Genomic DNA, 57,671 nt, shown 5'->3' on the forward strand with positions numbered 1-57,671 from the left:
GGTCCCCGGCTTTAGTGTACTCTTCATGAGAAGAGAGACCACATGCGGTATTAATTCACCTTTCGGTGAGCTATCCCCCACATAAGGGTAGGTTCTTTACGTGTTACGCACCCGTTCGCCACTCTCATGTCTAATTAGCAAGCTAGCTAGACAATCCCGTTCGACTTGCATGTCTGAACCACGCCGCCAGCGTTCATTCTGAGCCAGGATCAAACTCTCCGAAAAAGAGAGTTCATGAATCCATGGATTCTTGAACTACGCTGACAAACTTTCATTTGTCATGTTTTAATAGAATTGATTGGGGTCACAATCAATCACGCTAAATAAATTTCAAAGAACACTCCGAAAAACGGAGGAAAGAGACCATTCACTCAAAAACGTTTTATCCGGTCAAGAATTTATCTCAACTTTCTTTCGTTTTCCCGAAGCCTCGCGGCGTTTCGGTGATGTTTAATGAACGGAGGCCGAACACTGTACCTTCCGTTTCGCGAATCAAGCCTTTTGTTAGACTTTCTTCATTTATTTTAACCAGCAAATGAGCGGGATAAAATGAATACGGATTTAAAGAACAGAGGCCCGGACCATGCCAGTGAACATTTAAGAATCAAGCAGTTTTTTGAGCTTTTTTCTTCCACTAACTAAGGCGGCCTTAAATCAGAAGAATAAGTGAATTAAAGAACAGAAGAAGCCGGGACAGTGCACTTAGAAGCGTCATGTTCAAGACGTTTTTTTGTTTTTTCAGCAGTCTCCAAACTCTCTTAGAGATCCACCAAACATGAAAGAAACGCCTCGGTACGGCTCTCAAAATAACGAGCCGCGAAAGGATCCGAAACGAAGACGTAACACAAGAGAAAAGTCCAAAACACCTCATCTTTTAGTGAGTCTGACCAGGAACAGTACCGTCCTTCCAAATCGAACTAATAGGTCCCATCAAGACTTTCGAAAACTGGACCTATTATATCTAGTTGCATGGACCTAGGGTAATCGAAGCGTTAATATCTCTCGCCAAGGCCATTTTTTCCAACAAAGTCACAGGGTCGCAATTGCGGCACAACTCACTAGACAGTTGCAAGTTAATCAAAAGGGCATAACAGACGCACCTTCATTACATAGAGAACAATCAACCCTCAGAGCTTTGGACATCAAAGAAATAAAGCAAATCGTCGACCTAATGAAGCGAGCTGACCTCACTGAATTCGCGGTCGAGGAAGAATCATTTAAACTGCAGATCAAGCGTGCGACAGAAGCACCGGCTCAGCCACAAATCGTCAGCTATGCAGCGCCGGCACCTCAATCACCGGCCGCAACAGCAGCGCCCTCTCCTGCCGCAGCACCAGCCGAAGCCCCAGCTCCGACCGAGGACAACTCGACTTACATCACGTCTCCCATGGTCGGCACCTTCTACTCCTCACCTTCACCCGAGAGCCCTACCTTCGTGAAGGCAGGAGATTCAGTGAAGGCGGACAGCGTCGTTTGCATTATCGAAGCGATGAAGATCATGAACGAAATCCAAGCTGAAACGACGGGTACAGTCGTGGAAGCACTCGTAGAAAACGGTCAGCCGGTCGAATTCGGACAAAAGTTGTTTCGCCTTTCCTAGCCCAAGCCCAACCCCGCAAGCAGCTCGGCTAGCCTGACGAAACTGCTCACGCGAACACAGCTTAAAAACATTCCCTCAATCAACTTTGCAGAATGCAGAAAGTATTAATCGCAAACCGCGGTGAGATCGCCCTTCGAATCGTTCGAGCCTGCCGAGAGCTAGGAATAAAGTCCCTCGCTGTCTACTCAGAGGCCGATATCGAATCCCTACACGTTCAATTAGCAGACGAAGCAATCTGCATCGGTAAAGCTCCCGGCTCGGAAAGCTACCTGAAAGCCGACAGAATTCTGAGTGCTGCCGAAATCGCGGACGTAGACGCAATCCACCCTGGATACGGCTTCTTGTCTGAAAACGCAGACTTCGCCGAACAGTGCGAGTCATGCAACATCAAGTTCATCGGCCCTTCCTCCGAATCGATCCGCAAAATGGGCGATAAGGCGATCGCAAAAGACACTGTAAAGGCCGCAGGCGTTCCAGTCGTGGAGGGTAGCGACGGCATACTTGAGAGCGAAGAGGAGGCTGTCGATACCGCTCAGCGTATTGGATACCCAGTAATAATCAAAGCAGTCGCCGGCGGCGGAGGCCGAGGTATGCGAGTCGCCCACAACGACGTATCCCTCCGCAAAGAATTTTACGTGGCAAGCAGCGAGGCCGAAAAAGCTTTCGGCAACGGTGCGGTTTATGTGGAAAAATACATCCAGAACCCACGCCACATCGAATTTCAGGTGCTTGCGGACCGCCATGGCAAAGTGTTGCACCTCGGAGAAAGAGACTGCTCGGTTCAACGCCGACACCAGAAACTAATCGAAGAGGCCCCCTCCCCTTTCCTAACTCCCGAGCTTCGCAAGAAGATGGGAGATTCCGCTGTCAAAGCCACTCGGGCAGCGAACTACGAGGGTGCTGGAACCATTGAGTTTCTGGTCGACGAAGACGGAAGCTACTACTTTCTAGAGATGAATACTCGAATTCAGGTCGAGCATCCTGTCACCGAAGAAGTAACCGGAATCGACCTGATCAAGCAACAGCTCCTAATCGCTCAGGGTGAGGCTATTACCTTCAACCAAGAGGATATCACCTTCGAGAAGCATGCCATCGAGTGTCGCATCAACGCGGAAGACCCATCAAACAACTTCATGCCCAGCCCTGGCTGCATCGACCTATACTACGCGCCTGGGGGACATGGAGTTCGCGTCGATTCTCACGCGTACGGCGGCTACATCATTCCGCCCTACTACGATAGCATGATCGGTAAGCTGATCACCTACGGAGCCACCCGCGAAGTAGCGATCCAACGCATGTACCGAGCACTGGACGAATACCTGATCCGCGGCATCAAAACAACAATCCCCCTCCAGAAGGCGATTATTAGTCATCCGGATTTCAGAGACGGAAAGGCCACCACGAAATTCATGGAGGATTTCATGGCCCATAAACCCAAGTTCGATTAATTCGATAGCCGCCTTGAATCCACGCGGCGATAGACCAACCAGATTTTAGAAACCTTAAACTCACATTTCGCACTATGGACCAACAAGAATCTAGCATTGAAATCGGCGACGACCAAGACGGCTCACTAGGCCAGATCAAAGTCAACCACACTGTGGTCGCCACCATCGTCAAGATGGCCGCCACCAGCGTGAAGGGGGTGGTAGGAGTCGGTGGTAGCTTCATCGAAAACGTATCCGCCTTGTTCTCTAGCAAAGACTACGACAAGGGAGTTCGCGTTTCGGAGGATGAGGTTGGCAACTACCTAATCGAGCTTCGTGTCCACATGGAATACGGCGTTGAGCTCGCCAAGACGGCGGAAAACCTCCAGCTGGTCGTCGGCAAGCAGGTCACAAACATGACCGGAAAAACCGTCGCAGCCGTGGACGTCGTAATCGAAGGAGTAAAGATGCCAGAAGAGGTAGAGGCATCTCGCAAAGCTGCCAGGGACGCAGAGAAGGAACCGCTTTCCGACTAAGCACTAACACCGCCGATCCCTAACCGCGGATGGACTCGCTTGAATCAGCCAAAGATTTCCTATCCAACCTCGGCCCGCTACCCATCGTAGCCGGGCTGGCGGTCTTGGTTTTCCTGCTGATCGGGCTGAGACTCGTCTTCAAAAAACCTCCCTCCCACCTCACTGCCTTCAGCGGCGATACCGGCAGTGTCATGGTTTCCCGAAAAGCACTACAAGAGCTCATCAAGTCCGCTTGCATGCTTGAGGAGTGGGTAGAAGCGGCTAGACCCGTTATAAAAGTCAAAGACAACCAGTTAACCGCAAGGGTTGAGCTAAGGTTGGCTTCCCCAGAGAACCTCAAAGCGGTTTGCGAGCGGGTTCAGGACCACATAACCACCTTGCTACATAAATCCCTCAGCTTCGATCAGATCGGTAACATTCAGATCGTCGTTAAGAGCTTCGGAAACAATGAATCTGAGGAGGGACCAAACCAAGAGCACCTTAGAACAGAGTCCGAGATTAGCCCCTCAGCCCCTGCAACGGAAAATACAGCCTCACCTGAAGAAGCTGCAGAAACGAAAAAAGAGACTGAAAACTAGCCCTTAGCAAACGAACTAAAGGCCAGAAAAATAGCCCTGTTTGAGAGCCTTACAGAAGGGTTGGGATCGAAACCTCAAACTCAATAAGCAACACGTCTCCAGACCTTTCGAATACCGCACGAGATTCAGCCTCTGGAACGACTCCGTTCTCGCATTCCAGAATAGCCCCATCTGCTCGAGTTATTCGACAGCGTTCGGAATCGCCCATCCGCATTACGATCGGGGTCTGACAAAGGCTCAACCCTAGCTCGCCAGATTTTAGCTCAAGTTCATTCCAGCGACCCGAGACATCGAGGTACTCAAAACGGGAATCCGAGCCAAGAAACTGATTCTTCCGAAGTAATTTTGGACGAATCCGAATCCTTCCATCTTCTACTACGATCCCCAGCTCGCCCCAGCGGACAAGGACATCTTCCTTCACCTGCCCGGTCATACCCGGTTGCTGGGCGAGAGCGTGCGCAGGAGTGTGCGAATAAGCATCTGTCGGGAAGGCCCCGTACTCCTGTGGAGCCCTCTCTAATCCTAGCCCATCCAGCGTCTCGAAATAAGCTTCTGCCAGTGGAGCTCGAGACTTCCCTACACTTTTGAAGCAATTCTCTTGTATAGCTAAAACAAGCTTCGAAACCATATGCCAATAGACGCTTCCAAGCCCCTCATAAGCGAAAAACGTCCCCGATCGTCCCGTAAACCGGCGGTGGTCAAAGACCCTTTCATAGACCTCAAGAACCTCAGATATACCCAGGCTTAACCCCTTCTCAGACTCCAAGCTCTTCAAAGCGCTCTTAAGGTCCTCAGCATTACGAAACTGACCATTGAAGCGACAGTCCCCGCTCTCGTCTCGATACACAATGCCACCAAGCCCCGCATCCAGCAACCTACTCAAAGCAGAGTCACCCCGAATATACTCATCTGGAATCAGGTTCTTCTCGAGGAAAGTTGGCAACTCGCGGTCAGGGTAAAGCAAGTAGCTGGCGACGTCTTCCCTCCAAAGCTGGCTCTTCCTGAGAGAGTTCAGCAACAGAATCGTATCTTGATCGCATAAAACACCGGAACTGAGTGCCGCAACTTGACCTTCCAGCATCAGCTGCAGGCGATCGATACCGAGCTTTCCCTCCGAGATTTGTAGCAAATTGTAGGAATTAAAGAGCCCTTCAGGGCGTTGGTTCCGAAGGATGGATTGGCGAGCATAGCGTAAAGCCTGATCCAAATATTCATCTAGGGTTTTGATGGGCAACGGCACCCGATCAGAGCCTAGACCTCCCTCATAAACAGCCTCTCGATAGTCTTCTCCAGATCTTCCCAGAGCCTCTACGAAGCGAAATCGTGCCTCTGAAGTGAAGCCATCTCTCAGGTTGGGCTCAAAACGACTAAAAATATCAAGCTGAGATCTGAGCAACTCACCAATCTGACGGTCGACCGTTAATTCAACCCCCTCCGGCAAACCTTCCAAAACGGTTTTCAGGAATTCCAAATAACGATGGGCGTAACACAAAGTTACAACGGAAACCCCATAGCCGACCAGGGCGTTGTTCGCATCGTTCCACTCCGGACGTTGCGTGTTCATCCAGATACCGCCGTCGGGTACGAAATTCGACAACTTGGCCAGAAGCGGAGTAAGCAGCTTCTCTAAGAAATTCGCCCTCACAATCGCGCCATCGCTCTTTCGTAGCAACTTCCCATCGGCACCTTCTTCTTCAGCCGCCCGAAGAAGTCGCACAGACGCATCCTCGTCGAAATCGACCGTATTCCGCGGATCCTGCAGGATCTGGTCAAAACGACGGATACGATAAGGCACGTGGGCATAGACATGCTCAAATGGTTCGAAGCGTTTCGCCAAACCGCCGGGATTATACCTCTCCGATGCCTCTAACAATTTCAGCAAATAAGCGAGCTGGTGATCTCCCCAATAACCAATATTCGACCAAGCCTCGGCAGGATCTATGGTCTCCCAATCAAAACCGAGGTTTGAAATCCGGTAGGGATTATAGCCATCGGCCGTCGAGGCGTTCAAAAACTTGGAAATCATTCCATCCAAGTAAGAAGGATATGAATACGCCAGAGGTTCCCAATTCTGAAAAATATCCCTCCAATTACCTTGATAGGCCAATACCGGCTGGCGATTCGCATCCAAGGTGTCGATTGAGAACTTGTTCCACGGTCGACTAGGATCCCCATGCCTTCTGCTGAAGGTAAGCGGAAGGAATTCATTGGCCAACCGCGATAGATCAAGATCTCGCTTCTTTCCTACAACAGTAAGGAACTCCGAGACTGGCAAGCCACTCTCCAGTTTCTCAAATTCGCTTTCATATCGCTTCCATAAGGCCTTGTTGCACTTTTCAAGATGCAGCAAGAAGCTATGCATATCGATTTCGTATCCAGCATCGAATACACCGCCCCGCATAATATTGAACATGGTATTCGAGAAATGCCGAGCATCTCGCAAGGGATCGCCAGTACAATGCAGACCGTCGGCCGACGCCACTTTGGCTCGAACCCCGTCCCGGTTAGCTAACACTTCTCTATCGATCAGATCCGGCCCAATCTCACCGGAACTGAGCTTTCGCCTCAGCGATACGATTTCTCCCGCATCCTTCTCAACGTCAGCTAATATGTGCCAACTCTCTTCCGCTCCAGCTTCTAGGTCCACTACTTTCTCCAAAAGATACGCACCGCGACGAGCTCTGATGTCTGTCTCGCTCAGAAGTTTTCCGTCTCGAACAAAATCTGAGATCTGCTCGGAACAGAGGAGCAAATTTTCGGGATTTCCATCTGGGGACCAAGCAATCGAAGCTTTTAATCCCTCGCTCGGTTCCGCTTTGTCAGTGGGAATGGAACTGAGGTAGTATATACCAATTCCAGAATCCCTCAGCAATTCACTCTTTTTGTAAGCATCTGCTAAATTGCTAAATTGGTTGGTAAACGCTTGATCGAGGCCATAGGGCACCAAATTTTGGATACCATCTAAAACCCGAGTCTTTAATGATTCCCCGCTCAAGTTCTCAAGCGTTACCTTTCGAACGATTCCAAAAGACTCGCTAAAACTGTACTCGCATCGGAACCTCAATTCGAAGTCCCGTTGCAGCTCTTCGAAAATCACTCGCGTCCCAGAAACATTTTTATACAGGCTACGTCCCCCGTTTTCGCCAGCTGAAAACGGTTCCCACAAGTACCCATTCTGCCAATCCGCTCGACGTAACCAGATCTTGGTTATACCTCCGGTCGTACCAAGAGACTCAAAAAGCTTATCCTGTGTGCAATAGGGGAAAAGCGCGTTGTCAGCATTACGCCTCCCTGCAGTCAGAGTACCGTTACTACCAATAAACATCCAGTGATCTGTAGAGCTCACAAGATTCATCAAAAACGGCTTCATCTTGTCCACTCCGTCAATCCGGTAGAACTTTTCACCCTGAAAATCCATAATTCCACTACCGGCCTGTGCTCTTGCAACTTCTTCCGACTTCACAGCGCTTTCCTTCATATCAAAGCTCCTCCATGTTATTTTCTACTTCTTCCTGACCATCGAGGGCAGCTTTCGGCGACCGATCCTCTCGCCAGAGGCCCCAGTGTTTTTCCGCCCCCATTGGATTTCCAGGATCTCCCTTCCAAGGCTCGTCAAAAGCTTCGAACCAAAAGAGCGTGATATTATTTTCCTCACAAAATTCGCTCAGATCCTGCAAGTAACGAGCTTGAGATTCCTCACCGGCCCTCTCTCCGAACTCGCTTCCGACGCTCGCCCAGCCTGCTTCAGAGATTACGATAGGCAAATCTGGCAAAGCTTCCCTTACCTCGAGAAGATTTTGCTTGGTAAACTCCATTGCCTCGTCGATGGCGACACCCTCCCAAATCGGATAGGTGTGAACCGCGGCAAAATCGAGATGGCGGCCCAGCGATTTTCCCTTTTCAGAAAAAACCTTATAATTGTCGGCTGTCGTAACCGGCTGCTGGATACGACTACGAACCACTTCCAGATATCGAAACATAGACTCATCTGCAACTAAGTGGTCATTCCAGCGCACCAAGGATTCGTTTCCCACGTTAACGGCTACTACCGTCTCAGGATAGGAGTTGGCCAACTCAACTCCCTTCTCGATTTCTTCGAGGTTCTTAAGCCGGTTCGCCTCTAAGGTGTCAGCAGGCACTGGCTCTGTAACCCATTCGCAACCCTCGTGGTTGCTAAGCTCTCCCGAAAGCCAAATCCCCAGCATCACCTTTATCGGGAAATCATGCTCCTCGATCAATCGCAGGACGTCCTGGGAGTTCGGTCCGCTATCGTAGAGACGAATTAGGCGATAGCCCTCTCGGTCCAGAATAGTGAGATCCTCTAGAATCTGCTCGTCGGTTGGATAATTCGCTCCTTGTCCTCGATCTGGATGCTGCCCCTCACGAAAGCCTGAATACGCTATGGCGCGCAGGACTCCGGATAAAAGGTCACCCTCACTCTGCTCGAGCGCTGAAAAATCTTCGGCGAAATTCGGGGCGGGGGTAAACGCGATCAAAGACAAGCATCCTAAGATAGTTCTTGCTTTCATAATCCGCAGGGAGAACTAAGGTGCATTTCAATGCAACTTTTTATTTACACGACAGACATTCAAAAGAAATCAAAACCCCACAACAACTCCCTAAGCCCCTGCTCTTGAGGGAGTAAATTAATTTGCATTAATTCGCAGCTTAATAAGAGTAAACCGGCGAGATATCGCGCCTTTTACGTTGCCCAACGCCAACTCGCTCGCAAGCGTAGTATAACCTCCTCTTATCATGGCCAAACTGAACCAGAAGTATATAGCCGATCAGCTTAGCTTGTCCCGCACCACCGTCTCTCGCTGTTTCACGAATCATCCCAAAATTAATCCCGAGACACGCGCAAAAGTGTTCCGACTCGCGGCAGAAATCGGCTACTCCTACTCCGCGCAACGCGGCGGCAACAATTCCAAACTCTCCGATCGCAAGAAGCTAGCCATCATCGTTGGAATCAGTGAAGCGGATCGGTCGAAAAACGATACTAAAACCGCAGAAGCCTTACTCACCGGCATCAGCGAGAAAGCTTCCATCGAAGAGCTAGACTTCGAAGTTTTCCACGTAGACCCAGTAGATTTCCTACCTAGGCCAAGAGCGCGACAGATTATCAAAGGCATGTCCTGCCTTAACTGGAAGGGAGTAATTCTAATCTACCCCTTGAAGGAAATCGCCGTAACCAACATCATGGCGAAATTTCCCACAGTCTCGGTCCTGGAGGACTATGACGATTGTGAAGTCGACTGTATCCACCCCGACCAGACACGGGGAATCTCTCGGCTCATGGAACGTCTTGTGAACCTCGGCCATAAACGCATTGGATTCCTGAGCTGGAAATATCCCGTTCATACCCCTTGGATCGAACGAAGACTAGGAGCGTACGTGGAAAACCTTTATCGATTCGGCCTAGAATTGGATACAAATATTATCCTGAACATGCGGCCTGAAGAAAAGATACCGCTAGAGGAGTTGGCAGAAAAAGCAGCCGAACTAACTCGGAACTCAGGAGTTACTGCGTGGGTATGCGCCGCTGATCACCAAGCATATCATTTGATGGAGAATTTTAGGAACCTCGGCATATCAGTTCCGCGAGATTGCTCGATAACTGGATTCGACGGACTTGAGCCTCCCCATGGCCTACCACAGCTCACCACCATCCGCATTCCCTTCCGAGACATCGGGATATCGGCGGTTAGCTCGCTAATCCGGAAGATAGACCACCCCAATACCAGTCGACGAAATGTTCAGGTTTCCGGTGAATTCGTAATTGGCAAAACCTCAGCCCCTCCCCCTCGCCCGGCATAGCAGCAGACATAGAAAGGATGACTCGATTTCTCTGCTTGCTTTTGTTGCATTCTTTTGCACCTTATTCCCTATGTTTATACCTACCCTTTCAAGAATCACTCCTGTCTTTCTTTGCGTAACTGCCCCTTTGTTAGTGGCAGAAACTGACTCGGAAACGCCTGACGATTGGACACTTGTATGGTCCGAGGAGTTCGACGAAGAAGGCCTTCCCAATCCAGAGAAATGGTCCTACGACGTGGGAGGGCACGGCTGGGGAAACAAGGAGCTTCAGTACTATACGAAGGAAAAACCTGAGAACGCGCGGGTAGAGGGCGGACACCTCGTCATCGAGGCTCACAAAGAAGAGTTTCAGAACTCTCAGTATACATCCGCCCGACTCGTGACGCGAGAAACCCAGACGTGGACATACGGAAAATTCGAAATCCGTGCCCGACTCCCCGAGGGTCGTGGCACTTGGCCAGCTATATGGATGCTTCCTGTTGATTGGAACTTGGGATCAGGGAAATGGCCAGATGTGGGCGAATTAGACATCATGGAGCATGTGGGATACGATGTAGGAACAGTCCACGCCTCCGCCCATTCAAAAACATATCAATGGCAAGCGGGTACCCAGAAAACCGGTACGATCAAGGTGCCGAATGCAACCGCAGAATTTCACACATACACGCTGGAATGGTCCGAGGATGAGGTGAAAGCATTCGTCGACGGAACCCTATACTTTTCCTACCAAAATGAAAACACAGGTTGGGAATCCTGGCCATATCAACGGGACTACTACCTTATCTTGAATTTAGCTGTAGGCGGGCTTTGGGGAGCTACCAAAGGAGTAGATGAGGAATGTTTCCCCCAGCGGATGGAAGTCGACTTCGTCCGCGTATACCAACGAGAAAACTAACTTACAAAAAAGAGCGTATTGTTAAAAACAATACGCTCTTTCGTCGAACTACCAAATCTCAGCAAATGGCACCTAGCCAATAGCGTTAACCCAAAAAGGGATATTGGCGGTGGCAAAACTCTTTCCGGGTCCTCCAAGGTTTACATACAACCGGTAAGCCCCCTCTTCCATCGGAGCGCAAAAGCGAATTCTTCCCTCTCCTAGCTCTTCAACCTGAAGGATTATACACTCAGAGGCGGACTCCCAGTCTCCACCCACTTTCTTGTCGTTGCTCTCTCGAGCAACAGACCAGATCAAGTCGCTGCCGCAAGCCTCGCCACGTGAAACTTCGCATGCGGCTTCTACACTCGATCCAGCTTCAACATGCACGCTGTCACGCGCGAATTGAGAGTTGAGTGTTAAGTGAGATATGCGAGGACACTGAGAACGTTCCTCGACACCTCGCCAAAGCGAAGAAATCGCGTCGACCGCCTCAGTCGACCTTCCTTCCGAATCAAACAAGCCATACCATGTCGGGGTGCGCTCTTGCTTGCTTCCCCATAGAAATACATAGCTGCCAAGGCACTGTCCATTAGAGCCATTGAGCTTGCGGAATCGTTTGCGGATCTGATCCGCCTTATCCGCCGAAGAAGGCTCTATTTCTGCACCCCAAGTGGTTTGCGAAACCTCCCAGTGGCCATTTGCCCCCCATTCCGTCACAAGGTACGGCTTGTCCCAGCCGATTCGGTCCAGGGTTGTTTGTACCGATTCAAGATCACCGTAGGAGTTGAAACTCACAAAGTCTAGAGACGGACAATAGGCTTGCACATACTGGAGCGCTACCTCGTCTACAGATGCCAGCACAGTCATAACGGGGCGATTCGGATCAATTCCTTTTATGAATGCGGCGACCTCTTCAACAGCCTTCCAGACTTCTGGCTTTTGCTCAGACACCCCTAGCTCCAGCTCGTTACCGACTCCCCAAACGAGAAGCGAGGGCTCTATGCAAAGGGTCTTAATCTGTCGTTTTAGATCTTCGAACTGGGCTTCTCGAATAGCTTCATCCGCATAATCAAAACCCTGCCTCGGTGGAGTTAGCCAAAGTCCAGCACACAGGGTCAGCCCGAATTTTCGTATCTCCGGCAATACCAATTCCGTCTGATCAGTCCCCCATGTTCGCAGGGAATTCCCACCTGCTTCTGCAAGCCGTGCCACGTTCCCATATCCAGCCGCGCCTTTTACAAAAAAAGGCTTATCGTCACGGAATAATGAATACCCATTTGGAGTCTTCCTTATTTCTACGCGTAGCGGATCTATATTCTCGAGGAGAGACACTTGAATAAAACAGAAAACGTTAGTTCACTTAACTCTTACGAGTAGCCTTCAGGTCCGCATCGATCTCTAGAACCCGAACGTCACTCAAAGGATAAAACACTGTGGCTGCAGCTGCCGCTAAGGTTAAAAGACCGGGGAAGACCGTGAACAGGAGCTTAATCCCCAGCAAGGAATGCTCGCTTTGCGTCTCGCCCGCTACGTAGCCAAACCAACCTAGAATCCAGCCTGCAAGGCCCGCTCCAATCGCGAGTCCCATTTTTTGGGAGAACAACAGACCCGAAAACACCAGGCCCGTGGTGCGCCGGCCAAACTTCCACTCTCCGTAGTCCGCAACATCCGCGTACATCGACCAAACGATCGCCGGAGTGGGACCTACAATTATCGTGCCCACGAACCCGATACAGATCATCAGCCAGTATTGATCAGGACCGATGAGAAACATACCTACCATAAACAGCCCGTTCAACCCAGTCAGCCAAATCATGAGAGAACGTTTATCGAACGCTCGCGTGAGTGGATTGGTTAAAAAGGTCCCCACCAACATACCTAGACCGCCGGACAACCACGCCAGTGAGGTTCTGTCGAAAATCCAGAATACCATTTTATCAGAGTCTTCGATATAATAGCGGACATAGTAATAAGTCGCACCCCCACGTACCCCCACATTGGTCAAGGTGAGAATAGCAACGGCTACGAGAACGATCCAAGCTAGGTTTTTGAAGACAACGCCCACGTCGTTTTTGAAATCGACCCTCTGGTCTGGAGAAGGCTCGACCCGCTCACGCGTAGTCAGAAAAGTCGCAAACCACAAAAACACGGAAGCGATAGCAAACAAAGCCATAGTCCTCTGATAGCCCAAGCCTTCGTCCCCTCCCCCTAAAAGCCCCTTCAATGGCATTACGAAGGCGGAGATTAGCAGCTGCGCTCCAAAAGCGCAGACGAAGCGATAGGTCGATACTGAGGTGCGCTCTACAGAACTGGCGGAAATGACTCCAAGCAGAGAAGAGTACGGTACATTGATAACCGTGTAAGCGAGCATCATCAAACTGTAAGTGAAATACGCATACACAAGCTTTCCGCTTTCCGACAAATCTGGATTCGCGAACATTGCGTAGCCGATCACGCCAAAGGGAACTGCAGTCCACAAAACGTATGGCCGAAACTTACCCCACCTCGTTTTCGTTCTATCGGCGATCAATCCCATAATCGGATCGGTGAAAGCATCAAACAGCTTCGTCACGATGAACATAGTACCCACCGCGGTCGCGGTGAGGCCGAATACATCCGTGTAGTATCCCAGCAGAAGTATGTTGAATGAGTGGAAGAAGAAGTTGGATGCGGCGTCACCGACACCATAGCCTAGCTTCTCCTTAACACTGATTTTTTCCGAAGAGGTAGTCATTAAAGTACAGAAATAGTGCCGTCCCTGCTGCACGCGAGTACCGGCTCAGCCATAGGGCGAAATAAAAGCGACGCCGCCTTGGTTCCCCCAGGCCGGCGTCGCCCCAATCATCGATCGTCTAGAGATCCATTCCGAACTGTAGTCGGTAAGTGGTAGGTTTGGCGTAGATGTATCCGTAAGCGGATTGATCGTTCATGACATTATACACGTTCAGCTGCACGTGAGCATTACGATCGCCAAGATTAAACTCGTACTTGGCCATGGCGTCTATGTTGAGCCTTGGATCAGTCTCGAGAACCACACGTTGTCCATTTGTATCCGTCACAAGCTGACCAGAGCCATCAGTGATTCCAGAGAAGTATTCGCGTTCGCTTTCGTATTGGAAACCAAGACCGAGCGAGAAGCCTGCCATGGCACCGTCATTGAAGCGGTAGTTGCCCCAGCCGCTTAGGGCGTGACGAGGCGTGTCGTCTTGCTTTTCGCCAGCTCCGTATCCCCGTCCCTGCCAAGTCGAGGTATCGTCCGGATCTAGATACTGGTCTTCAAGGGAGTAACCAGAGAGACCCCAAGCTCCATCGGGGAAGTACCAGACAGCCCATTTGTCAACGCCACCTGCTCCCCATGGGTATTCAGGAAAAGCTCCTGCATTGACCACGGTACGCTTCGTTTGAGCGTAATTGAGCACGAACTGCATGTTATCGGTTGGAGCGAAATTGAACTGAGCTTCCCAACCGGATGATTCCTGGTCACCACTGAGGAAAGCATCGTAACCACCGGCCTCAGCAGCCGCGAAATCCAGCGTCGCATTGTTGGTATTGTCATCCTGGATATACAGCCATCCCGGCCAACCTGGGTTAGTAGTCTTCGAAGCATTAAATACCGTATCCATATAGGCCTCTCCTTCTGGAGAAGAGGCATTCAGATACCAACTATCATCGATTTGGTAAGCCGCCCCAGAGGCTACCGCCGCATCCCATTGAGGAGCAGCAACCGTGAAGGAACCATTACGCCAATCCGCTTCGACAGTCGGATTGAAGTCGCTTACATTGTAGATGATGTCTGCATCAGGGTCGAAACGTCCCTTCGCTGGAGCTGGCGCCCACCAGTAGTAAATCGGCGTACCCGTTTGTTTGATACGATAAGCACTGATAGTACCGCTTAGCTTACCATCCATAAGGTCGAACTTGATACCCGCCTCTTCACTTTCAGCCGTAACCGCGTCCATGGCATTGCCGTAGACGTCACGATTTCCATCGAAGTTAGGCATCACACCTTCCGCCTTCAGGGCGTAGACCGAAATCTGCTTGTTGAGGGCGAAGGTGATGCCGACTTGAGAAGTATCCTTTTCTTTCGCGCCGGCGTCGTTTCGAGTGACCGTATCCTGGCGGAAATCTGTAACCATGCCCCGGAAGTCATTACGGTCCCGACGCATACCTGCGACAGCAGTTAGACGTTCGTCCAGCCAGCTTCCTTGATAAACGATGTAGGTTCCCTGATTCCAGGAAAGATCATGAATGTCGCTCACATCTTCCATGTCTGGAGCTGCGGTACCGTCTCCGTTAACTCCAAAACGCATGTAAGAGGAATCCGTTGGGTCCCAATAGAAAAACTCGTTCTCTAGGGTGCCTCGTGTAAAGACATCCTTCACCGAGCTTTCTTCAGAACGCCCCAACAGGAAACTGTTCTGCAGATTCAACACCTCACTGTTTTCAAACAAACCGAAGTTGTAATTGAGTTCTACGCGAATTTGGTCGCGGTCAACAACCTCGTTACGATCACTCCAAGACCCTTGGAAGATAGCATCTGTAACCTCACCATAGATGAACTCCGCGTCACCATTTTCTACACTCGCCGGGATAACCGTGATCGTGCTGCGGAGGTTTTCCGGACCGACGTTGTTGGTAATGCCGCCGGAAACGTCGCGCGAATCAAACTCGACCTTCGAAGAATTGTATCCAAGAAGCAGATTCAGGTTTTCGCTAAAGCTGTGCGTCGCTTGCAGGCGGATATTGTAAGACTCCGTATCCAGAAACGTGTCAGGTCCACTCCACCGCATGGTGCGGATCTCCTTGTCCGGAAACTGCAAGAAACCGGCTCGCTCAAGTCTGTCCTGCTGACTGGCGACATTCTCTGAGGAAAGATCGCCGCGAGCTCGAACACTCTGGAATCCAACAGCGTTTTTCGACTCAAGACCGTACTCCATATCGATCGTTACTTCGGTCTTCTCCGTTGGACGGAAAGTGAAGATAGGAGAGATGAATTGACGGTTGTCTTCAGCCAACTCCGTGTAGCTGCCGTTTTGCTCATGTACCGCGGTGACGTAATAGCCGAAACGCATGTCATTGTCCATGGTATCGCCCGCTTCGTACACCGCCCTGAAGTGCTTTTGATTTCCAGTACTTAAGGTTATGTGCTGGGTCTTGTCCTCGGATGGAAGCTTGGGAAGGTAATTAACAATGCCTCCGAAATTCCCGATCCCGTACAGTAGTGCGGCTGGACCGCGAATCACCTCAACACGCCCTATGTTCGCCGCATCGGTGCTGAACTGCCGACGGAAGCCATCTCGCAAGGTCGCATCCGTAATGAAGCCTCTTACTTTGTAGGAAGTCTGAGTTTTGTTACTCGTGGCCCCCTCCGGATTGTGTACTCCGCCAATAGTATTGAAGCTATTGCCCGCTCCAGCGTCATTCTGCGAACTCATCACCATACCCGCGCTGTAGGCGAGCGACTGGCGTAAATCCGTAGAGCCAGTATCCTTGATAAATTCGTCCGTGATTACTTCGATCGGCATCGGGATGTCTTTAATCGCGGCGTTTAGACGAGTTCCTGAAATGGTATTGGTCGCCCGGTAACCACTGTCGTCGGATGCATCTACCTGGAAGGGTGAAAGTTCGAAGATTTCCTCCTCAGTTTCCGATTCATCGGTCGACTGAGCTGATAAAAAAGCCGCGAGGCCTACTGAACAAGCGCCAAAACATGCCCAGGCGGTACGAGGTTTGGTAAACATGCGAAAGCTATGATGTGCCATCTTAAGGTCTAGTTTGAGGTTTCAAGAAGCATCCAAAAAGCGGGGAGCTTTCGGTACTCTCTAACATGGGGTGAATGGGGTAGCAGAGCAAACGTAAGAGGGGTATTCCTTGCAGCGAAAGCAACAGCTGGCAACTGCAACGCGGCTCTACCTAAGGTGCAATCGAATACAATTCGTTACTTTCGTCAAACATATAATGTGCATTCTTTTGCACCTTATTTTAAAAACCAAAATAGTCAGCTCCCACTCTGTTTACAGATTCTCCGAAAACCCTGTAGCCAATTGCAAAACGGCTAAAACTACATCTTTGAGCCGTTGAAACGCTTCAAAAAGAACAGTGCTAGATTGGACTTGAGCTGAATTCATCGGGCATTCATTTAGGCGCAATCTGTGCTGACGATTTTCATTTTCCTAGGTGCGTTACGATTTGCCGACAAGTGCGTTAAGGCTACGTGAATTATGAATTCCTCCCATTGACGACTTCCGCCATTTAGTGATGCTCCGCTCCCGTTGAAAGTCCGACACCTTGGCCAGGCGATGCTGAAGCCTCCAAAAAACGGACAGCTGATTCAACGAAAACTAAACTACTAAAACTATCATGAGACCTGTACCTAAACTACCAACCATCGCCGCGTGTATGCTAGCGGCCGGTTCGGCCCCGCTCTACGCTCAAAGCGTCGACGAGACCGAAAGCGACGAAGTCTACGAACTCGAAAGCTTCACCGTAACTCCCCTTGAGGAGCTATCAAACCGAGCCATCGCTGGAGAAACTCCAGTCGCCTTCTCGGAACTGAGTAAGGATGATCTCGACCGCTTTCTCGCGTCTCAAGACATCCCAGTCGCCCTAAACTACACTCCATCCGTCTACGCAACCAACCAAGGTGGCGGCGCAGGTGACGCTCGTGTCAACGTGCGCGGTTTCGACCAGCGCAACGTCGCGGTAATGATCAATGGCGTTCCCGTTAACGACATGGAAAACGGCTGGGTATACTGGTCAAACTGGGACGGCATCGGCGACGTCGCTTCTTCCATCCAGCTTCAACGCGGTACCAGCAACTTGAATCTAGCTGTACCTTCCATTGGAGGCACACTAAACATCCTCACCGACCCTGCTTCCAAAGAAAAGGGTGGTCTCTTCAAGCAGGAGATTGGTTCAGACGGCTTTTCTAAGACGACTCTCATCGGCCATACTGGTTTGATCAACGATAAGTTCGCAGCCTCCGCTGCCGTGGTTCGCAAGACTGGCGACAGCTACATGGACGGCGTATGGACAGATGCTTGGGCATGGTATTTGGGCGCATCCTACAAGATCAATGAAGCCAACACCATTGAGCTCTACGGAATGGGAGCTCCACAACGTCACGGCCAGAATCTCTACCAGCGCAATATCGGAACATACGATGCCGACTACGCACTGAGCCTTTCGGACTACGACGCGGCAGCTCTCGATACCTACTACGAGCGCGGCTACAGCTACAACGAAACCTGGAATTACGTTTCCGAAGACTACGACGGTCTTCAAGTGGACGACTCCGGAACTGGGCCTCGCAAGTTTTCTCAGAGAATCAACGAACGCGAGAACTTCTACGATAAGCCACTCGTCTCCGTAAACTGGTACTTCCGCCCAGAAGAGAGCTCTTGGTCATGGGACAACGTGCTCTATTATTCTGGCGGCACCGGCGGCGGCACCGGAACTTATGGATCCGTCGCCCGCGTTAGCGATTTCGGTAGCTACCTCCACCGCAACCGTGATTGGGATGCAGAGATCGCCCAAAACGCGGCAAACCTCGACAGCGAAGGCAGAGCCCAATCCACCGGTATCCTGCGTAACTCTCGCAACGACCAGTGGCAGATCGGCGCCATCTCAAAGGCAACCTACGAATTCTCCGAAAACTGGAAGACTTCCTTCGGTCTCGACTGGCGCACTGCTGAGATCACCCACTACCGCGAAGTGCGCGACCTATTGGGTGGCGACTACTACGTCGACAGTTGGGTAGATGGTCTGCAAAAGACCCTCGGCGGCATTATCGACTACCACAACGTAAACACCGTTGATTGGATCGGCGCCTTCGGACAAGCCTCCTACGAAAAGGATGCCTTCTCCGGTTTCGCAATGTTGGGTCTCTCCCAGATCTCCTACTCGTTCTACGACTACTACACCGACAACACGACTGACTCCGACGATTTCGACGGCTACCAGATCAAGTTCGGTGGTCGCTACGACATCAACGACACCGTCAGCGCCTACGCTAACTTCGGTTACGTTGAAAAGGTACCAATCTTCGACACAGTAATCAATGACAGCACCGGTGAAGAATACTTCAACCCACCAAGCGAAGTGTTCAGCAACGTGGAAATCGGCGTCGACTACGTAACTGAGGACGGAAAAGTCCGTTTTGGCGCGAATATCTACCGCACAAACTGGACCGACCGCGCCTTCACTAAGAGCCTCGTCATTTACGACGGAACCGGCGAAAACATTATCTTCGACGAGTACGTCAACATCAGCGGTGTTGACCAACGCCACCAAGGTATCGAATTCGAAGGCACCTTCCTCCTAAGCAAGTCTTTCAAACTTGATACATCTCTCAGCTTGAACGACTGGGTCTACACTGGAGACGTAAGCGCGAGCATCCCAGGAGTGGATTCCGACCTCGTGCCCGAAAACTTCGACTTGTACATCGACGGTCTGAAGGTCGGAGACGCGCCTCAGACTCAGCTGACTGCGAGTTTGACGTACATGCCTAAGACCGGTCTCAACATGACCTTCCGTGGCCGCCACAACCGCGACCACTACGCGGATTTCGATCCTTTGAGCCGTACAGATTCGACCGACCGAGCTCAGAGCTGGGAAATCCCAGATCACACAGTTTTCGATCTCCACTTCGATTGGGTTCTCCCCACTGATACAGATATCCAGTACGAAGTATTCGCGAGCGTGCTCAACGTCTTCGACGAAAACTATATCCAAGACGCAACCGACAACGACTATTACAACGCATACGACCTCGACCACGATGCCGACGACGCCGCCGTATTCTTCGGCTCACCACGTCGTTACAACGTCGGCCTAAAGGTCGCGTTCTAAGAGTCAAAATCACCGATTTAAAACAACAAGCCGCTACGCTCTTCGCGTAGCGGCTTTTTCGTGTCTACCGGAGCCGGCTGGCAGCGTTCAGGCTGCTTTAATCCAGCACCGCGAGTGGAACCATCTCAGGTTCAACCAGCCACTCAAAATCCTCGTAGGCCAGCCTCACCAATTCCGTGTGAGTCCCCGCCGAGAAAAAGATGTATTCGTCTTCCGCAAGCTCCGGAGCAACGAACACCTTCAGGTTGTATAGATTGCCAAAGGGAGGAATCGCTCCCACGTCGCAGCCGGGGAAGAAATCCATAAACTCGCCTTCCTCGGCAAGCGTTACCTTCTTAGATCCGACGATCTCCGCGAGATAGCCGAGATCGACTTGTTCCGACGCGGGCAAGACTGTCATCACAAGCTCATCATCGAGCTTAACCATAACCGTCTTTGCCAATTCCCAACCTGACACATGCGCTTTAGCAGCTACCTCCTGGGCGGTGTAGGCGGGTGAATGGGTGATTCTCTGGTACTTGATACGGTGCAGATCCAAGTACTCAGTTATCCGGGCAATTGCCATAACGCATTCCTCCTGAATGTTAGTTTTAGACTACGTTCTTTGATACCGACAAACGTCGGCGCAGCCGCAATGGACAGCGTCGGCGGAGTTGCCTAGAATCTACGCCTAAAAGCGGCTTAAGTCCAACTGAAGCAGAGGAAATTGGAGAAATGCGAAGCCTTCAACTACGACTCGCTGGAGGGCCCATTATCTACGTCGTCTATGCTTTCGGCCCCAACGATTCGGGCATAGTCACCTAGCTTCGCATAGGCGTCCTCGAGATGATCCCTCCATTCCGATTGATGAGCCTGCTCGAGCACCACGAGTTTGTCCTCCACCATTTCCTGATGCCGCATGGCTACTGCCATGGACTCATCGCTACTCTGCAATTCACCGTTGGATTCCAAGTGGGTGTTCAAACTGTCCAAGGTCGCCCTCAAATCTTCGATTTGCTGGCTCCGCTCGATAGGGCTCAACGACTCGGGCGACTCGACTTGGTAAACGATGGCGTCTCCGGGGTTGGTCATTTCATCGTCATTCTCGATCAAAAGTAGACTCGCCAGAAAGCCCAGTGCCGCAGCACCCGCTACGGGAAGTACGATACGCTTCCCAAATCTCTTTTCTGTGTTTGAAATCTTCGTTTCTGACATAATTCGTTCGGTTGATGGTTAGTTGAAGCGGCGGATGAAGATTTGCCGCCGTGAACATCTACTAGAATTGCGATTTCGATGCCGATTAACCGGAATTCTCCCGAAACCGTGGCAAGTACCTACCATTTTCCATTTTCACGGTTCAGGGCAGCATCATCCTCTTGCACGATGCACTACAGCCCGATTCAAAGTGCAAAACAGTCAAGGAGCTTTGGAATACTTAAAACCCTCTCGTTTCCCTAGCTACCCATTTAGAAATTCGTCACTTTCAGACGCAAAGCACCCACGGATTTAACGGGAATCAAAAGGCGAACCGCTTCGTGGCTTCCCAGCTCCAAGATATCCTCGTCCAAAATAAGAGTCTCCGCTGGCTCAAGATCGGTCCAAGTTTCATAGTTCGAGCTAAATTGCCATGCCATGACAAGTGCTTCATCGGTCTTCAGTCGCGAAAAGTCCAATTGCCAGAATTCTCCAGTCTCATCCGCCATCCAGGTTAAGGACGGTATATGGCCGATATCGCCCTCCGCAGTATCGTATCCATAAATATACTCGAGGCCTAAAGAGAGCCCATCCTGGTCATGATCGACCGACGGCAGCGTAGCGTACTGTTCCAAGCCTCTTTCGCTCAACCACAGATAGAACCCCCAGGACCAAGCTTCCAATGCGGCATTTTCTGCCTGCAAACTCATGTTAGCCGGGCCTCCCCCAAACCTAGTCCAATCCGTATCCACCGATTGAACACCGGACTCTATCGCATAGACCGTCCCGCCATAGTCGCCAAACAGTACCTGACCATGGGAATCCAGAAGCGGTGAGCTATCGATGTAATTTAAAACCAGATGCTCCCAAAGCACAGCCCCTTCCGCATCCAATGCAGTCAAGCCGCTGACCTGGTTTCCTAAGTAGCTGCCCACTATGCTCGTACCAGCCGAAGCGACAAGAGGGGTGGAATAGAAAATATCGCCCACATAGCTCTCCCATTCCAAAATCCCGTTTTCATCGAGTTGATAAAGCGAACCATTTCTGGATCCAAATACGATCTCTCCATCCTCGCCAATTGTGACTCCCGTATCGATTTTTTCGTCCGATTCAAAGCTCCATTCCAAATTACCACTCGAATTCAACGCATATAAAATTCCGTTTCCTCCACCAAACAGAATCAAACCATCAGATGTAATCGTAACGGGAGATTTGATACGCCAATCCTCCGAGTCTTCCGGTTCATCGGTTTCAAAACGCCACCGCAATTCGCCATCGGAGCTAAGCGAGTAGAGAGCGCCGTCGTAGCATCCAAAATAAATCGAGCCGTCTCTTCCAATAGCCGCCGAGGAATCGATCTCGTCTCCCACCAGATAGCTCCACCGCAAGTTTCCACTCGCATCCAACGAATAAAAGAAACCGTCGGATGAACCAAAATACAGATTTCCAGAGGCATCGAGCGATGGTGAAGATACGATCAAATTCCCTGTTTCAAATTTCCAGAGTAGGTTTCCCGTAGTCGCATTCAGGGCATAAAGGTGGTTGTCCCAAGATCCAAAATACAGCGCGGATTCGTCATGCGAAAGAGTAGGCACCGACTCGACCCAGTCTCCTGTTTCATAGGACCACAACAGATTCCCATCCTTACTCAAAGCATAGACGCTCTTATCCCTGCTGGCCCAAAAGCTGTTCCCCGTTTCGGAAAGGCTCGGCGAAGCAAAAACCGCCCCACCCGTCTGAAACTCCCAAATCATGTCACCAGGAGCACCCTTCGCAGAAAGCGAGATAATCAACGAAACGCCGATCCAAAATTGGCGATGCGACCAGAGATTTAATAGCTTCACTGTCTATTCCTTTCCTTTCAATGGGACCACGAGCTCAAACACCGCGCCTTGCCCCTCGCTTCCTGCATAGCTCAAGCGAGCGCTTAACTGTTCGGACAACTGTTTACTAATGGCCAATCCAATTCCTGTACCGCCCGACTTCTCGCTGCCCATCGGCAGGAAAAGATTCTTACGTCTATCCTCAGGCACGCCTGGTCCGTTGTCTCTTACGAGAAAGACCGCATCAACCTCGCCAAATGCGATAGACACTCGAACGTCGCCACCGTCGCCTACAGCATCAAGAGCGTTTTGCACAAGATTGGATACAATTAGCAATGCGAGACTCGCCCGGTGCGATTCAAGTTCTCCGCGCCCCGTACAATCGACTTCAAAGCCAATATGCATCGTTTCAGCGATGGGTCCGAATCTCCGAGTCAACTCCTGCTTTAGGTCTTCCTCTTCTAGGTCGTATCCACTTGATAAAGACGCATCCTGCAGCATCTCGACTACCTCCTGCACAAGCTGATGCATGCGCTTGGCGGCATCATCGGCATCCACCCAATCTTCCTCATCCAATCCCACTCCACCTTGACGCTTCGCTTGCAGCACCTGCCTCACAGCGGCGAGCGGATTCTTCAATCCATGTATCAGATGTGCAGTTACAGAACCCAAGGCCGACGTACGCGCCAACATGGCCAACTCCTGATTCGCTTTTTGCAAATGAATCGATTTGTCAGCGAGCTTCCTTTTGCTGTCCAATAGTCGGGACCAAGCGAATCCCGAAATCAGAATAATGGCGAGGCACCCTACCCCAGATGCCGTCGCCCCCTGTCGGATCAGTCTCCGATCCAGGGTTTTAAATTCATCTTCTAAAGTTCTTCCATCCAAGAGATAGGCCGCCACACCGAGCGGAGTGTTATCCATCCCTGAACGAAGGGGCAAATAAACCGCGAGAGCGGAAAACGTCTCGCTATCGCCGAAGTTCAAAACTCCAAAATCATCTAGCGTCGCATCCTCCAATAAATCCGTGACAAACTTGTTTTTGCTGAATGCTTCGAGGGCTAAACTCTTCCCATGTTCGTAGCCATCAAATGTCTCAATTGTGCTTTTGAGCATCGAGCCTTCGACTGAATACAATCGGGCTGCGAAAACGCCGTTCGCTCCGGCCGACTCTAGCAAGCTCGCCCAAACCTGATCCTCCGAAAGCGTTTCGAACGAAAACAGAAGATACTCACTCTCGGCTTTTCGCAGCTCGTTTTCCACCATGAGAGAGAGCACATAGGCATCTCGCGACATAAACTGGGAGCGGATTTCATCTCGTACAGAGAATGAAACCCAGACAACAACCCCCACAAAAGAGACCATCACCAACAATAGCGAAAAGACACCCAGTAACCCTGACCTATCGGGCGGCAGCAAAACCTTCGTTTCGGCTTGTATTTCTTCTTTCATGACACCCGAACCTACTGCCAAAATCCCTTTGCACTAAACCCGACGTACATCGACTGCGTGTCGTAATCGAATATCAAGTCGTTGGAACGCTTTTTGACTTTTTCCGCCTCGGCGAAAAGTACCCAATTTTCCCCTAAACCTAATTCGAATCTGGGCCGGAAATAGACACTCCAATCGGATCGGCTGCTATCAATATCCACCACCATCCGATTGGGATAGGTAACCTCATTGTATCCCCAAGCGAAGTCCAATTTCCAGTTGGCCCGATGGAGCTCAAAGCTCTGCCTGAAATCAAGTTTCTGGCGTTCGTAATAGTCACCATCCACATCGTCTTCCACTTGCCAGTAGACCTTGGACTTCATCGCTAGAGGTGAATCTCCTCCCCAAGAATATAATTCGAGGCTTGTTCGAGCAGTCACAACCTCCAAGCCCATCGTATCACCATAATCGATACCGCTACCTCTCGAAAGTTTCTCGGAGTAGTCTTCGCCTCCCAATTCAATCCGAGCAGTAAGCTTGTGGGCCTCGCCAAGCCTCCTTTTCCATTGCCCTCCAAGTTTGGCATATTCGTAGTCCTCTAGGCTTTCCCCATAACGGAATTCACCCAGCGAAAAATCCAGCTGTGACGTGCTCAAACCTGAAGACGATTTATTGGAAAAGACCAATCCCACTTCTGGCGATACTAGCGACACTTGCTGGACCTCGTAATCAATCTCGAAATCCGATCGATCGAATGCTTGTCGAGAGGCAAGCCCAGCCCCAAAGACTTCTAGGTCGCTACGATCTCCGATTTTACTGACTGCCATGACTCGGGCCATGGCTAGATATTCGTCCTCTAAATTTTCGACATCCTCGTACCGTTTTGCTTCGCCCCAAAACAAAGCCATGAGATCCCAATCTTTGATGGCGGACGGCTTGTGCGCAAACAAATCGATAGCAGTACGCACGGACGCAGCATCTACACTACCGTCCGCGCTCAAAAGAACATTTTCCTTCCATCCGAAGGATACTTCCAGGTTCGCATCCAAACTGAGCGAGAGAAGATCGGTCTCCAAGGGAGCTACATCTACCGTTTCCGGGGCCATGTCGGTAAGCTCTGCTTCCCACGGCGATGGATCCTCCCAAGGATCAGTGGAGTCCAGATCTCCAAGTAAACTTTCGAACCATTCATCCTCGGGCAAAACGTCGCTGTCACTTGTATTCTGCCCCCAAATGGTGAATACACAGCCTGCAAAGCCGCTCACGAAAGTGATCAAGCTTCTAAGTCTGAGGAAGGGGAAAGTCATCGGAGTAATTTACGATTGATACATAGAGCGCAGACGGGTTCGACGACCCGTCCACGCCGTTCATACAGAATCTAGGCTTTGGCCGCGATTCTCATCTTAATCCTCGGGACGGCGGTCGCCATCCTGCATGTCGCCGATTCCTTCGATGATCTGACGGCGGCGTTCCTTGATTTCATTATGAGTCTGTTTCATTTCCTCCAAAAGCTCTAGACGGGCTGCTTCGCGCTCTTCAGCAGTCATGCCAGCCATGGCCTGAAACGCTTCTCGTCTCTGCTCGCGCAGGGCTTGCCGCTCGGCTTGTATTTCATCGCGAAGGGCCTGCAATTCTGGCGGCAATACTTCACGATCTGCGTAAGGGCGATTTTCTTGAGCGAATTGACGGGCCGCTTGACGCAGCTGCTTAGCCAATTCCTTCTGCTCGGCGATTACGTCTGCGTAGTCGAGTTTGAACTGTTCCCGAGCAGCAGCGATATCTTCACGAGTCGCATCTCCTCCCAAATCCGCCAAGACTGCTGCCCATGCTGCGGCAAGCTCGCGTTTAACTTGGTTGTATTCCTCGTATTGAGCTCGTGCTTCATCGGTCCAGGCCTCGCCCTCGAAACGGTCTCTCAACTCGCTGCGGAGACTTGCCACGATTTCCATTCTCAGCTCGCGGCTGGCCTGGATCTCTTCGGTCATCTCCAATACGTAGGCTTCGCGTGCTGCGATAATTTCATCGAGCGTCGCGCCTTCGCCAGGCTGATATTCATTTTCCCAAGTAGTTCTCAGTTCAGCTAGTCCTTGCTGGTACGCCAAGAGATCTTGCTGCGTCTCTTCCGGCAAATTTTGGTATGCCTTAAATGCTCGTTCGATCAACTCGTCGGAGGAATCGATCAACCTATCCACGATTCCATACTGACCCGCTTGGGTGTCGGAACCAAAATTACCTTGGCCGAATGTCGGCATGACCAAACTCACGGCGCCGAGCGTAATTGCTGCTACCAGATGTCTCTTATACTTTTTCATTGTATTTGGATTTAATAGTTTACGGTTTTGGCGACCGAAACTGGTATTGCAGAGAATGTGCCAAGCCATTCAAAACATCCTCAAACAACTGTAAGTCAGTATCTTGCGTATTTTCTACTTCTTTCAAACAAACAAACGCAACAGGCGATTCGGGTACTATTCACCAGACAAATCCGAGGGAGCTTCTAGCTCCTGGGGATTATTCACCACCCTTCTTGGACTTCCGGTAGCGAATGTAGTCTCGAGCCACTCCCAACAAGCGAGCCGCTTTCGAAACGTTTCCTTCGCATTGATCGATCGCCTTATCGACCAATCGATCAATGGCATCGTCTAGGGAAAAGCCGCTGTCGGGAAACGACCATCCGGGACGCAGCCAATCATCGCCACCGTCTGCCACACTCGGATTGGCACTGGCGTCGAGGCCCACAAAGCTCAAATCGCTAGGATCGCCCAACACGAGCGCCCGTTCGATTTCGTGCAAAAGCTCCCGCACATTCCCCGGCCAATCGTAGCTTAAAATCCAGCTCATGCACGCCTTCGAGAAACGAGCGTCCTGATAACCATATTTGCGGCTCAAGCCCGTCAGTAAGTGACTGGCAAGACGCTCCAGATCCTCACGCCTCTCACGCAATGGCGGGATCGTGAACGCCAGCAAGTTGAGCCGATGGTAGAGGTCCTCCCGAAATTCGCCTTTTTCGGAAAGCTCTTTAAGGGATCTGTTTGAGGCAGCGATCAAGCGAACATTTACCGCGATCTCCTTACTGCTTCCCAATCGCCGAATGCTCCCATCTTCAATAGCGGTTAGAACTTTGGCCTGTAGGCTCGGTGTTAGGCTCGCGATTTCATCCAAGAACAAAGTGCCTCCATCCGCAGCCTCAAAAAGGCCGATTCTCGCCTGCTTCGCATCGGTAAACGCTCCCTTCTCGTGGCCAAACAACTCAGATTCGGCGACTTGATCCGGCAAGGTGGCGCAATTGACCACGACCAATTCCTTGTTGCTTCGTGAACCATGGCTGTGAAGCCAGCGAGCGACCGTCGTCTTGCCTGTCCCTGTTTCCCCTTCGATCAGGACGGGAGGCAACTTGTCAGTCAAACGTCGGTCCGCCTCCAAAACCCGATCAAGCTGTTGTCGAAAGGCCTCCAAGGATTTTCCAAAAAATGGCCCTTCGCCAGAGCTCTCCGTCTGCGTGGGACTGTTGCGATGGCGTTTTAGCCGAGTCTCCCTGCGTCCACTCTGAGCCCGAGCAAGGACAAGAGGTAGCTCCTGCGGATCGAAGGGTTTGGCCAGATAATCGCTGGCTCCACGCTTGAGAGCTTCTACGGCAACAGAAACGCCACCATCCGCGGTCATGATCACAATTGGTATCTCGCCTTGTTCTCGAGCTTCCTCGATCAGGTCGAGTCCCAGCCCATCCGGCAAGTTCACATCTGCCAATACGTAATCGAGAGCCAGATCCCGCAGAGCATTCCGTCCCTCTTCCAAAGTCCCGACCGCGGTACAAGCAGCGCCCTGCGAATCAAGAAAGGCGGCCAAGCGCTTTCTTAGCAGGACCTCATCTTCAACGACCAAGATTTCACGACCACTCAGCAAACCGCTCATGTATCCATTAATCCCTCACTCCCCCATGGAATCAAGCCCCAAGACGATGTCGATTTCGGTCTTTCCATCGAGGCTACGGAGCGGAATACTAGATTCCATGGATTTCCACTTCTTCGTCGCCTCTCTCGCGAACCTTCTCTTAAGCATCACCTACACAGTCGTTTCACTCTTCTGTGGAGTCTATGCGATCAAGCTAATCGATCGATTTCTGCTCAAGAAAATAGACATGGAGGAGGAACTGAAAAAGAACAACATCTCGGTCGCAATATTCGCGGCGAGCCTGCTGCTCTTCGTCGCGATCATCATCTCCTTCGGCTTGAGAGCCTAGTGAAGCGGCAACACTTCAAGCTAATTCCAATCGCAATCGGAGTTTCATGCTTCGTGGTCGCTACCCTGCTGAAGGCTTACCTTTCTTCGCAGGGCATTTCAAGTAACCAATATCCAAATACAGACCACGAGCTTTCACTCAAAATAGAAGAGAGCCTTTCCCCCAGTAGCCCCACCGACTCCGACAAGATCTACGCCCTACCGAGCAATGCCGTCGCCAGTTCACTGAACGGAGGATACCGCTTGAGTGAGCTGGAAGTCACCGGGCAGCTGAATCTGTCGAACAAGGATCCGAAGCAAGACAAAGGCTTTATCTTTTTGGATTCGCTGAATCAGAAATTTATGGCTTCCAAACTGGGCTTGGATCACAAACACCATTTCCTGAACAGCTTCCTAGTAGACTACCATCCCTTCGAAGTTAAAGAATTCTGGATGCCACACCAGGTACTTAGCATGCGGCTCAAGTATCAGCTCGACAAAGAGCAATTCGCCGGATTCCAGGAAATATGGCTAAGCTCCTATGAGAGCTATCGCATCGGCCGTGGCGATTGCGAGGACCACTCAATCGCCTTGGCCGACTGGCTTATCGGCATGGGTGAAGACGCCAGAGTAGTGGTCGGTACCCACAAGGGCCAAGGGCATGCCTGGGTCGTTGTCATTCGCCCCAAAGGGACCTTTCTACTGGAATCTACGAGTAAGAAAAAACGCCGACTCTGGAGCAATTATCCGCTAGCTTCACTCGCCCAAGGGTACGTACCCGAAGCGATGTTTGATCGCGACTATTACTGGATCTCAGACCAAAGCGGAGATCCGAGCGACTATTCTGGTCCACAGTGGCTGAAAACAGGCCGCATTCATCGCTAGTACCCGACATCAGTCAAAGCCCTAAAATTCGACTTCTAGCACCCCAGTAATCGGGAAAACTAATTCGCCCTAGAAGCCGGCATGAATTTTCTAAGTTGCTTTATCTAAGCAATTTTGCCATTCAACCAATCAACCAGCGAAGGCCATATCCAGGTCGCTTTCGCGGAACCCATCCCGGATCGAGTGCTTGAACCAAGTCACAACCCACGCCTCTTGAGCGCGGCGATTTTCGCCTTGCTGGCGATCTGCTGTTTCAAGCTTAGCGCCGAGGAGAATCTGATTCGGATCGGGGTAGCAGAGAGCTACGCACCGCTAAGCGACAGCTCTACGGGCAAGCCGCAAGGATATCTGGTCGACTTGATCGAGCTTCTGGATGCTCAGGTGGACGAGGCTATCGAGCTCGACGACGACGACTGGCAATCGCTCGAGCAAAAGCTGGCAAACCGTGAGATCGACGCCCTTTTCGGCCTGTACTACAGCAAAGAGAGAGCCGAAAGATACAGTTTCGGACCAGAGATCTTTCTGAACCGAGTGCATTTTTATTTCAGGCGCTCCGCAAAGATCCGCGCCATTTCAGAGGCTCAAGGAGCAAAGGTCGCGGTGGCAGGGCCCGATTCCTATTTGAGGAAATTCGCAGAAGATCGCTTTCCTGAAATCGAGTGGGTCGTCAGTCGCGACTTGCCCGAAGCCCTCGATTTGATGCGGAAGGACCCCAGCGTGATCGGAGTCTTCGAAGAGGATGCTTTGGTCAGCTACTCTCAAAACGGGATCCGTGACTTAAACTTGGTAAAAACCGGAGCTCCCTTCATCGAGCGCAGTCTCCGGCCCGTGTCACTGCGAGACCAACCGGGGATAACGCGAAAGATAAGTCGCGGCCTAGATGCTATCGATCCCTACGCCAAAATAAGGCTGCAAGCGACCTGGCTGGGAGACATCGAAACAAGCCGATCAAATGCCGCCCCTATGCTGCGGCTGACTAAGTCCGAGCAAGAATTCATAGAGGGGCTGAAAAACGTGACCGTCGCATCTGATTCGGATGCTCCGCCCATTTCCTCAATTGCCAGTGACGGCACGCACAAGGGGATTCTTCACGATGTACTGGACCTAATAGAGGACCGAACCGGCTTCGTGTTCGACCGTATCATCATCAAGGATCGCGACGACATGTTGGACTCGCTTGCCGACGGACGAGCCATGTTGCGAGCCGGTACCCGAGAGGAGGACAAGAGTTCCATTGGCTACTTGAGCATTCCTCTGGTCTTGGTGACCAGCGATTCGGAGGCGACTCGTTTCAACCTGTCCGCCTTTGGAGGAGAAGAGGTGAGCATTGCCGAAAACAATCCCTACTTCGCCAAATTCTCAGACCAGTACCCGCAGATCACTTTCATTTCGGTAGATTCCGACAGGTCAGGCCTGGAAGACCTTACCCACGGAAGAGTCGCTGCCCACATCGGCGACTACGCCACCTGCACCCGTCTTTTGCAGGCAAGCTACGCCTCCGAACTGCAAATCGTGGACACTCTGGCTGAGTCGTTAAATCTTAGCCTAATCAGTTCGGATTTCGCGGAAGCATCCCAGCTCCTTGAGATAGTAAACAAGGCGATCGCCTCGATCAGCGAAGCGGAAGCCTCAGCGATCTACGACAATTGGGTAACTGCCAAAGTCCAAGAAGTGGTCGACTTCACGGCCTGGTGGAAACCGATCTCCGCTGTCGCAATCTGCCTTCTATTAGCGCTTCTGTGGAGGCTCAGCACCCTGCGGCTAAGGCGAGTCCTCGTTCAATCAACCGAAAGGCTTCTGCTGGCAAAAAAGGCCGGTGCGGGCGGTCAGTTCGAATGGTTTCCGCGCGAAGAACGCGTCACCTACAGTCCGGAGTTCTTCGAGGTGCTCGGATACCAGCCGGGCGATTTGGAGCATAACGAGCAGACAGTCGTAAACCTGACTCATCCCTCGGACTTGCGGCGATCCTACTACCGACAGGTACGTTGCACCCGAGAAGGCAAAGAATACGAGCACAAGATGCGCATGCAGCGATGCGATGGTACCTGGGCCTGGATAATGATGCGCGGAGTGCCGACCCATTTCTACAAGGACGGTTCGGTCAAGCGGTACATCGGGGTCCAAATGGACGTGACCGACCTTCAAAAGGCCTTGGAAAGCCAACGCGAGCAACAGGAGATCGCTCGCAAGGCAAGCAAGGCCAAGAGCGAGTTCCTCGCCAACATGTCCCACGAAATCCGGACTCCTATGAACGCGATTCTGGGATTCTCTCGGCTGCTGAAGCGCGACAAGACTCTCGATGGGCGCCAAATGGAATACGTCCAACTTATCAATACGAGCAGCGAACATTTGCTTAGCCTGCTGGATTCGATCCTAGACATGTCGAAAATCGAATCCCGCCACCTATCCCTCCTTCAGTCGCAGGTTAATCTGCCCCATCTATTGAATGAGGCAGCTGGCATTTTTCAGGCTCGCTGCGAAGAAAAGGGCGTCCACTTCGAATCATCCCTAGCGGAGAATTTGCCGTCTCGCATATTGGGAGACAGTACAAAGCTCCGCCAAATCATCTTCAACCTTTTGGTGAACGCGGTTAAATTCACCGACTCCGGCACGATATCCTTCAAATCTTGGGTAGACGACGGGCAGTTGTTCATCGAAGTAGCAGACGAAGGCTGCGGAATAGCTCCCGACGAGCTTTCGAAGCTCTTTGTGGCTTTCCAACAGGGCAAGGCTGGGCAAAAGCAAAGCAGCGGCACGGGTCTAGGTCTCGCCATCAGTCGAGAATTCAGCCGTTTGATGGGGGGAGACATAGTCGCAAGCTCGATACTGGACGTGGGCTCAACCTTCACGGTCAACATCCCATACGAGGCGATTGAAGCTTCACCCGACGATAGCGATTCTGTCACCATCGAGATCCCTTACCAATCTGCCGCAGCCAAGAGACTGCTCATCGTCGACGACAAGGTTTCAAACCTCCAATACTTGGAAAGATTCTTGGGCGAGTATGGTTTCGAAATCAGACTGGCATCCGATGGGAACTCCGCCATTGCCCAATGGAAGCTGTATTCGCCGGACTTGATCATTCTCGATATCCGTATGCCGATCATGGACGGATATCAAGTCGTGGAAAAGATCCGCAAAGACACGATATTCACCCAACCCAAGATCCTCGCTCTTACTGCCAGCGCCTTCGATCAGCAACGAGACCGAATTCTAAATCTAGGGGCTGACAAGTTCATGACCAAGCCGTTTGACGAAAACAGCCTACTCAAAACAATCGCCGCGCTGCTGGACCTTCCCACCACGCAAACGATAACCGAGCCATCCTTCGAAAAGCACTCCTCCGTAAACACCAAGAGTTTCGAGCTCACGTTAACTAAACGTCAAAAGGAAGAACTCATCGCCGCCTGCCATGGCGGCTATCTCGAAAAGATCGACTCCATCATAAAAGAGCTTCAAAACGATCAGCCCTCAGCCTCCGCGGAACTTTTCGCCATCGCTCGCAACTTTGATTACGAGCGGATCGCTAAAATCGCCGAGGACGCGGAACTCCAACACCCAACTCTTAATTAGTTCCCTTAGAATGCATTCGATTCTATACATCGATGACGAACCCCATAGTCTCAACTCGTTCAGGCTTAGCTTCGAGGACGAATTCCAAGTATTCACCGCTGCGAACACCTCTGAAGGCTATCAGATCCTAAAGGAGAACGATATACAGCTAGTGGTAACCGACCAGCGAATGCCAGTAGAGAACGGGACCGATTTCCTGAATCGTATTCGCAAGGACTTTCCGGGGACGGTACGTACCATACTCACTGGATACAGCGATATAGAAGCCATTCTGGATGCCATCAACGAGTGCCACATCTATTACTATTTCAAAAAGCCTTGGAAAGAAGAAGAGCTGAAATTGGCTTTTCGTAATGCCATCGAAGCCTCGAACCTGACGTCGGAAAACCAGAAGCTAATCGCGAGCCTCAAGAGAGCCCTTGTCGAACTGGAGCGTAAAAGCGATCAGCTAGAAGAACAGCTGCGCGATCGGGAAGGTCTCGTTCAGTCACTGCAGCGGACAAGCGAAGCAAAATCCAACTTCCTTTCAGTGATGAGCCATGAGCTCCGTACGCCGCTAAACCCGATTATCGGGCTGTCCGACATGGTCTCCCGAGTCGTGGAAGATTCCGAGACTCGCTCCCACATTGAGCTGATCAATCGCAGCGGAAAAGATCTCTTGGCTATGATCAACAGCATCATGGAATTCGTGCAGCACGGATCTCTTAGAAATCATGAAGTCTGCGCCCCAATTGATCTTTCCATACTCATTCATGACAGTGTGACGCTAGCCCGAACCACTCTCGAGGAAGGCCAGGAAGTGGAGATCAAAGGAAAGGTGATGCTGGACGGCGAGATCACGAATGACGAACTTGTGGTGATGAGCCATGCCGACGCTCTACGCCAAATTGTTCAAAACCTCGTGGCCAACGCATGTAAATTCACGGACAAAGGCTCGATAGAGATTTCCGCAAATCTCGCACCCACTTCCGACGGCGATACAGAGCTAAAGCTTTCGGTAAAGGACACAGGAATCGGTATCGATAAAAAGGATACCGACGCAATTTTCGAGGCGTTTGCGCAAGTGGATCAATCCTTGTCCCGAAACTACTACGGTCTCGGCTTGGGCTTGGCTATCTGCAAGCAAATCTCCGAAAGCGTGCACGGAAAACTATCCGTCGAGAGTGAACCGGGTAAAGGTAGCTCCTTTAGTTTCTCACTTCCAATTCCTCGGGAGGCTCAATTCTCTTTTCCAGCTCATCAGAGGGCCGAAACCGATTCGCCACTGGTGGGGAAAAGCTGCCTAATCATCGAAAGAGATCCGCACCATCTGGCATACATAAAAGCGACCATTAAACGCTTGGGAGGATCCTCCAAAGTTGGCCGCAACCACCAAGACGCTGTCGACGCTTTGCGGCGACAAGAGTTTGATCTGATCATCATCGATGTTTCCCCTTCCGGCAGAGACAACGAAGCGATTCTCTCAGAGGTAGAGGCTATCAGGTTAGATCAAAGGCCAATTGTAGTCTTCGTGGGCAATAGTCCTCCATCTCCCGGACCTAATTTGCAATTACTCGGAGTCGCCGCGTTCCTGCAAAAGCCCTTGAAGCTCGGTGAGCTTACTCAGGTTTTAAACGCTTCACGCTAAAGGAAACTATGGATCCGAGATCCGAGAGTATAATGATCGTCGATGACGTGCAGCAAAACCTGAGGCTGCTCTGCGAAATACTTTCTGATCACGACTATCAGCTTCGCCCTTTCTCCCAGCCAATAAATGCTCTCAAATCCGCCTTCGATCTCCCGCCAGACCTAATCTTGCTGGACGTCAACATGCCGGAAATCGACGGCTTCGAATTCTGCAAGCGAATCAAAGCAAACGAAAGTACCTCACGCATTCCAGTCATCTTCATAAGTGCCCAAAAAGATAACGCCGGCATTCTAGAGGGCTTTCGTCATGGTGCCGTCGACTACATAACCAAACCATTCCAAGCGGGCGAAGTAATCTCTCGAATTCAGACGCATCTAAAACTGCAACGATATCAAAAGGAGCTCAGCGACAAGAACTCCAATTTAGAAAGGGCCATGGCGGAGCTAAAATCCACACAAGCCCAACTGGTTCATGCCGAAAAAATGGCATCCCTCGGGGTGCTCACTGCAGGTATAGCGCACGAGATCAACAACCCAATCGCCTTCATCCAAGCTAATGCTAATGTGATGGCCAAACGACTTGAGCAAATGAGCCAGGGAAGTCGTTCCTTCGGCCCTAAAGAACAGATTGACTGGAAGCATCTCAGCGAGGGCTTCCTCGACGGGTCGAAACGCATCGCGGACATAGTCAAAAGCCTCCAGACTTACGCCCGAGTGGACGAGGTTGGCCTCAAGGAATATGATCCGAGTCTGAATATAACAGCCACACTAAAACTTTTTTCTCATCGCACAAAGCGAGGGATGAACCTCAGCTCGAACATCCAGAAACCGGAAAAAAAGCTCTGTGCCAATCCGGGCAAAATAAACCAAGTCTTCACTAACTTGCTAAGCAACGCGATCGCTGTCCTGGAGGGTATGGAAACCTCTCAGGAGAAAATCATCAAAATCGACGCCCGAACGATTCGGGAGGAAGACCAAGATTGGTATATGATCCGCGTAGAGGACAATGGCCCCGGACTGAAAGAAGGGCAGGAGGAACGAATCTTCGACCCCTTTTACACGACCAAAGAACCCGGCAAGGGTTTGGGCTTAGGCCTATCGATCGCCAGCAAATTGATGGAGGAGCACAAGGGGAAACTTCGCGTCTTCAGAGCTTCGCCAGGATGCGTATTCGACATCCTGATACCGCACTAATCAATTAATTAGGATTCGCGCTAGGCGATTAGAGTAACGCTCGACCATTCTCCAAGCTCATGGATCTGCACATCCTTCCAATCGCGAAGCGGCTTGAAGGAACTGGCAACCTTTTCCGCTTCATGGGTTAGGATGCCGCTAAGTATCAAAGTGCCACCCTCTGCGACAACCGGAGCGATCTGCTCGCAATACTCGATCAGCACCACTGCCAAAATATTCGCCATCACGATATCGTAAGGCTGCTCCGAGAAGCCAGTGGTAAGATCATCAACCTTGAATGGGACTTCCGGAGTCCCGTTTAGCTCTCCGTTTTCGACAGCGATGCGCACTGCGTCTGGGTCGTTATCAAAACCGGCGACATCTCCGAAACCAAGACGCTTCGCAGAAATAGCCAAAATACCAGATCCACACCCCGCGTCTACAACCTTGAGTTCCCCGATGGAGTCAGCCCCTAGACGTTCACGAGCCTCAATCAATCGTTCTACGCAAAGGCGAGTCGTACCATGATTCCCCGTGCCAAATGCCATTCCGGGATCAAGCCAAACAGCCTCATGACCATCAGGCAGCTCGTATTCACCTTTTAACCACACCGGAACCCAATGCAGCGGACCTATGGCCCAAGGCTTAAAGTGTTCCTTATAGCTATCCTTCCAGTCGGAATCCTTGATTTCACGAATCTTGGCCTCGCCAGACACTTGAGCGATCGAGGATAATTCGTCCCAAGCCGCTTTAGCCTCTTCTTCCGTATCGTAGATGCCCTGCACACGATACCCCTTGGCTTCGAAATCCTCGAAAAGGTTCCAACGGGTGGCGTCTTCTACCTCGAAAACGGCATCTTCCAAGACCGCGAATTCCTCTTGGCTAACAAAAATGGTTATCTCGTACATGACTATCTTTTTGCCTACTTGGCTTCAGGTCCCTTTTTGAAGAATGTAGCTCCTAGCATTCCGCCTAAAGAGCCTAAAACGAGCGACAAGACCGTTCCCGCTATGAATATGCCCACTAGAAACATAGTGGCATTGTCGGAGACGAAAATTCGCTCCCCTACCTCAGCAGCTTCGGGTTGGCCCGACTCGTAAGCCTGCCTAATAAATTCCTCACGAAGCTTTGCCCACTCTTCGTCCGTGATGGAAGGCAGGGCCCAAAGCGGAAACGCGACGAAAGTAATCAACATTCCCAGGAAGGAGGAAATGGCTCCCATTTTCACTCCAGTGAAAATCGAGATAGTGATGCCAAAACGTTTCGCGAAGTGGCCCGCCGCCGCCAAGCCACCTATCACGAAATGAATACACAGGAAGAGGTAACTGTAGCCTACAAATCCGAGCACCGCGGTAATGGCGGCAGCCAGAGCAATGGATTTCTTCTGCGAACAGGTGTCGAGATCCACGATCTCGTCTTCGTCTCTTTCAAGTAATTCGCTCATATTCGGGCCAGCATTGTAGCTTCGACAGACTCGAGGCGAGGCTATTTTCCGGGTCCGAGTCCGGAAAAGATTTCAGCAGGCGACACAGAACTGTCCGCGCTCAAATCGAGAAATCGTCCCCTATCAGCCACTTGCCCCCGAAACCACGTCCTCTGCTTCTTGGCGAGCCGACGGGTGTTTACCGTTATCCGCTCGACGAGCTGAGCCTGATCGTATTCGCCCTTGAGATACGCGATCGTCTCTCGGTAGCCGATTGACCTGCAGGCACTCGGATTCTCTTCGATTCCACGCTCCAGCAAACGCTCAACTTCCTCGACGAGTCCCATATCGAGCATAATCCCCACCCTGCTGGCGATTCGCTCATTCAATTCCTCCGTTTCCCGCGTCAAAATGCAAAGTTGCTTGTCCGCCTCGGTCAGCGAATTCGACTGGCCTGCAAACTCTCGCTTGAGCTGCTGCAAAGTCTTCCCGGACTCAAGACATCGCTCCAATGCCTTTTGCACGCGCCGAGGGTTTTCAATGTCTAAGCCATCTATGCCCAAGGGGTTGCGGTCGCGGAGTTCTTCCACCGCGGCAGAAAGGCCTCGCTCCATAAAACTAGATACCATCTCTTTCGTATCGTTCGAAACGTCCACCGCGTCCACGACCGGATCAAAAAAGGCTTTCAGATAAAATCCGCTACCGCCGACCACAAGGACCCTTTTTCCCCTCCCCTGGATCTCTCTGATCACCTCTTTCGCGAGATCTAGGTAGCGGCCCACATCCATTTGTTCGCAAGGCTCTAGGATATCAATCAAGTGATGCGGAACTCTCGTACGCTCAGAGGAATCAGGCTTGGCGGTGCCGATATCCATACCTCGGTAGAAGAGCAGCGAATCGCAATTGACGATTTCCGCACCGAAGGCTTCCGCCCAGCTGAGGGCATACTCCGTCTTGCCAACCGCGGTACAGCCAGTCAGGCAATAAATCGTACTCAGCGAGTCCTTCTTTCGCCCTTTGTTACTCTTGTTCCCTGACATCTGTTACCCTTCCGTAACCATGGAGTTACAGGCGAGTTACATCTCCTGCGAGCGAATACAATTGACTCGCGCCTGCTCATTCGAGCGTCATTACGAAGAGCAAGAAAACATACCACGCCTCCTTGGTTAGCTCGCAACTCATGAAGAAGCCTCCGCTCAGATACAAGACGATCTTCATATCAGATGTCCACCTCGGCACTCTGAATTGCAAGGCGAAGGAATGTTTGCACTTCCTGAAAAACACTCGCTGCGACCGGCTGGTCCTAAACGGCGACATCATCGATGGCTGGCAGCTCGGGCGCGGAAGCAAATGGAGCAAAATGGACACGAAGTTCGTTCGCTACATTCTGAAACGCGTCGAAAAGCAGCAGCAAGAGGTCATCTACCTGCGTGGTAATCACGACGATATCCTAAGCCGTTTCCTTCCGATGGAGTTTTCAACGGTGAAAATCGTCGAAGACTACATTCACGAAAACGCAAACGGCCGCTATTTGGTGCTGCACGGAGACGTGTTCGACACCATTACCAAGAATTTCACCTTCCTCGCTCATCTCGGCGATTGGGGCTACAAAATGCTAATGAGCCTAAATCGCTGGTACAACAAGTACCGATCCTGGAGGGGCAAGGAGTACTACTCCCTCTCCAAAGCGATCAAAGCGAAAGTAAAAAAAGCCGTCAGCTTCATTTCCGATTTCGAGGAAAAATTGGCTAAATTGGCCGCCTCGAGAGATTGCGTAGGTGTAATCTGTGGCCATATCCACACTCCCGCAGACAAACACTGCGAAGGGATGCACTACCTCAACTCGGGCGATTGGGTCGAATCGTTGTCTGCGATCGTCGAACACCAGGATGGCCGATTCGAGCTCATCCACTTCTCCGAATTCTTGGCTGAATACCCAATGAAGCAGGAGGAAAACGCTAACGAGATCGAAGACGAACTAGACGCCGACTTCCCTCGGGGATTGGCGGCGGAAGGCTTCTAATTGATCGGCAAGGCCGTTTGCCGGCCCGTTGTTTTTCGGCCGTAGAGCAGGAAAACCTTGGCGTGTTCCCACTGGTATTAACGCCTAAGCTATCCTAGTCAATTAACCCCAGTTTCTGATTAAATTGACATACGGCATTTAAGTACTACTCCACCAAAGGATAGGGAGTTTAACCGTTTTTTTAATTTCGGAAAACTCTGACCAAACATCCGACCTCTAAATCTGACCTCCATACAACATGGCACAAGAAGACATCCAATCAGCCGCTGACGCTGTAAGTTCAGCAAACGAACCCGACGGGATTATGAGTTTCTTCACCGAAGAACGTCTCGACGGGATCTTGGCTTGGGCTGCGGAAAACGCGCTTAAGGTAGTGGCTGCGATTCTCATTTTCGTAATCGGAAAGTGGATCGCAGGCAAAATCCGCAACGGCGTTAAAAAAGCCATGGAGAAGAAGGAAGTCGATCCGGCTCTGGTCTCTTTCGGCGTCAACATCATCTACTACGTTTTGATGATCGCCGTTATCTTGGCCGCGGTTCAACAGGTTGGATTCCAAACTACTTCACTCGTCGCCATACTCGGTGCTGCTGGCTTGGCAGTGGGCATGGCCCTGCAGGGCTCCCTCTCAAACTTCGCTGCTGGCGTGCTCATCATCATGTTCCGCCCATTCCGCATCGGAGACGTAATCAATGCTGGTGGTCAGACTGGTTGCGTTAAGGAAATCGGCGTACTCGTCACCATCATGACTAGCCCAGACAACAAGAAGATCATTATGCCAAACTCGGCGATCATGTCTGGCTGCATCACTAACATCACTGCCCACGAAACCCGTCGTGTCGACATGACGGTCGGTGTCAGCTACTCGGACGATTTGGACAAGGTTCAAAGCATTATCCTCGATGTGCTGAATGCCGACAGCCGCGTCCTCCAAGACCCAGCTCCTCAAGTGGTCGTTGCAGAACTCGCAGACAGCAGCGTCAACTTCAACGTTCGTCCATGGACCAAGGGCTCAGACTACTGGGGCGTATTCTTCGACTTCCAGAAGACCATCAAGCAACGCTTGGACAAGGAAGGCGTCACCATTCCATTCCCACAGCAAGACGTCTACATGCACCAAGTCGACAAGGCGTAAGCCTTAAGACAGACACTTTCAAATACGACAAAGCCGCAGCGTTTCAGCTGCGGCTTTTTTGTATCCAATTAAAAAAACGTGAGCTTTCGCTCAACGCATTCCTAGCGGTTTATCCAACACCTCACGCAGAACGAATGCGGTCTTGAGCGACGTCTGATCCTTCAGCTCTCGGTTGAGCTTCTCCCTGATCACGGAAGTTGAAGCGAGCGACTTTTTGTCAGCATAATGATTATCGCGAATCCGAGAGACCTTTTCGCGAGCCACGCGTTCCATCCGCTTCGCCTGTTCCATCTTACGCTCAATCTCCTCCCTTCGCTTTGCATAAGGGTCTAGAGTCTTGAAATCGATAGGTTCACTCTGCTCCACTGGAACTGGAACAGGAACAGGTTCAGGAATACGAGAGGGAATCTCTCGATAGCTTTCAGGTTCCGGGTCAAACTCGATGACTGTAGGTCCAGCGTCAGGCTCCGGAATAGAGCTCACCTTTCCCTGCCTCTCGAGTATTTTACGGCGAATCTCCTCTTGGATCTTACGAGCTCTCTCCTGAGCCTCAGGATCTGGCTCATCCTCGCCCGACTGACTAGGCGTCTTTAGAGCATTGATTATGTATATGATGAAGATGACTACAGGAGCCAGCTTCCCCAAGTTTTCTAGCAACCAATCCATGACGGGCTACTTAGCGTCCTTTTCGCTTTCGCCCTTACCGGAGATAGAGTCTCGCATACGAGTATCGGACTCTACGTTTTTCATCTTGTAGTAATCCATTATACCCAGATTTCCACTACGGAAGGCTTCAGCCATGGCGAGCGGTACTTGCGCTTCGGCTTCAACCACCTTGGCACGCATCTCTTGCACCTTCGCCTGCATTTCCTGCTCAAGAGCAACCGCAGCGGCACGGCGAATTTCCGCCTCTGCTTGAGCCATATTCTTATTCGCCTCCGCTTGGGCCTCCTGCAGAAGAGCTCCTACGTTTTGACCCACATCGACATCGGCGATATCGATAGAAAGAATTTCAAAGGCAGTTCCCACATCTAGCCCTCGCTCGAGCACAACCTTGGAAATGCTGTCGGGGCTCTCGAGGACCTTCTTGTAGGTGTCTGCAGAACCAATAGTGGTTACGATACCTTCACCCACACGAGCGATGATAGTCTCTTCCTTGGCGCCGCCCACGAAACGGTCGAGGTTCGTCCTAACCGTCACTCTCGCCTTAGCCTTAACTTGTATCCCATCTTTGGCGACGCCATCGATTGTCTTTTTCGGACCATCCTGGCTTGGACAATCGATCACCTTCGGGTCTACCGAGGTTCGCACGGCTTCCACAACAGACTTTCCGGAACCCTTGGTCGCAAGGTCTATCGCGCAAGCGCGCACCCACTCGAGGCTGATACCCGCTTTCTTGGCCGCGATGATAGCTTGCACAGTAGGGATCAGATTACCCCCTGCCAAATAGTGAGCTTCCAGCTCTCCTTCCGAAAGATTGATGCCTGCCTTTACGGCTGTAATTTTCGCATCCACTACCGTACTGTAAGGAACTCCACGAAGCCGCATAGCCACCAACTTCGCAAATCCCACCGCGGCATCGGACAAGATCGCCTTCAACCATGTCTGGAAGAAAGATAGCAGATAAAGAAAAACTACTAGTCCGATAATACCCGCCACTACCAAGGCGATTGTGATCATTGTGCTATTCATAATTATATTTTGGATACTGTTACTTTAAATTGATCAAAAGATTCTATTTTCACGGCTGCCCCCTTCTCGATGAACCCGCTGCAAGAAACCGCTTCCATCTTTTTTCCCTCACAAAGGATATAACCACTGGGAGCCATGGCAGTCGCGGTGCTGCATTCCTTACCAATCATCGACTCATCGCCGACCGCATTCTGGCTGATCCCATCCACCTTGTCTTGCAGAAAAAATTTCTTACCTGCCGGCGTCTTGGGGAGCACCTTGAATTCAAACCAAAGACAAGCGACCAAACCTGCTAGGCCAATTAGAAAAACGATAATGGCTCCCTCTGCTCCGTAGCCATCGTAAGCAAAGCCCACCGCAGCGATTAAACTCAAGCCTCCGAAAATCCCAACAATCCCGCCGGGGATAAAGATCTCCAACATGACGAGCCCTAGGCCGAGTATGATCAGTCCAACTAATAGGCTCATGATTGAACCTCCTCTACAATGTATCCAAAATCTCTTTTCGACACGACTCGAAGAGGAACCCCTTTTCTGGCTGTGCCAAACTCGAGTTTCGCTTCGTAGCGTTTTCCGTGAACTTCGATTTGGCCGGACGGAACGAGATCGGTGGTCGCTATCGCCATCTCCCCTACGATTCCCACAGCTTCCTGGGCGACTGGCTCGTCGCTCTCCACAGCAAGAGATTCCTTCAACACCAATCGATCCCAGATAAACGTTTTCGGCAAAAAGCGGGCGAGAACCAAGATAAGAACAATACCCATAAGGGTGCCGCCTAGAAGGTTTTGGATCGGTCGTTCAAACATCTCCCAACTCCAAGTGAAGTCCGGTGTCTCCGCCGGCCAAACATCCGCCATGGACCATACGAGGCTTACCATCAAAAAAACGAATCCGGGAATAGCAAATATGAGAACGCCAGGGGCAACCACGATTTCCAATACCAACAGAGCAATACCGATCACGAAGAGCAGCAGCGGTTCGTGTCCCGAGAGACCAGCGACGTTGTGCCCGAAAATGGCTATCAAAAAGAAAACGACCCCAACTATTCCGAAAATCCCAAATCCAGGTGATTGAAATTCCACATACACGCTTATCACCGCTACGGCTAAGAGGAAAGGAGCCAACGAGACAATAAACTGTGCTAGATTCAGAGACCAAGTTGCCTCGAATTTCGTGACTGTTGGATCGGTATTCGAAGACAGAATACTTACCAACTCATCCAAATCCGCCACGATACCTGAGCCCAGCAAAGCCACCGGAGGGTCTCCGAAAGTCTCGTGGGCTCGTTTGGCAGTCAAGTTGAGCAACTCTCCTTCAGGAGAGATCACCGCATCTCCGATTTTAAACTCGAAGTCCGGATCCATCATAGCCCGAATCACGTCGCTACGATATGGATACTCCTCAGTGTACGCCTCCATCTTAGCATTCAAGTAAGACATCAATTTCCGCTTCATCGACTCATTGATATCTTCCCCTTGCCCGGTAACAGGCTCCGCACTGCCGATCACAGCTTTGTCCGTAAAATAAATTTCATCCGTGACTGACGCGATGATTGCTCCTGCTGAAATCGCTTCGTCATTAACGAAAGTAACCGTCTTACCGGGAAAGCGATCCAGTACCTCCATAATTTCCAGAGTCGCATCCAAGCGTCCTCCCGGAGTTTTCATATCCAAAATTACAGTTCCATAGCCTTCGGCGATCGCGGTTTTCACCCCGCCTCGTATAGCGAACAAGGTTGGCTGGCCGATCTGATCCTGCACAGGAATGACATAGAAAGTGGCGTCATTCCCAGCTGAAGAAACATCAGAGAGGGAAGCAGGTTCCGAGTTTTGCAAAGTCTGGCCATCTAGGCCAGAGATCAGGGAAAAAACGTAACAAAGCAGGGGAAAGAAACGAATTCTCATGGGTTAACTTAACTTGTTCCAACAAGATACGAATAGCAAGGTCCAGCCATTGCGAAGAGCCGACTTCTTACGGAAAGCTTCAGAGAACAAAGCTTTGTTGAACTTTTCGTTTCCAAATTGACCAAAAACGCATTTTTATCCCCTACGCACTGACATGGAGGAAATAGAGTATCTTGGAGAAACCATCTACCGCTGGGAAGTCGGGGCCTCGACCTACCTAGCCGCGCCCACACGCGGAGCTCGTCTGATGAATTGGAACTTGAGCTACGCAGACGGCACTTTCCGCGACATCATCCATTGGCCCGACATAGACTCTATCGACAAGCTGGTCAAAGCGAGAGGTGGCAACCCCATCCTGTTCCCCTTTTCTGCCCGTACTTTTTCTAAAGGAGAGATCCAGAAATGGGTCGCCCCATCCGGCGAAACACTGCCGATGCCCATGCACGGCTTCGCTCGCCAAGGCAAATTTGAGATCACCCGGATCGACCAAACCGGTTTCGCAGCGAGCCTCCTCCCCGACTCAATCGCCAAGGAAGCATACCCTTTCGAATACGACTTCGAAGTCGTCTACCGTTTCCACGCCCGCGAGATGAGCGTGGAACTTAGACTGACCAACCAAGGAAAAATATCGATTCCTTGGTCCGCCGGGCATCATTTCTATTTCACCATTCCATGGATCGACGGCACCTCTCGCGAGGATTATAAGCTCAAGATTCCAGCCAAGAAGGCAGTCAGGCAGGATGCCAAGGGTTCGCTATCCCCAGTTAAGGGCATCAAGAAGATCGACAAGATTAGTAATCCCGAGCTCGTAGATCGTATCCATTATCAACTGACCAGCCCTATCATCGAGTGTTACTGCACCAAGGATGACTCCAAGCTGGAAATTGAAGTCGGCACAAATCCCACTCCTAACTCCGGATACGCCCTCGTAACATGGACTGAAACAGATGAGTCCCCCTTCTTCTGCATCGAGCCGTGGATGGGGCCGCCGAATGCTCCCGAGAACGAGATTGGCCTACATCAAGTCGCGCCCGGAGAGACCCAAGCCTTCTCGGTAACTATCCGCACCTAGAGAGCGGCGGAAGCTTTCTTCCGAATTCGGAAATTCCCGCTTCACCATTGGGTCAAGAGATCCCATGGTCCTGCTTCTTCCATGAAAAATCCCGACCTCTGCTGCCAACGCCTCGCTTGGGGCGATATTGATATCTCTCCCATAAAAACGCTTATCGGGCTCGCGAAATCTGAAGATCTGGAAGCAGGTGGACTCCTAAACGGAACCTCCACTCCGGGCGATCACTCCTCTGCCCTTTTGGAAGCAGGGCAAAACGTGACGACCACACTAAAAGCCCGCACAGAAATCTCACTCTGCGGGGTCGAGTTAGCTCCTCATGTCTTAGCCGCTTACGACTCAGAGCTCACTTTTCAGGCGCTCGCCAAAGATGGTGACAAGCTCGATTCGGGTGACTCCATCGGAACTGTCTCCGGTCCAGTCCGAAGCCTGCTCAGCGCCGAACGCCCTTTGCTAAACTTCATGCAAAAGCTCTCCGGAGTTTCGACCCTGACCCGCAAGTACGTCGACGCGATGGGCGACAGCCCCACTCGCCTACTAGACACCCGCAAAACTACGCCGGGCTATCGGACGCTGGAAAAATACGCCGTCGCCTGCGGAGGAGGATGGAACCACCGCATCGGTTTGTTCGACCGCGTCATGCTAAAGGACAATCATCTCGCCGCGTTCGGCGCGGATCCCCGCCAATCCGCCATCGACGCAGTTCAAGCCTCCCGCTCCAAGCATCCAAAGATCCTAGTCGAAATGGAAGTCGACACGCTCGGGCAAATAGAACACGCCCTAGCCGCTCAAGTGGACATTATCCTCTTAGACAACTTTTCCGTCGCCCAACTCAAGGAAGCGATCTCATTGATCGGTGATCGGGCAGTCACCGAGGCCAGTGGAGGCATCACCATCGAGAGCCTGCCGGAGCTGGCTAGCCTCGGCCTAGACTTCATCTCCACCGGAGCCACCGTACACCAATCCACTTGGATCGACATCGGCCTCGACTCCTGATTTTCCCATGACTGATAAAAACGTACTCATCCTACGCGAATTTCTGGCCGCCGAAGGCGACTTCGTATCGGGAAGCGAACTGGCGGAGCTGATCGGCGTCTCTCGCGTATCCGTCTGGTCTTACTTGGAGAAACTCAAGGCCAAAGGTTTCGAGTTCGAAGCCGTCCGAAGCAAGGGGTACCGGCTAACCCAAATGCCAAGCGAGTTGAACGAAGCCCTCATCCAATCGCGCCTGCAACACGCAGCGGCAGATTTCCAGGCCATCGTTTTGGACGAAGTCGACAGCACCAACTCCGAAGCGGAACGCCGTATCGCCAACGGCGACCCAACTCCCTTTGTGGTAGCATCCAGACTTCAAACCCAAGGTCGCGGCCGTCTGGGAAGAGTTTGGCACAGCCCTCAAAACGGAAACCTTTACGCAAGCTTCGCCTTCCGCCCTCAAGTCTCCCCCAGTCAAATCTCGCTCTTCACGCTTTGGATGGGGATCAATATTTGCGAGTGCATCAACTCCATCTGCCGCACCAGCTGCCAAATCAAATGGCCCAACGACCTGCACGTGGAGGGCAAGAAGGTAGCGGGCATTCTGACCGAAGCCCGCATGGAGGCGGATCTCGTGCTTAACGTAGTGCTTGGCATCGGCCTAAACGTGAACAGCGACGCCTCAACCTGGCCAGACGAGCTAAAGAGCATCGCCACCTCCCTCAACCAGGTAGCGGGCGAAACTTTCGATATTAACAAACTCGTATCCACCCTCACTGGCCGAATCGCCATCGCCTACCGCAAACTCCTAGACGGAAGCCATAAAGCCGAGCTGAAGGAACGCTGGGCTCGCTATGATTCCCTCTTGGGCAAAAATGTGGCCCTCCTCCAGGGAGATCAGAGAATCTCTGGCATCGCTAGCGGCATTGACTCGAGCGGCTCTTTAATCATCGAGCGGGCCGATGGATCACGCTATCTCGCTCGAGCAGGAGAAGTGACGATCGAGAAGCAACCGCTCTAATTTCCAACTAAACCGCCAATATCCAACTCCTATGAAGCTCCATCCCGAGATATCCGCCAAGCACCTAGCTTGGATAGAAAAGCAACAAATGTTCTTCGTAGGCACTGCCCCTCTCGATGCGGAAGGACACGTCAATCTTTCGCCCAAAGGAGGCGACAGCTTTCGCGTCCTGAGTCCTCTGCAAGTCGCCTACCTCGACTACACCGGTAGCGGGGCGGAGACCATTGCCCACCTCCGTGAAAATGGTCGCATAGTGATCATGTTCTGCGCGTTCGAAGGGCCTCCACAGATTTTCCGACTGCACGGCAAAGGGACTGCCCACCTGCACGGAAGCCCGGAATTCGAAGAACTAAGCAAACATTTTCCAGAGAACCCGGGAGCTCGGTCTATCGTAGTGGTTGATGTGGAGCGAGTCGCCGATTCCTGTGGCTACGCTGTCCCCTTTTATGACTTTAAGGGGCACCGCAATGGACTCGACAAATGGGCCGAGAAAAAGGGCGAAGACGGGGTCAAGGCCTACCAAGCAGAGAACAATGAACGCAGCATAGATGGGCTGCCTTCCATTGACCACAGCTAAGCCAAGCTGGGCAAAAGACCCTACATAAAAGGTAAAACAGGTTTAAAGAAGGGAGCGGTAATTCCGATAAAACCTACAAATCTCTCTTTATTCCGCGACGGCCGCCGCGACCCTTTAAACCAAGCCATCTAGAACCTTCCCACCGATGCGACTCCACGTACCGCACGCGTCGGACCTTCCCTCCGCTCCCAAATGAAAAAGCAGGCTCTCCTACCCACCGGAATCGAGCAGCAATTCGAAATCTACGAGACCTTCTTCTCGACGACAGACTATCGCGGCATCATCACGGCGGGAAACAGTATTTTAACCCGCACCAGCGGCTACTCGCTCGATGAACTGATCGGCTCGCCTCACAATCTGATTCGCCACCCTTCCATGCCGAGATGCGTTTTCGCCATGCTCTGGGAAAATGCCAAGGACCGGCAACCTTTCGCTGGCTACGTTATCAACCAAGCCAAAAACGGGAATCACTATTGGGTCTTCGCTCTCATTGAACCACAAGCGGAGGAAATCATCTCCATCCGCATCAAACCGAGTTGCGGGCTCTTGAGCACCATCCAGTCCCTTTACCCGCAGCTACTGCAAGCCGAGGATGACGCTTTGGCCAACGGAGAGTCGATTCCCCAAGCCATTCAACGATCAAAAGCTTTGCTTGCCGAAGCAGTGCAGAAGCTAGGCTTCCAAGACTACGAAGCGTTCAGCCATTACAGCATAAACGCAGAGATACGACACCGGGACTCGGTCGTTAAAAAACAAGGCAGAACCCTTTTCCCAACTTCTATCCCGAGCACTTCGGATCAGGTAACACAGGAGGCCTACTACCGCGCCAAAAAAGCGTACCAAAACCTAGGCAGCGTCTTTACGGAGTTGGATAATTTCACTCGCCTTGCCAAAGAGATCAAAGATGGACGAGACGCGGTTCGCGATATCGCCGACGAATTTCGACTCAACGCCCTCAACGCAAATATCGCCGCCACCCCGCTTGGCGGAAAAGGCGCTACGATCGAAACCATCACCCGATTTCTGCACTCCCACGCCGGCGAGTTCTCGGACAATACAAGCAGTCTCGCCGATCAGGCAGCCGTAACGACCTCCTCCATTCAAAGATGCGTGGCACGCCTCGCCTCCGCCCGTATCCAAATGGAGACATTGATCAATTACCTTTGCGAAAGTTCGTATTCGGGAGATTCTCGCCTACTGGCCGGAATGCTTTCGGTAGCTGTGTCAGAAAACCTGATACATGCAGAGCGGCGAATTCACTCCATCCTGAAATCCCTCTCCGAACTGGGCCGCAAGCAAGAGGCTCTGCAAAGGGCCATCACCGCCTTTAACGTCGCCCAAACCTCTGGTTTGATGGAATGTTCCCGCCTTCCAGAGGCTAAGCACCTCACCAGTATGTTCTCGGACCTCAGACAACGGATCGAGGATGCCAACACGGAACTGGCCGACTCTGAGCGCATATTGGATAAGCTGAAATCACTCGCTGCAGCTGCTCCGCCCAAGATCAAAATGGTGATTGCGAGCTTGCGAACCATAAGCGGGCGCGAACCTAAGCTCCCGCTCGGGATCCAGCCCTTTTCAAATGCCGAGCACTCGATGCTCACATTCGAGCCGCCAGCTCGAAACGCCCATCCAAGCGTTTTGCGGTAACTCCCTTCAGTTCCAAAGTCAGTAGCGAAACCGAAACCTCGGAAATCCCTAGGTCTAGCTTCTCCGCCAAGTCCTCCTGGCTTACCGCTTCCCCTCCCTCGAGCAGCTTCGCTATTTGAGCTTCCAGGCCTTCGAGCTTTGGCAGTCTATCAGCCAAATCCGAGCGTTCCAAATCCAGCTCGAGCTCAGGGGCTTCTCGTAGATAGTTCAACTCTTCCAGAAGGTCATCGACGCTCCGCAACAAGAGGGCTCCATCGCGTATCAGCTGGTGGCTACCTCGACTTCCCTTTTGGTCTATCCGTCCGGGAACCGCAGCTACCAGACGACCTTGCTCGCCGGCGAAACGGGCCGTGATCATCGAGCCGCCCGCGTCGTCCGACTCTACCACAACCACCGCGTGCGACATGCCGCTTACCAAACGATTGCGCATCGGAAAGGTTTGCCGATCCGCTCTGCGCCCAAACGGAAACTCCGAAATCACGGCTCCATTCTCTTGAGCGTCTCGAAAGATCTCCACGTTCTCCGGCGGATAAACGATGTCGATGCCGCAACCAAATACGCAAACAGTACTGCCTCCCTCCACTTCGAGGGCCCCTTTGTGGGCAAAGGTATCAATCCCCCGAGCCATACCACTGGTCACACAAAAACCGAGTTGAGCCAAATCACGCCCCATCGAACGAGCAACGGATTGGCCATAGAGCGTACAATGCCGAGTCCCCACGATCGCGACAGAAGGCTTTCTGAAATCGTATTTGCCCAGCCGATACAGTCCGATCGGAGGATCGGAAACCTCCTTTAGCAAGCTCGGATAGCAATCGTCCTCCCGGGTCACGAAATCGACCCCACGCTGTTCCGCCTGCTTCATCTCCTTTTCCAATTTGAAGTGAGCAGACCAATCGAGAAGGACTTCGACCGCTTTTCGCTGCAGTCCTTTCACGCCTTCGAGTTCGCTTCGAGAGGCTTGCAAGATCTTCCGAGGATCGTCGTCGAAAGCGTTTAGTAGTCGGTTCAAGGATACCGGACCAATAGCCGGCAATCCGTTTAAAGCCCAGTAGGCTTCTTTACGGGAGAGTTGGGGTTCCATACCTCTCCAAGCTGAAGGGCAGGAGCTAAAAAGTCCAACAAGTCCGTAGTCCGCACCGCCACCTGACCTTTGTCGATGGCCAATAGGTCCGCGGCTTTCCCATGCCAGTAGACAGCCCGACAAGCCGACTCGAACAGCGATGCATCTCCTTGAGCCACTAAGCCCGCTAGCAAACCTGCCAACAGGTCCCCGCTTCCTCCACGTGACAGTACCGGATTTCCTCCGGCATTGACGGCCAGCAGGTCGTTTTGGGCCACCCGCGTAGCGGACCCTTTCTTCACAACCGTGACTACCTTTTCCTTCACGTAATCGAGAAGAGCGGCATCCGAACAATCTGCCCTTCCCGAAAGCCGTTTAAATTCACCATCATGCGGAGTCAGAACCAGGTCTCGGTTACCAGCCTGCAAAAACGACTCGACCACTTCCGGACGCAAAGCGTCTGCGTCCAAAACCGCCGGTTTGTCCCAAACCTTACCAATCTCCTTCAACAGAACCTGAGTCTCTGAGTCATCGCTCATACCTGGTCCCATCAAGAGGCAACTCGCTTTGCTCAACATGGTTTTAACCTGCCAAAGCCCTTCCAGAGCGAGCCCGCCCTCAGGAGTCTCTGGCCACGGCCGCCACATAGCCTCCGGAAGGCTAACTGCCAAAGTCGAGCATACGGACTCGGGAGCAAAAACGGTTACCAGCCCAACCCCACTACGCAACGCAGAGCTGACGCACATGGCTAGTGCACCGGGCATACTTCGTGAACCAGCCAACACGAGCAAATGACCCATCGCCCTCTTTTCGGATCGAGCAGGGCGAAGAGCCCTTAAAGGATCAAGGATAGCATCCACCAAAATCCGCGGACTCGCGTCGTTACTCTTCTCGAAAAAACCGATGTCTAAATAACGAAGTGCCCCCGCAGATTCCGCTTCCAAAAGCGGTTTCTTAAAGATGCCGGTGGCGAGTGTCAGATCTGCCCGAAACGGTTCTTCGTCACATTCATCGCCCACACCCGAAGGAAGGTCTATCGAGATCCTCAAACGAATCGAGGGATGGGCGTTCACATAATCGACGATCGTTCGGACTCCCTCTCGCAAAGGCGGGCGAACCTGAAACCCAAGCAAGCCATCGATACACAAGTCAAAAGACTCAGTGCGAAGTTCGTCCAAACTTTCGACCGATGGCGTCTCCAAAATCCGGATATCCGCCGCGTCTTCCAGAATCGACAATGCTCGGTTGGTATTTGGCTTCAGCTCATCTCTCGAATTCGCCAGTATCAAGCTAATCGAAGCGATGCAGGAATGATCCTCGAGCAGAGCCAGAATCCCCAGCAACGCATCGCCGCCGTTGTGCCCCTTACCGATCAGACCAAGTACCGACAATCCCTCTTGCGGATAGCGAGACATGGAGAAATAGCTTCGTATCGCCTGACCCAATTGAGTCCCGACCTTTCGCATGGCCTGCCAAGCCTGCTCTTCCGAATGGATCAGACCCTCTTCCCAGAGGCCTGAGTCCGCGCAGCTTAGGATCGGGTGCGAGAAGTCTGGATTCATCAATACAAGTCGCTCAGCCAATGATCGTGGCGAAGGCGATGGCGTCGGTCGAAGTGTGGGAAAGGCTGATCGCCACCCGACTTCCCCCCAAGCGTTCAAGCAGCTCTTGAGCTTTCGGGTCCAACTGGATTTCAGGCTGACCTCTGCTTCCAGATACCACCCCAATCGAAGTCCAATTAATGAACTCCCCGATCCCCGTAGTAAACGCCTTGGCGACTGCTTCCTTTGCCGCAAAACGAGCCGCGTAGCGCTCCGAAGGGTCGCGGTACTTGGCGCAGTATTCGAGCTCAGCCGGAGTATAAACTCGCTGCAAAAAACGGTCTCCCTGCCGCGCCACCAAATCGCGAATACGATCCACGGATACGATATCCACTCCGATCCCCAGGACGGGGCCTTTGGCGGGCAAAGAGATCTCGTTCATAAAATAACGACTACGCCCCCGCCATGAGGGCTTTCATCTCACGAACCGCTTCGTCGATTCCGAAGAAGACCGAACGGCTAATGATGCTGTGCCCGATGTTGAGTTCATGCAATTCCGGTATGGTGATCACTTCCGAAACGTTGACGTAATTGATCCCATGCCCGGCATTCACTGTGAGCCCCAACTCGGCGGCATGCTTGGCACCTTCCGCCAGACGGTTGAACTCAACTTGTCGCTCGGCAGTGTAGTAGGCATTTGCATACGCTCCGGTGTGCAACTCGATGTACTTGGCTCCCGTCTTGGCCGACGCTTCGATCTGGGCGAAATCCGGATCAATAAACAGGCTGGACTCGATGCCGGCCTCCGCTGCGGATTTCACGATTCTCTCGATTCGGTCGTATTGGCCCGCGACTTCTAGCCCACCTTCAGTGGTGACTTCTTCACGACTCTCCGGCACGACACAAATCGTTTCGGGCAAAACCTCCAGAGCGAAGGCCAACATCTCGTCGGTCGCGGCCATCTCCATGTTGAGACGGGTCGCGATGCAATCCCTCAGTCGGCGTACATCCGCCTGCTGGATGTGGCGGGCATCTTCTCTCGGATGGACGGTGATCCCTTGAGCACCGGCCTTTTCGCAAAGCAGGGCCACCATAACTGGATCAGGTTCTACGAACTGGCCGCAGCCGCGTGGACTGTCCTTGTACCGTGCTTGGCGAAGTGTGGCGATATGATCGATGTTCACGCCGAGAAGAATGCTTTTACTAGACATATTAAAAATTTCCGCAAGGTATAGGGCCTGCTTTGCCTGACGCAATCCAAGCTTCCAAAGAATGAGCGACGCTCCCTTACCGAACAAAAAGCCAGAAAACTTTCTGGTCAACATAGCCTGCAACCTAGCTCTCCCTATCCTGGTTCTAAAATACCTGAGCGGAGAGGACCGACTCGGCCCCGTCTACGGACTCGTCGCCGCCTTGGCGTTTCCAGTAGGCTATTTTTTCTGGGATCTGGCTCAGCGGAAAAACTATAACATCATCTCCATCTTCGGCTTCCTCAACATCCTGCTCACCGGCGGAATCGGGCTAATGGAAGCCGAGCCGAAATGGGTCGTCCTGAAAGAGACCGCGATGCCGCTGATGATCGGTATCCTAGTGCTCGCGACCGCCAATCGGAAAAACTCTTTGCTCAAGACCTTCCTCTTCAACGATCAGATTTTTGACGTTGAGAAAATCCAGGGCCATATCGACACACCGGAGAAAGAAGTCGCTCTCGCCAGCCAATTCAAGGTCGCGAACTGGCTCCTAGTCGCGAGCTTTCTGGTAAGCGCCCTACTCAACTTCGTCCTAGCGTCTTACATCGTAAAAAGCCCAGGGGGAACAGAGACCTTCAATCAAGAGATCGCCACCCTGACCTGGGTTTCCTGGCTCGTCATCACCGGACCTACCATGGCGATTTTAATCTTCGCCTTGTGGAGATTGGTCAAAGGGCTGAAGACCTTGACTGGCCTAGAGTTCGAAGGCCTGCTGCACGAGCAACACACGCAAGGCAAGTAGACCCGAGAGCCAGCCCTTCTGGGAAGAATAATCAGCACCCTTTCCCAAACAAAAAACGGCGTCCTTACGAAAAGGACGCCGTTTTTTGTAAAGTGATTGGGCGATTAACCGCGACGGTTGTAGGTTCCTGGAAGATCTCTTTCGAGTGGACCTTGATAGATCTGGCGAGGACGGTTGATCTTACCCTTTGGTGCTGAGGCAACTTCGTGCCAGTTGGCTACCCAACCTGGCATGCGGCCGATCGCGAACATGACGGTGAACATGTCGAGCGGGATGCCGATCGCACGCATCATGATACCACTGTAGAAGTCGACATTTGGATAGAGGTTACGGCTGACAAAGTAGTCGTCGCTCAAGGCTGCCTGTTCGAGGTTACGAGCGATTTCCAAGCAAGGATCCTTGGTACCCAAGGCTTCAAGCAAACGTTCGCAAGCCTTGCCGATTATCTTGGCACGGGGATCGAAGTTCTTGTAAACGCGGTGACCGAAGCCCATCAGGCGCTTGCCGCTGTTTCCGCTCTTCGCCTCTTCGATGAAACGGCTGCCATCGTCACCTTCCGCGTGGATCGCTTCCAGCATCTTGATCACTCCCATGTTCGCTCCACCGTGGAGAGGTCCCCACAGGGCGCAAACGCCCGCAGTGATGGATGCAAAGAGATTGGCTCCACTGGAGCCCACCATACGCACCGTAGAAGTGGAACAGTTTTGCTCGTGGTCCGCGTGCAGGAGAAGAATCAAATCGAGAGCTTCCGCAACCGCCTTCGGAGCATGATACTCGTCGTTAGGGAGCGAGAACATCATGTGCAGGAAGTTTTCGGCGTAGCCGAAATCCTTGCGTGGGTAATTGATGGGCAGGCCGTTAGATATGCGGTAAGACATAGCCGCTACGGTCATGACCTTGGAAATAGCTGAGGCCGCGGAACGATCGAAGTTCTCTAGGTCCAAGACACGGTCATTGGTCGAAAGCTCAGGATAATAGCTACTGAGCGAGCCCATCATGGAGGTCAGGATGGACATTGGGTGAGCCGACGGCGGGAAAGCCTCGAACTGGCGCACCATACGCGTGTCGATATTGGTTGTCTTGATAAGGTCACGCGAGAAACGAAGCCTCTCAGCTTCAGTAGGAAGCTCGCCATAGATAATCAAGTAAGCCGAATCCAAAAAGTCTGCTTTCTCGGCGATTTGCTCGATCGGATAGCCGCGATAGCGAAGTATCCCCTTCTCCCCGTTGATGAAAGTGATTTCGCTTTGGCAGGAACCCGTGTTGCCGAATCCTTCGTCAAAAGTGATGTAGCCGGTCTGCGCCCGCAAGGTACGGAGATCGATTGCTTTCTCGTTCGCTGTTCCCTCAATAATTGGGAATGCGAGATCTTGGTCCTCTAATTTGAGAATGGCCTCTTTGCTCATGTGTCAGGCAGAAATTGTGGGTTAATTGGATGTAGGCTAAGGCGGGATCGAATCGGGGTATTCGATCCCCACGAAACTACACTAACTAGCTGCCAACGCTTAACTTGTAAAGGTCGAGGTGGGAAGAAACTTAATATTAGCCACACTACGTTAGTGCAGTAATTTCCCTAATCTTAACACTTAGCTACAAAGTTGGCGTAGAGCTGTAAGCCTTTGCTTTGGCTCTTCTCCGGGTGGAACTGGCTCGCCATCAGGGAGCCAACCGCGACGGAACTGGCGAATTCGCCATCGTAGTCAGTCGTGGTCATGATGATCGAAGGATCTTCCGGCTCGATGTGGTAACTATGCACGAAATAGAAGCGGTCCTTTTCCGGATCCAATTCGTTCCAATAAGGCGAGCCTGCCTGCTTTAGGTGCGCGTGATTCCAGCCCATGTGCGGGATGGTCAATCCAGGCCGTGACTTGAAACGTACAACCTTGCCCGGCAACACGCCGAGTCCGTCCACATCATCCTCTTCCGAATGTTCGAAGAGAGCCTGTAGGCCAAGGCACACGCCCATAAACGGACGTTCTTCCTTAACCCAACCATGGATGAAATCATCGAAACCAACCGCCTTCAGTCCGCCCACACAATCGCGCAAGGCGCCAACTCCAGGCAGGATTAAACCTTCCGCCTCCCCTACTTCGTCAGGAGTAGTCACTATGCGCGGGCGAGAGCCGATTTTCGCGAGAGCGTTTTCCACGCTGCGCAAGTTGCCCATGCCGTAGTTGATGACTGCAATGTCTTTGCTCATCTCTTTCAACACCTCCAATTGTCGGTACGCCTAAAGCATACCCTTGGTCGATGGAAGGCGGCCTTCCATACGCGGGTCCACGAGCGAGGCGGCGTCGATTGCTCGGGCCATACACTTGAAGATGCTTTCTACGATGTGGTGCGGCTCTTCCCCGTATTCCAGCTCGATGTGGAGATTAGCGCCCAAAGTATTCGAAAAGGCGCGACAGAATTCCTTAATCAGGATGATGTTGAAATCGCGGACGTAATTAGTCGGCGAAACCACATTGTACTGCAGAAAGGGCCGATTGCCCAAATCGATCGCCACGCGAGTTAAGCACTCGTCCATGGGAAGGATGAAGAAGCCATAGCGGACGATGCCTGCCTTGTCTCCCAACGCTTGCTTGAATAGGTCCCCAAGCACGATCCCAACGTCTTCCACAGTGTGGTGGTAGTCTACCTCGATGTCTCCGTCCGCCTTAACCGTCAGGTCGAAAAGACCGTGGCCGGCGAATAGAGTAAGCATGTGATCGAAGAAAGGTACACCCGTATCAACATTGGCAATACCGCTCCCATCGATGTTTAGCTCTGCCTCGATCGAAGTTTCCTTCGTCTCGCGCTTGAGGGATGCTATACGTTGTTCAGCCATTTTTCTATGGTTTCGCTCACTTTGAGCATTTGATCTTCGTCGCCCACACTGATTCTCAAAAACGAATCAGTCAAGGGACTGGAAGGGAAATAGCGGACCAGAATCTTGTTCTCCTTGAAAAACTCGAAGAGATCTTGAGCCACCGAGGCACCGCATTCGCCGGCAGCGTTACGCGGTTCCACAAATAGAAAATTGGATTGGGAAGGATAGCAGAACCATCCTAGCTTTTCCCATTCCGCTCGGTAGAAGTCTCGAGTCCGGCAGATCTTAGCGGCGATTGCTCGCAGATAGCTTTGATCTTTTAAGGCGGCTAGGCCGCCCGCTTGCGTCAGCTGATTCACGTTGTAGCTATCCCGCACTCGGTCGAGCACATCGATAACATCGCGATCGGCCATGGCATATCCTAGCCTCAAACCCGCGAGTCCGTAGGACTTGGAAAATGTCCTTGTCACCACCAAATTCCGGTACTTAACCAGAAGCTCAGTCGCATTTTCTTCGGCGAAATCGGCATAAGCTTCATCCACTACCACGATCCCATCAAAGCTCTCGATGACTCGGGCTAAATCCTCATTTGAAAACCCCACTCCGGTAGGAGCGTTCGGCGAGGTTATGAAGAGTATTTTGGCATCCAACTTAGCGAGAGCCTCAAACGGCAATTCCATCGAACGATCAAATGGCACTTCCACTGTGCCCGCATCTTGGATACCACAAAGGACCGGATAAAGCGAATAGCTGGGCAGAAGATAGCCGGCAGAGCTTTCGTTCGCGAAGGCTCGCACCAAGAGATTCAGGATATCGTCAGAACCATTTCCAAAAATCACTTGCTCCGGCTCAAGTCCGTGGAGCTTCGCCGCCTCGGCCCGCAAAGCCTCGCTCCTGGGATCTGGATAAAGCCGTAGAGAACCGCCTAAAGCCGCCCGAATCGCTTCATCCACAGACGGACTGGGAGGATAAGGATTCTCGTTGGTATTGATCTTTACCCAACCATCCCCTTTCGGCTGGAAGCCAGGGGTGTAGCCATGGAGCTTCTGGATATGCGGCAACGCGTACCCAGAAGGCGACGAGGATGAGCTCATTGCTTACCTCCCAAACGGGAGCTCACAGAACGTCCATGAGCCTCCAAGCCCTCCATGCGAGCAAAGGCTTCTACTGTTTTCGCGGCTTTGCCGAGAGCAGATTCTGTGTAACGAACCAAG

48 protein-coding genes and 1 rRNA gene (2 of these 49 cut by a window edge) are annotated in these 57,671 nt (G+C 51.8%); 20 read left to right on the plus strand and 29 right to left on the minus strand.

What is annotated here, in order from left to right:
- Positions 1-225, minus strand: a 16S ribosomal RNA gene (locus H5P27_RS09775); it reaches 1,335 nt to the left of the window's first position.
- A gap of 910 nt (positions 226-1,135) precedes the next feature.
- On the opposite strand from H5P27_RS09775, the gene accB reads away from it, so the two are divergent.
- The 4 genes from accB (at position 1,136) to H5P27_RS09795 (ending at position 4,141) form a co-directional block, all read left to right on the plus strand.
- The gene (accB, locus tag H5P27_RS09780; RefSeq protein ID WP_185660216.1) at positions 1,136-1,600 is read left to right on the plus strand and encodes an acetyl-CoA carboxylase biotin carboxyl carrier protein; all 465 of its coding nucleotides are present in this window, start codon (positions 1,136-1,138) and stop codon (positions 1,598-1,600) included.
- A gap of 92 nt (positions 1,601-1,692) precedes the next feature.
- Positions 1,693-3,048: an acetyl-CoA carboxylase biotin carboxylase subunit gene (gene accC, locus H5P27_RS09785; protein WP_185660217.1), complete on the plus strand. Its 1,356-nt coding sequence runs from the start codon at positions 1,693-1,695 to the stop codon at positions 3,046-3,048.
- A 74-nt stretch (positions 3,049-3,122) separates the two neighbouring features.
- Positions 3,123-3,563, plus strand: a complete 441-nt coding sequence (locus H5P27_RS09790) for an Asp23/Gls24 family envelope stress response protein (RefSeq protein WP_185660218.1) — start codon at positions 3,123-3,125, stop codon at positions 3,561-3,563.
- A gap of 29 nt (positions 3,564-3,592) precedes the next feature.
- A complete protein-coding gene (locus H5P27_RS09795; RefSeq protein WP_185660219.1) occupies positions 3,593-4,141 on the plus strand; it encodes an Asp23/Gls24 family envelope stress response protein in 549 nt (182 codons plus the stop codon).
- A 49-nt stretch (positions 4,142-4,190) separates the two neighbouring features.
- Here the strand turns inward: H5P27_RS09795 and H5P27_RS09800 are convergent, their stop codons facing one another.
- Together H5P27_RS09800 and H5P27_RS09805 are read right to left on the minus strand one after the other, a co-directional pair.
- Entirely contained in the window at positions 4,191-7,619 is a 3,429-nt protein-coding gene (locus H5P27_RS09800; RefSeq protein WP_185660220.1) for a hypothetical protein, read from the minus strand.
- A gap of 1 nt (position 7,620) precedes the next feature.
- Complete coding sequence (locus H5P27_RS09805; protein WP_185660221.1) at positions 7,621-8,670, minus strand: glycosyl hydrolase family 17 protein; 1,050 nt, start codon at positions 8,668-8,670, stop codon at positions 7,621-7,623.
- Positions 8,671-8,896: 226 nt separating this feature from the next.
- Here H5P27_RS09805 and H5P27_RS09810 point away from each other — a divergent pair, with 226 nt between their 5' ends.
- Together H5P27_RS09810 and H5P27_RS09815 are read left to right on the plus strand one after the other, a co-directional pair.
- On the plus strand, positions 8,897-9,958 hold the full coding sequence (locus H5P27_RS09810) for a LacI family DNA-binding transcriptional regulator (protein ID WP_185660222.1): 1,062 nt from the start codon (positions 8,897-8,899) through the stop codon (positions 9,956-9,958).
- 70 nt (positions 9,959-10,028) lie between these two features.
- Positions 10,029-10,853: a glycoside hydrolase family 16 protein gene (locus H5P27_RS09815; protein WP_185660223.1), complete on the plus strand. Its 825-nt coding sequence runs from the start codon at positions 10,029-10,031 to the stop codon at positions 10,851-10,853.
- A gap of 72 nt (positions 10,854-10,925) precedes the next feature.
- Here H5P27_RS09815 and H5P27_RS09820 read toward each other — a convergent pair whose 3' ends face one another.
- From H5P27_RS09820 to H5P27_RS09830, 3 genes are all read right to left on the minus strand, one after another.
- Positions 10,926-12,047, minus strand: coding sequence for a glycoside hydrolase family 2 TIM barrel-domain containing protein (locus H5P27_RS09820; protein ID WP_185660224.1), 1,122 nt, complete (start codon positions 12,045-12,047; stop codon positions 10,926-10,928).
- A gap of 148 nt (positions 12,048-12,195) precedes the next feature.
- On the minus strand, positions 12,196-13,569 hold the full coding sequence (locus tag H5P27_RS09825; protein WP_185660225.1) for an MFS transporter: 1,374 nt from the start codon (positions 13,567-13,569) through the stop codon (positions 12,196-12,198).
- Between the two features lie 118 nt (positions 13,570-13,687).
- Entirely contained in the window at positions 13,688-16,597 is a 2,910-nt protein-coding gene (locus tag H5P27_RS09830; RefSeq protein WP_185660226.1) for a TonB-dependent siderophore receptor, read from the minus strand.
- Positions 16,598-17,195: 598 nt separating this feature from the next.
- Here H5P27_RS09830 and H5P27_RS09835 point away from each other — a divergent pair.
- On the plus strand, positions 17,196-19,685 hold the full coding sequence (locus H5P27_RS09835; protein WP_185660227.1) for a TonB-dependent receptor: 2,490 nt from the start codon (positions 17,196-17,198) through the stop codon (positions 19,683-19,685).
- A 97-nt stretch (positions 19,686-19,782) separates the two neighbouring features.
- Here H5P27_RS09835 and H5P27_RS09840 read toward each other — a convergent pair whose 3' ends face one another.
- The 7 genes from H5P27_RS09840 to H5P27_RS09870 all read right to left on the minus strand — a co-directional run bounded on the left by H5P27_RS09840 (position 19,783) and on the right by H5P27_RS09870 (position 28,024).
- Positions 19,783-20,250, minus strand: a complete 468-nt coding sequence (locus tag H5P27_RS09840; RefSeq protein WP_185660228.1) for an aminoacyl-tRNA deacylase — start codon at positions 20,248-20,250, stop codon at positions 19,783-19,785.
- 164 nt (positions 20,251-20,414) lie between these two features.
- On the minus strand, positions 20,415-20,879 hold the full coding sequence (locus H5P27_RS09845; protein WP_185660229.1) for a hypothetical protein: 465 nt from the start codon (positions 20,877-20,879) through the stop codon (positions 20,415-20,417).
- A gap of 251 nt (positions 20,880-21,130) precedes the next feature.
- The gene (locus H5P27_RS09850; RefSeq protein WP_185660230.1) at positions 21,131-22,702 is read right to left on the minus strand and encodes an outer membrane protein assembly factor BamB family protein; all 1,572 of its coding nucleotides are present in this window, start codon (positions 22,700-22,702) and stop codon (positions 21,131-21,133) included.
- A gap of 3 nt (positions 22,703-22,705) precedes the next feature.
- Positions 22,706-24,133: a sensor histidine kinase gene (locus H5P27_RS09855; protein ID WP_185660231.1), complete on the minus strand. Its 1,428-nt coding sequence runs from the start codon at positions 24,131-24,133 to the stop codon at positions 22,706-22,708.
- Positions 24,134-24,144: 11 nt separating this feature from the next.
- Positions 24,145-25,419, minus strand: coding sequence for a hypothetical protein (locus H5P27_RS09860; protein ID WP_185660232.1), 1,275 nt, complete (start codon positions 25,417-25,419; stop codon positions 24,145-24,147).
- 96 nt (positions 25,420-25,515) lie between these two features.
- The gene (locus H5P27_RS09865) at positions 25,516-26,424 is read right to left on the minus strand and encodes a hypothetical protein (RefSeq protein WP_185660233.1); all 909 of its coding nucleotides are present in this window, start codon (positions 26,422-26,424) and stop codon (positions 25,516-25,518) included.
- Between the two features lie 199 nt (positions 26,425-26,623).
- Positions 26,624-28,024, minus strand: coding sequence for a sigma-54-dependent transcriptional regulator (locus H5P27_RS09870; protein WP_185660234.1), 1,401 nt, complete (start codon positions 28,022-28,024; stop codon positions 26,624-26,626).
- Positions 28,025-28,049: 25 nt separating this feature from the next.
- On the opposite strand from H5P27_RS09870, the gene H5P27_RS09875 reads away from it, so the two are divergent.
- From H5P27_RS09875 to H5P27_RS09895, 5 genes are all read left to right on the plus strand, one after another.
- A complete protein-coding gene (locus H5P27_RS09875) occupies positions 28,050-28,352 on the plus strand; it encodes a DUF350 domain-containing protein (RefSeq protein WP_221774669.1) in 303 nt (100 codons plus the stop codon).
- A 53-nt stretch (positions 28,353-28,405) separates the two neighbouring features.
- Positions 28,406-29,215, plus strand: coding sequence for a transglutaminase-like domain-containing protein (locus tag H5P27_RS09880; RefSeq protein ID WP_221774670.1), 810 nt, complete (start codon positions 28,406-28,408; stop codon positions 29,213-29,215).
- A 114-nt stretch (positions 29,216-29,329) separates the two neighbouring features.
- Positions 29,330-32,788 carry a response regulator gene (locus H5P27_RS09885; RefSeq protein WP_185660236.1) on the plus strand — a complete coding sequence of 1,153 codons (3,459 nt, stop codon included), beginning with the start codon at positions 29,330-29,332 and terminating at the stop codon, positions 32,786-32,788.
- A 10-nt stretch (positions 32,789-32,798) separates the two neighbouring features.
- Entirely contained in the window at positions 32,799-34,415 is a 1,617-nt protein-coding gene (locus tag H5P27_RS09890) for an ATP-binding protein (RefSeq protein WP_185660237.1), read from the plus strand.
- An 8-nt stretch (positions 34,416-34,423) separates the two neighbouring features.
- Positions 34,424-35,608, plus strand: a complete 1,185-nt coding sequence (locus H5P27_RS09895; RefSeq protein WP_185660238.1) for a sensor histidine kinase — start codon at positions 34,424-34,426, stop codon at positions 35,606-35,608.
- 20 nt (positions 35,609-35,628) lie between these two features.
- Here H5P27_RS09895 and H5P27_RS09900 read toward each other — a convergent pair whose 3' ends face one another.
- Genes H5P27_RS09900 through miaA form a run of 3 tightly spaced genes read right to left on the minus strand, consistent with a single transcriptional unit; the run spans position 35,629 to position 38,050 of the window.
- The gene (locus H5P27_RS09900) at positions 35,629-36,495 is read right to left on the minus strand and encodes a 50S ribosomal protein L11 methyltransferase (protein ID WP_185660239.1); all 867 of its coding nucleotides are present in this window, start codon (positions 36,493-36,495) and stop codon (positions 35,629-35,631) included.
- 14 nt (positions 36,496-36,509) lie between these two features.
- A complete protein-coding gene (locus H5P27_RS09905) occupies positions 36,510-37,031 on the minus strand; it encodes a hypothetical protein (protein WP_185660240.1) in 522 nt (173 codons plus the stop codon).
- A 41-nt stretch (positions 37,032-37,072) separates the two neighbouring features.
- Positions 37,073-38,050 (minus strand): tRNA (adenosine(37)-N6)-dimethylallyltransferase MiaA, encoded by a 978-nt coding sequence (gene miaA, locus H5P27_RS09910; protein ID WP_185660241.1) that lies wholly within the window; start codon positions 38,048-38,050, stop codon positions 37,073-37,075.
- A gap of 140 nt (positions 38,051-38,190) precedes the next feature.
- Here miaA and H5P27_RS09915 point away from each other — a divergent pair, with 140 nt between their 5' ends.
- Entirely contained in the window at positions 38,191-39,033 is an 843-nt protein-coding gene (locus H5P27_RS09915; protein WP_185660242.1) for a UDP-2,3-diacylglucosamine diphosphatase, read from the plus strand.
- 238 nt (positions 39,034-39,271) lie between these two features.
- Entirely contained in the window at positions 39,272-40,165 is an 894-nt protein-coding gene (locus H5P27_RS09920; protein WP_185660243.1) for a mechanosensitive ion channel family protein, read from the plus strand.
- Positions 40,166-40,255: 90 nt separating this feature from the next.
- Here H5P27_RS09920 and H5P27_RS09925 read toward each other — a convergent pair whose 3' ends face one another.
- From H5P27_RS09925 to H5P27_RS09940, 4 genes are read right to left on the minus strand one after another with little or no spacing between them, the layout of a single operon-like run.
- A complete protein-coding gene (locus tag H5P27_RS09925; protein ID WP_185660244.1) occupies positions 40,256-40,831 on the minus strand; it encodes a hypothetical protein in 576 nt (191 codons plus the stop codon).
- Between the two features lie 6 nt (positions 40,832-40,837).
- Positions 40,838-41,857 carry a flotillin-like protein FloA gene (floA, locus tag H5P27_RS09930; protein ID WP_221774671.1) on the minus strand — a complete coding sequence of 340 codons (1,020 nt, stop codon included), beginning with the start codon at positions 41,855-41,857 and terminating at the stop codon, positions 40,838-40,840.
- Positions 41,858-41,859: 2 nt separating this feature from the next.
- Positions 41,860-42,324 carry an NfeD family protein gene (locus tag H5P27_RS09935; RefSeq protein WP_185660245.1) on the minus strand — a complete coding sequence of 155 codons (465 nt, stop codon included), beginning with the start codon at positions 42,322-42,324 and terminating at the stop codon, positions 41,860-41,862.
- Entirely contained in the window at positions 42,321-43,760 is a 1,440-nt protein-coding gene (locus H5P27_RS09940; RefSeq protein ID WP_185660246.1) for an NfeD family protein, read from the minus strand. The genes H5P27_RS09935 and H5P27_RS09940 overlap by 4 nt, the downstream gene beginning before the upstream one ends.
- Positions 43,761-43,914: 154 nt before the next feature.
- On the opposite strand from H5P27_RS09940, the gene H5P27_RS09945 reads away from it, so the two are divergent.
- From H5P27_RS09945 to H5P27_RS09965, 5 genes are all read left to right on the plus strand, one after another.
- A complete protein-coding gene (locus H5P27_RS09945; protein ID WP_185660247.1) occupies positions 43,915-44,832 on the plus strand; it encodes an aldose epimerase family protein in 918 nt (305 codons plus the stop codon).
- Positions 44,833-44,913: 81 nt separating this feature from the next.
- Positions 44,914-45,825, plus strand: a complete 912-nt coding sequence (gene nadC / locus H5P27_RS09950; protein ID WP_185660248.1) for a carboxylating nicotinate-nucleotide diphosphorylase — start codon at positions 44,914-44,916, stop codon at positions 45,823-45,825.
- A gap of 7 nt (positions 45,826-45,832) precedes the next feature.
- Entirely contained in the window at positions 45,833-46,825 is a 993-nt protein-coding gene (locus H5P27_RS09955; protein WP_185660249.1) for a biotin--[acetyl-CoA-carboxylase] ligase, read from the plus strand.
- Positions 46,826-46,856: 31 nt separating this feature from the next.
- Positions 46,857-47,402, plus strand: coding sequence for a pyridoxamine 5'-phosphate oxidase family protein (locus H5P27_RS09960; protein WP_185660250.1), 546 nt, complete (start codon positions 46,857-46,859; stop codon positions 47,400-47,402).
- Between the two features lie 192 nt (positions 47,403-47,594).
- The gene (locus H5P27_RS09965; RefSeq protein ID WP_185660251.1) at positions 47,595-49,052 is read left to right on the plus strand and encodes a PAS domain-containing protein; all 1,458 of its coding nucleotides are present in this window, start codon (positions 47,595-47,597) and stop codon (positions 49,050-49,052) included.
- Here the strand turns inward: H5P27_RS09965 and dprA are convergent.
- Genes dprA through H5P27_RS09985 form a run of 4 tightly spaced genes read right to left on the minus strand, consistent with a single transcriptional unit; the run spans position 49,003 to position 52,867 of the window.
- Positions 49,003-50,136, minus strand: coding sequence for a DNA-processing protein DprA (dprA, locus tag H5P27_RS09970; RefSeq protein ID WP_185660252.1), 1,134 nt, complete (start codon positions 50,134-50,136; stop codon positions 49,003-49,005). The two genes, H5P27_RS09965 and dprA, sit on opposite strands and share 50 nt — an antisense overlap.
- Complete coding sequence (locus H5P27_RS09975) at positions 50,094-51,677, minus strand: NAD(P)H-hydrate dehydratase (protein WP_185660253.1); 1,584 nt, start codon at positions 51,675-51,677, stop codon at positions 50,094-50,096. Before H5P27_RS09975 ends, dprA begins: the two co-directional genes overlap by 43 nt.
- 13 nt (positions 51,678-51,690) lie before the next feature.
- Positions 51,691-52,098 (minus strand): holo-ACP synthase, encoded by a 408-nt coding sequence (gene acpS, locus H5P27_RS09980; protein ID WP_185660254.1) that lies wholly within the window; start codon positions 52,096-52,098, stop codon positions 51,691-51,693.
- 10 nt (positions 52,099-52,108) lie between these two features.
- Positions 52,109-52,867, minus strand: coding sequence for a pyridoxine 5'-phosphate synthase (locus tag H5P27_RS09985; RefSeq protein WP_185660255.1), 759 nt, complete (start codon positions 52,865-52,867; stop codon positions 52,109-52,111).
- A gap of 61 nt (positions 52,868-52,928) precedes the next feature.
- Between H5P27_RS09985 and H5P27_RS09990 the strand changes: the two genes are divergently transcribed.
- Positions 52,929-53,648, plus strand: coding sequence for a VC0807 family protein (locus H5P27_RS09990; RefSeq protein ID WP_185660256.1), 720 nt, complete (start codon positions 52,929-52,931; stop codon positions 53,646-53,648).
- 104 nt (positions 53,649-53,752) lie between these two features.
- Here H5P27_RS09990 and H5P27_RS09995 read toward each other — a convergent pair whose 3' ends face one another.
- The 5 genes from H5P27_RS09995 to hisD all read right to left on the minus strand — a co-directional run.
- Positions 53,753-55,054 carry a citrate synthase gene (locus tag H5P27_RS09995; protein ID WP_185660257.1) on the minus strand — a complete coding sequence of 434 codons (1,302 nt, stop codon included), beginning with the start codon at positions 55,052-55,054 and terminating at the stop codon, positions 53,753-53,755.
- 173 nt (positions 55,055-55,227) lie between these two features.
- Positions 55,228-55,848: an imidazole glycerol phosphate synthase subunit HisH gene (gene hisH / locus H5P27_RS10000; RefSeq protein ID WP_185660258.1), complete on the minus strand. Its 621-nt coding sequence runs from the start codon at positions 55,846-55,848 to the stop codon at positions 55,228-55,230.
- Between the two features lie 30 nt (positions 55,849-55,878).
- Positions 55,879-56,475: an imidazoleglycerol-phosphate dehydratase HisB gene (gene hisB / locus H5P27_RS10005; RefSeq protein WP_185660259.1), complete on the minus strand. Its 597-nt coding sequence runs from the start codon at positions 56,473-56,475 to the stop codon at positions 55,879-55,881.
- Complete coding sequence (gene hisC / locus H5P27_RS10010; RefSeq protein ID WP_185660260.1) at positions 56,457-57,551, minus strand: histidinol-phosphate transaminase; 1,095 nt, start codon at positions 57,549-57,551, stop codon at positions 56,457-56,459. The genes hisB and hisC overlap by 19 nt, the downstream gene beginning before the upstream one ends.
- Positions 57,548-57,671, minus strand: partial view of a histidinol dehydrogenase gene (gene hisD / locus H5P27_RS10015; protein WP_185660261.1) — the final stretch only. It continues 1,172 nt past the right edge of the window; only the last 124 of its 1,296 coding nucleotides appear in the window; its start codon lies off the right edge, out of view; its stop codon occupies positions 57,548-57,550. Before hisD ends, hisC begins: the two co-directional genes overlap by 4 nt.

Origin of the sequence: Pelagicoccus albus, from assembly GCF_014230145.1 — a bacterium.
In the GTDB taxonomy this organism is placed as follows: domain Bacteria; phylum Verrucomicrobiota; class Verrucomicrobiia; order Opitutales; family Opitutaceae; genus Pelagicoccus; species Pelagicoccus albus.

Coding starts and splice junctions, on each gene's coding strand:
- accC (WP_185660217.1), top strand. CDS start 1,693: ATGCAGAAAGTATTAATCGCAAACCGCGGTGAGATCGCCCTTCGAATC.
- H5P27_RS09790 (WP_185660218.1), top strand. CDS start 3,123: ATGGACCAACAAGAATCTAGCATTGAAATCGGCGACGACCAAGACGGC.
- H5P27_RS09795 (WP_185660219.1), top strand. CDS start 3,593: ATGGACTCGCTTGAATCAGCCAAAGATTTCCTATCCAACCTCGGCCCG.
- H5P27_RS09800 (WP_185660220.1), bottom strand. CDS start 7,619: ATGAAGGAAAGCGCTGTGAAGTCGGAAGAAGTTGCAAGAGCACAGGCC.
- H5P27_RS09805 (WP_185660221.1), bottom strand. CDS start 8,670: ATGAAAGCAAGAACTATCTTAGGATGCTTGTCTTTGATCGCGTTTACC.
- H5P27_RS09810 (WP_185660222.1), top strand. CDS start 8,897: ATGGCCAAACTGAACCAGAAGTATATAGCCGATCAGCTTAGCTTGTCC.
- H5P27_RS09815 (WP_185660223.1), top strand. CDS start 10,029: ATGTTTATACCTACCCTTTCAAGAATCACTCCTGTCTTTCTTTGCGTA.
- H5P27_RS09825 (WP_185660225.1), bottom strand. CDS start 13,569: ATGACTACCTCTTCGGAAAAAATCAGTGTTAAGGAGAAGCTAGGCTAT.
- H5P27_RS09830 (WP_185660226.1), bottom strand. CDS start 16,597: ATGGCACATCATAGCTTTCGCATGTTTACCAAACCTCGTACCGCCTGG.
- H5P27_RS09835 (WP_185660227.1), top strand. CDS start 17,196: ATGAGACCTGTACCTAAACTACCAACCATCGCCGCGTGTATGCTAGCG.
- H5P27_RS09840 (WP_185660228.1), bottom strand. CDS start 20,250: ATGGCAATTGCCCGGATAACTGAGTACTTGGATCTGCACCGTATCAAG.
- H5P27_RS09845 (WP_185660229.1), bottom strand. CDS start 20,879: ATGTCAGAAACGAAGATTTCAAACACAGAAAAGAGATTTGGGAAGCGT.
- H5P27_RS09855 (WP_185660231.1), bottom strand. CDS start 24,133: ATGAAAGAAGAAATACAAGCCGAAACGAAGGTTTTGCTGCCGCCCGAT.
- H5P27_RS09860 (WP_185660232.1), bottom strand. CDS start 25,419: ATGACTTTCCCCTTCCTCAGACTTAGAAGCTTGATCACTTTCGTGAGC.
- H5P27_RS09865 (WP_185660233.1), bottom strand. CDS start 26,424: ATGAAAAAGTATAAGAGACATCTGGTAGCAGCAATTACGCTCGGCGCC.
- H5P27_RS09870 (WP_185660234.1), bottom strand. CDS start 28,024: ATGAGCGGTTTGCTGAGTGGTCGTGAAATCTTGGTCGTTGAAGATGAG.
- H5P27_RS09875 (WP_221774669.1), top strand. CDS start 28,050: ATGGAATCAAGCCCCAAGACGATGTCGATTTCGGTCTTTCCATCGAGG.
- H5P27_RS09890 (WP_185660237.1), top strand. CDS start 32,799: ATGCATTCGATTCTATACATCGATGACGAACCCCATAGTCTCAACTCG.
- H5P27_RS09895 (WP_185660238.1), top strand. CDS start 34,424: ATGGATCCGAGATCCGAGAGTATAATGATCGTCGATGACGTGCAGCAA.
- H5P27_RS09900 (WP_185660239.1), bottom strand. CDS start 36,495: ATGTACGAGATAACCATTTTTGTTAGCCAAGAGGAATTCGCGGTCTTG.
- H5P27_RS09905 (WP_185660240.1), bottom strand. CDS start 37,031: ATGAGCGAATTACTTGAAAGAGACGAAGACGAGATCGTGGATCTCGAC.
- miaA (WP_185660241.1), bottom strand. CDS start 38,050: ATGTCAGGGAACAAGAGTAACAAAGGGCGAAAGAAGGACTCGCTGAGT.
- H5P27_RS09915 (WP_185660242.1), top strand. CDS start 38,191: ATGAAGAAGCCTCCGCTCAGATACAAGACGATCTTCATATCAGATGTC.
- H5P27_RS09920 (WP_185660243.1), top strand. CDS start 39,272: ATGGCACAAGAAGACATCCAATCAGCCGCTGACGCTGTAAGTTCAGCA.
- H5P27_RS09925 (WP_185660244.1), bottom strand. CDS start 40,831: ATGGATTGGTTGCTAGAAAACTTGGGGAAGCTGGCTCCTGTAGTCATC.
- floA (WP_221774671.1), bottom strand. CDS start 41,857: ATGAATAGCACAATGATCACAATCGCCTTGGTAGTGGCGGGTATTATC.
- H5P27_RS09935 (WP_185660245.1), bottom strand. CDS start 42,324: ATGAGCCTATTAGTTGGACTGATCATACTCGGCCTAGGGCTCGTCATG.
- H5P27_RS09940 (WP_185660246.1), bottom strand. CDS start 43,760: ATGAGAATTCGTTTCTTTCCCCTGCTTTGTTACGTTTTTTCCCTGATC.
- H5P27_RS09945 (WP_185660247.1), top strand. CDS start 43,915: ATGGAGGAAATAGAGTATCTTGGAGAAACCATCTACCGCTGGGAAGTC.
- nadC (WP_185660248.1), top strand. CDS start 44,914: ATGAAAAATCCCGACCTCTGCTGCCAACGCCTCGCTTGGGGCGATATT.
- H5P27_RS09955 (WP_185660249.1), top strand. CDS start 45,833: ATGACTGATAAAAACGTACTCATCCTACGCGAATTTCTGGCCGCCGAA.
- H5P27_RS09960 (WP_185660250.1), top strand. CDS start 46,857: ATGAAGCTCCATCCCGAGATATCCGCCAAGCACCTAGCTTGGATAGAA.
- H5P27_RS09965 (WP_185660251.1), top strand. CDS start 47,595: ATGAAAAAGCAGGCTCTCCTACCCACCGGAATCGAGCAGCAATTCGAA.
- dprA (WP_185660252.1), bottom strand. CDS start 50,136: ATGGAACCCCAACTCTCCCGTAAAGAAGCCTACTGGGCTTTAAACGGA.
- H5P27_RS09975 (WP_185660253.1), bottom strand. CDS start 51,677: ATGAATCCAGACTTCTCGCACCCGATCCTAAGCTGCGCGGACTCAGGC.
- acpS (WP_185660254.1), bottom strand. CDS start 52,098: ATGAACGAGATCTCTTTGCCCGCCAAAGGCCCCGTCCTGGGGATCGGA.
- H5P27_RS09985 (WP_185660255.1), bottom strand. CDS start 52,867: ATGTCTAGTAAAAGCATTCTTCTCGGCGTGAACATCGATCATATCGCC.
- H5P27_RS09990 (WP_185660256.1), top strand. CDS start 52,929: ATGAGCGACGCTCCCTTACCGAACAAAAAGCCAGAAAACTTTCTGGTC.
- H5P27_RS09995 (WP_185660257.1), bottom strand. CDS start 55,054: ATGAGCAAAGAGGCCATTCTCAAATTAGAGGACCAAGATCTCGCATTC.
- hisH (WP_185660258.1), bottom strand. CDS start 55,848: ATGAGCAAAGACATTGCAGTCATCAACTACGGCATGGGCAACTTGCGC.
- hisB (WP_185660259.1), bottom strand. CDS start 56,475: ATGGCTGAACAACGTATAGCATCCCTCAAGCGCGAGACGAAGGAAACT.
- hisC (WP_185660260.1), bottom strand. CDS start 57,551: ATGAGCTCATCCTCGTCGCCTTCTGGGTACGCGTTGCCGCATATCCAG.